Below are 56,677 nucleotides of genomic sequence, written 5' to 3' on the forward strand. Positions count from 1 at the left end.
GTGTGACCCGCGGTAATCGGAGGAGTGCAGCTGGACGATGTTGCGCGGGAGCTTCTCGGCGAACCGCGGGATGGTGGGGATGTGATAGCCACCGACAGCGACGACGATCTGGTCGGCATGCATGGGGCCGGCGGAGGTCTGCAGGTCGAAACCCCCATCCCCGCTCTGTAGTGCGGTTGTGACCGAAACACGTTCTCGCACGGGTGCATCGAAGCTCTCGGCGTAGCGGCGCACGAAGGCATGGACCTCGTCGCGCCGCATGAATCCGTCGGGATCGTCACCGTCGTAGGAGTACCCGGGAAGTGCGCACTGCCAATTCGGGGTGACGAGAGTGAAGTTGTCCCAGCGCGAGTCCTTCCACTCGTGCGCGATCGTGTCGCGCTCGAGAACGACATGTTCGATGCCGCGCTGCGTCAGATGCCAACTGATGGACAGACCCGCCTGTCCGCCGCCGATGACTATCACGGAGTGGTTCTCTGTCATAGCAATTCAGCTCCCGACATGCTCAGTACGCGGACGGTACCGGCCTCGTACGAGGTACTGGCACCGTGAATCTCCTCCATCTGCTGCGCGGCCGAGGTGCACCGCATTCCGAACTTGGCGAGAACTCGATCGCTGGCGACCGTCAATGCCTCCGACGCCCGCTGCACGAACTCCGCCACCGGATAGTCCTGGCCGGGTGTCAGGTAATCGTGCATCACCAGCGAGGGTGAATAGCAGGACTGTTCGCGGCCGTCGGGCCATCGCACGAGGAACGACATCTCAGGCATGGATCGGCTCCTTCGTGATGGTCCGATAGACCGACGGCCGGCGATCACGCAGGTTGTACATACCGCCGCCACGTGCTGCGCCGATGAGCGCAGCAACGTCGACGGTGGCCGTCGCCAAGCCCGGTTCGACGCCGGTGCCGGCGAGAATTTCTCCGCCGGGGCCGACGATCTTGGCGCTGCAGACGAATCGAAGAGATCCGAAGGTACCCGCCTGATTGGCTGCGACCCAGATGATCTGATTCTCGAGCGCCCGGGCGCGGTCGTAGATGTCGAACCGCTGCTTCCAGCGGTCCTCCTCCATGTTCTCGACCGTCGCGGTGCGTGCCGTCGGCCAGGCGGAGATGGACGCGACGATCTCGGCACCGTCGAGCGCCAGTTCCCTTGCTGCCTCGGGGAATCCCTTGTCGTAGCAGATCTGCATGCCCATGCGGCCGATCGGAGTATCGAAGGCGGAGTAGCTGTCTCCCGCGTCGTAACAGAGGTTTTCACCGAGCGGCTGGTGCACCTTGCGGTACGAACCCAAAATGCCGCTGCCGTCGACCGTCACGGCGGCGTTGTAGCGGGTGTCGCCGTCCTTCTCACAGAAACCGAAGGTGATGACGGTATCGCCGGCCATGTCGATGACCCGCTTGATCTCGGGGCCGTCGAGCTCCAGAGCGGGCGGCAGCGCCTTCAGCCGACGCTGTCGCGATTCCTCGGTCTCGTCGCCGCCTCCGAGACTGGGCAGGTAGCCGCCGAGGCAGGCCTCGGGCAGGACGAGTAGTTGGCTGCCGCGGTTGCGTGATTCCTCGAGCAACGCGGCGATGGTGGCGTAACCCTGTTCCATGTCGCGGCCGAATTCGGCTGCGGCGACGGAGATGGTGACGGGCTGCGGGTGGGTGGTCATGCTTCTCCCAATCCGGTCACGGTGGATGTGACCGCGCGAGTGGTGATTCCATCGGGCCATCGCAGCGCGACGCCCGGAATGTCGGTGAGCTCTCCGCATTCTGCGGACAGTGCTGGTCCGGACGGTGCAGTAGGTGCACCGGGACGGTCCGCGGTGATCATCGCGAACCCTGGAAAACACGTGATCCATTCGCCCATCGACGCTGCGCCCGGCTTCGGTATCGACGCGACATCGAGCACGGCACCGGTTCCGCTCGCTTCGGCGAGCATTCCGGTGGTGCCTGCCAGGCCTGCCATCGAGACGTCCTTGGCGGCCTTGGGTGCGGTGCGGGCGACGAACGACGCCATGGTCGTCAGCTCTTCGGAGTTCCGGCGAGAGGACGAATCCCATTGCTGACCATGGTATCCGCGTCGCCACTCGCCTTCGATGTCCGCGGTGAGCGTCAGGCGATCGCCGACGCTTCCCCCGCCGGCCCGCACCGGGTTCGCTGTGCGCCCCAGAGCGGTGACCGACAGCGACGACGGCACCCCGGCCTGGGTGTGGCCGCCGAGTACCGGAACGTGCCATGCCGCAGAGGCATTGGCGAGACCACGGATGATGCGGGTCAGCCGACTCTGCGTGGGTGCTCCGACGGAATCGAGCATGCCGACGGCTCCTGCTCCCATCGCCGAGAGGTCGTTCAGGTTGACCAGCGCCGCACACCAGCCGGCCCACTCCGGGTCGCGGTCGACCATCGAGGGAATGATCGCATCACAGGCGGCGATCATGTCGCTCCCCGGTACCGGCACCCCGTCGTCGCCTCGAAATCCTTTGGCACCGAGCCCGAGTGGCTGCGCTTTCAGTGGCGCAAGGACACCGGCCAGCATCGCCTTGGTCGACGACACCAGCCGTTCGATCCTGTCGATCGGCCAGTACATCGCCACGTGCGGTGTGTCGGCCACCTCGACGTCACCGCGGCGAATCCACCCGAGCCGGGTGAACAGTTGCTCGTTGCTCTTCTGCACCGTCGCGTCGAAGCGAAGTACGCCCCGACTCTCGGCATGGGCGCAGGCCGCCCGAACCAGCGTCGGCCCAACGCCGGAGGTGCGCGCAGAGGCGGCGACCACCAGGCGACTGCCGGCCCACCACCCCAGATCCGTTGCCGTGCAGGGTGCCAGCCGCACTCCGCCGAGCACGGTGCCGTCTCGGTCGGTGGCGACCAGAACAACTGCTCGCGGATCGTCGTCGACGTCGTCGTGGTCGGTGCCGGCGAACAAACCCTGCTCGGCGACGAACGTCTCTGTACGCAGTGCCCGGTACGCATTCAGTTCTGCTGGCCCGCTGCACGGCTGGACGATGAACTCCGGCTGCACGACCGTGACTGCAGCACCGGACAATCCGGCGAGATCGTTGCCCTCTACGACGCCGTACATGTCAGCCTCCCGCGTTCTGCAGGACGCTGCACGCACCGCATGCCGCGCAGCCTGCCTTCTGATCGGATCCGAGCATCGCCGCGGCCTGCAGTTCCTTGGCGACGCGTCGAGTGATGTCTTCGAGCACGTCGCGATCGGGAGCCGTCGCCCGGTCGACGTCCACCGCCAACGTTCCGGCGAGAGGACGGAACGGGACGACGAAGGGGTAGACGCCCATCTCGATGAGTTCTGCTGCTCCGGAGACCAATTCGTCGGGATCCTCGCCGAGCCCCACCAGGATGTACGTCGAGACCTGGTTGCGTCCGAACACACGAACCGCTTCTTTCCACGCAGCGCGGTACTCGTCCATCGAGACCGAGGCCTTGCCCGGCATCCACTTGTGCCGAACGTCGTCGTCGAGGGATTCGACGTGGATGCCGATGGATTCGGCTCCCGCGTCGTACAGATCTTGAATCGTCTGCAGGTCGCCGGGAGGTTCGCACTGCACCTGGATAGGCAGCTGCGGAACCACCGCCTTGATGGCTCGCACACATCGGGCCAGATGACGGGCGCCGCGATCCTTCGCGGCCGAGGTACCCGTCGTCATGACCATCTGCGTGACGCCGTCGAGCCGCACCGCGGCCTCGGCTACCTCGGCGAGCTGCACCGGAGTCTTGACGGCGATGGTGTCGCCGGCCTCCAGCGACGCCTCGATGGAGCAGAAGCGGCAGCGTTGATCTGCGTCGTAGCGGATGCAGGTCTGCACGACGGTGGTCGCGAGAACGCTGGAGCCGTGCAGCTTCGCGATCTTCTCGTAGGCGATCCCATCGGCAGTGGCGAGGTCGTAGAACTTCGGCCGGTCCACGGCTTGCACGTCGAGACCGATGTCGTTGCCGTCGAACAGGACTCGGCCTTCTTCGAGTACGTACGGACTGAGCGGATTGCGCGGGATGGCTGCGCCGAGGCCGTCGATGCGGACATGTCCGTCGTCACTCGGCCCTGCACCGGCAGTTCTGGACACCGGCGTCGCTCCTCGAATGCCGAGCAGCGCCAGATCCACGCGCGTAGAGACGGACATAGGTGCCCCTAGACCATGTATGTCGAGTTGATGATGGCACCCTTGCGCGCGTAGTGGATCAGCGCGTCCTGCACGTCCAGGGGGTGTGCCGGGATGATGCCCTCGATGAGGTCTTCTTCGCGGCCACCGTGCAACGCGAGCCCGAAGCGGCAACAGAACACGGTGCCACCCTCGGCGATGAATGTCGCGAGAGAATCGTTGATGTTCTGCTCACCGGGGAAACCTGAGTCACCGGTCGTCGGAAAGCCACGGGTGGCAAGGCAATTGATAGCGCCGGGGCCGTAGAAGTACATGGCCGACTCGAAACCCTTGCGCAGAGCGCGCGTCGCTTGAAGTACTGCGACGAACGACACCGAGGACTCGTGGGCAATGCCGTGCACCAGTGTGAAGTAGCTTTCGCCGTTCTCCGCCTTGTAGTCGGGGAAGATCTTGGTGGACCCGTAGATGTTGCTGCCCTTGGGAAGTGACGGGTGCGGGATCTCTTCGAGAGACTTCTTGATGTTCTCGGCGATGGCCTGGTCGATATCTGACATGTGCTTCTCCTAGAGTTCACAGAGCTGACTGAATCGGGTGGACGCCTGTGGCCACCTGGGGAAAAGAGGTCATGTCCGGCGGGAGAGCAGATCCTCCGCGGCCATAGGACAAGTACAAGCCTCATCCATTTCCTGTTGGTCACACCCGGAACAACGCCGTGTTTCGAGGGCCTCACAGTGTTGACGTGGTGTTACGCGGATACCCTGGAGGCCGCTCCATCCATCCACCCGAACTTGACGAGGAACTCGATGATCGGCGCCGTCACCGGCTTGTTGTACGCGTTGTCCCTGGTCGTGGGCATCTGGGTACTCGCAAAGCTCGCCCTGAACCGACCCGTCCTGCTGAAGAACAGGTCCGATCGCGCACTGTTCTGGACCATCGCTGCGACCGAGGCAGTCGTCGCACTTCAAGCCGTCATCGGGTTCGTCATGATGTTCACCTCGGACCGCGAGATACATGAGCTGACCTTCGGGTCCTACCTCGTCGGACTGCTGTTCCTGCTCCCTCTCGGCACGTGGTGGTCCCTGGGCGACCGTTCCCGTGGCGGCACAGCGGTACTGCTCGTTGCCGTCCTCACCCTCGCAGCCATGGTGCTGCGCCTGAGCCAGATTTGGGCCGGATATGCCTGACAACCTCCAGCAAGCGACGCGCACCGGCTTCGGTCGCTTCCTCATCGCCGTCTACGCAGTGTTCGCCGTCGCCGCGACGTCACGCTCGATCGTGCAGCTGACCACACGATTCGACGACGCACCGATCGCGTACCTGCTGTCCGCCTTCGCGGCGGTGGTCTACATCATCGCCACGGTGGGACTGGCCCGAGCTACAGAAGCGTCACGACGAGTGGTGACGGTCTCCTGCATCATCGAACTCGTCGGAGTGATCGGCATCGGCACCCTCAGCTACATCCAGCCCCAGGACTTCCCGGAGCCGACGGTGTGGTCGCACTTCGGATCCGGCTACGTCTTCATCCCGGTTGTGCTCCCCATCGCGGGACTGTGGTGGTTGCGAAAGACGCGGCAGCAGTAGAAGTCTGTTCTGAATTCGCCCAATGGGCGGAAGTGTCGGACGTTCCCTACCGGCTCGTGGGCCGCCCGTGCCGCGATGTCGGCTCCATGACGACACCGGAGGCCCGACGATGGGACAGGTTATGCGCTATGCCGTCCGTCGACTTCAGGTGGGAAGTCGAGATACTTGCCGCGTTGCTCGTGATCGGAACCGTCCCGAAACCGGCGCAGCCGCACCTAGCACACTCCGCCGACAGGTTCTGCATAGCGAATAGTTAAGCAGGGCAACAGTTTTCGATTCAATCATGCTTGCCAGTCGAACGCACGTTCGATACACTTGCTTCCATGACCACGGAGATCTGGCAACTGAGCGAGAGCGAACTGCTCGCCGACGCCGCCACGGTCTCCCATGAAATTCAGTTGTCGGAGGCCCGACGGATCGCCCTCGTCGCAGAGATCGACACCCGTGTGAGCCGTGAGAAGCTCGGCTTCCCCGGACCCGCCGGCTGGCTGACCTCCACCACCCTGCTCTCGCCGTCCAAGGCCACCAAGATCGTCGCCCTCGCCCGCGGGTTGAAGAATTTTCCCGATATCGCCGACGCCGTGAACACCGGCGTCATGTCCGTCGATCACGCCGCGCTAATCCTCACCTTCGCCGAAACCCCACCCAAGGACCTCCCGGAAGAGGGCCGCGTCATGGCCCGAACCGCGCTGATCGCCGCCGCGACCGGGCCCGAAGCACGCACCGGCCGCATCCGGGCAGCGATCACCAAACTCGAGGACGAGTTCGGCGGCAAGACCCCACCACCCGAGAACACCGACCGCAACGAACTGTTCGCCTCCACGACCTTGAACGGCCGGCTGGTGGCGAAGATGGATGTCGACGCTGTCACCGGGGAGAAACTCCTCACCGCACTCTCCCCCCTGACCGAACCCCGCCCCGCAGCCGACGGCACCCCAGACGACCGCAGCCCCGCCAAACGCAGAGCCGACGCTTTCGGGCACATCCTCGACCAATACCTCGCCTCCAGCAATCGACCCATCGAAGGCGGCGAACGACCCCACCTGAACCTGCACATCAACCTGCGCGATCTCACCGACTTCCGCGACAGTGCCGACACTGCCGACGCCGACGACATCGCAGACGACGAAACTGCACGCGCAGCAACCGAATCCGACACCAACAAAGAGATACGCGATCCGGTCGACATCAACACCGGCAACCCCATCGACACCGCCCCAGCAACCGAGCCGGACCACGCAAACGGCAGCGGCAGTGACACCGCCAGTGGCAGTGAAGGTGACCGCTGTGCAACGGATCGTGGCGCATACAGGGACCTGTTCGGCGACGGCACGTCGGTCGGGTGGCTCCCCTGGATGGGACCACTCTCCCGCAACACTTCCCGGCAGTTGGCGTGTGATTGTGTTCTCACCGCGATCGTCATGGACGAGAACGGCAACCCACTCAACCTCGCCCGCACCGCCCGCACCGTCTCCGCCAAACAACGCAAAGCCCTCACCGCCCGCGATCACGGCTGCGCCTTCCCCGGCTGCGGAAGACCCGCCGCCTGGACCGAAGGACATCACATCTGGCACTGGGCCGACGGCGGCCCCACCGACATGAACAACCTCGTCCTACTCTGCGGATTCCACCACCGACTCATGCACCACTCCGACTGGGAAGTGTTCATCGGCACCGACAACCACCCCTGGTTCATCCCACCCGCCACCGTCGACCCGTATCGACAACCGCGACCATCCCACGCCCGAGCAGGCCCCCACATCGCATAAGCCCCAGGAAAGACTCCAGCCCCACACCGAGAACACCGGTGCGGGGCTGGAAGAGGTTGTCGTGCAGCTACTTCAGCAAGGATCCGTCAACTCAATGCCGCCAGATTGGCCACCGACTGCTTCACATCGGTGTCCAGCGCCCGCGCCACCACCGATCCCACCGGACCGAAGAGCACACCCCCACCGAATTTCGCATCGAGCGTCAGCTCCGACCCGCCCTCGGCCTCACGCACGTGTACGGTCAGCGAGATTCGCACCCCGCCCTTGCCGCGGCCCGACATTTCGATCAGCTTCGGCTCGTCGTACTCGGTGAACTCCCACTTGATCGTGTTCTTGAAACCCTTCACCTTCACCAAGGATTCGACCTCCGTGCCCTTGCCGACCCTCTCCGGCGGCGGAGTGCACCAACCACCGTGGATGGTCATCCACTCGTCGAACCGGTCGAGCGCGGAAGCCTTGTCCCACGCGCCCTGAGGGTTCTCGGGCATCTGTACCGAGACACTGATCGTTGCCATGCTTTCGAGCCTGTCACAACTTGCTCGCAGGTTCAGACGGCGACCACTAACCTGAGACGATGGCCACGCTCGAGATCGAAGGTCGCAAGGTCTCCGTCACCAACCTCGACAAAGTGCTGTTCCCCGAAACCGGCACCACCAAGAGCCAGATCATCGAGTACTACACCACCATCGCGCCAGCGATGCTTCCCCACCTGGTGGGCCGCGCAGTGACCCGTAAGCGGTGGCCGAACGGCGTCGACCAATCGTCGTTCTTCGAGAAGAACCTTGCCGCATCTGCACCCGACTGGCTCGATCGCCGTTCGATGCAGCACTCGGATCGCATCGTCACCTACCCCCTGTTCTCCACGGCAGCCGATCTGGCCTGGCTCGGTCAACAAGCGGCCATCGAAGCGCATGTGCCACAGTGGCGATTCGACGGCACCGAACCCGGCCCCGCCACCCGCATGGTGTTCGACCTCGACCCCGGTGACGATGTGGATCTGGCTCGGTGCGCCGACGTGGCCTGCGAAATCAGGGACCTGATCAGCGATATCGGTATGACCGCGTATCCGGTCACCAGCGGCAGCAAGGGAATTCACCTGTACGTGCCGCTGGACAAGCCACTGTCGACCTCCGGCGCATCCACCGTCGCCAAACGTGTTGCCACCCTTCTCGAGGAGCGATCACCGGATCGGGTCACGGCCACGATGGCGAAAGCGAAACGAACCGGGCGGGTATTCGTGGACTGGAGCCAGAACAACGGCAAGAAGACGACGGTCGCACCGTACTCACTGCGCGGACGATCACGCCCCACCGTCGCGGCACCGCGCACCTGGGCCGAGCTCGAAGCATCCGGCCTACAGCAGCTTCGGTTCGAGGAGGTCCTCGAGCGCTACGCAGAATCGGGCGACCTGCTCGCAGATCTCGACCCCGCCATGGACTCGGTCCACGAAAGCGCCACCACCGCAGACAAACTCGACAAGTACCGCAGCATGCGCAGCGCCGACAAGACACCCGAACCGATACCGACCACCACCGAGCCGCAGGGCAACAACGACACTTTCGTGATCCAAGAACATCATGCCCGACGCCTGCACTACGACTTCCGACTCGAACACGACGGCGTCCTGGTCTCGTGGGCCGTCCCCAAGAACATCCCGGTCGATCCGAAACAGAACCGACTGGCCGTTCACACCGAGGACCACCCACTCGAATACGCGACGTTCTCGGGTCGGATTCCGAAGGGCGAGTACGGCGGCGGCGACGTCTCCATCTGGGACAGCGGAACCTACGAACTCGAGAAGTGGCGCGACGACGAGGTCATCGTCGTCCTGCACGGATCGAAGGCGACCGGCCGATTCGCCCTGATCCGCACCAAGGGCAATCAATGGCTCATGCATCTGATGAAAGACGCACCGAGCGACAATCCCCCACCGAAGAACATCTCACCGATGCTCGCCACCGCAGGCGACATCCTCGATCTGCCGGACGACGAGTGGTCGTTCGAGGGCAAATGGGACGGGTTCCGCATCGTCGCCGAACTCACGCACGGTGAGATGACACTGCGTACACGCAGCGGCAACGACTACACCGAGAAATTCGGCGCGCTCCAATCGCTGGCGGACGACCTGTCCGACCACGATGCGGTCGTCGACGGCGAAGTGGTCGTGTTCGACGACAGCGGCATCAGCAGCTTCGAGAAATTGCAGAACGCGACTCGCGACCAGATCCGATTCATCGCCTTCGATCTGCTCTACCTCGACGGCACGTCACTGTTGCGCAAGAAGTACTCGGATCGACGACGACTCCTCGAACTACTCACCACCGGACTGGACTCGGTCCTGGTTCCGCCGCGGCTGACGGGCACCGCTGCGGACGCCATCGCCGAAAGCAGAGAACGGGGCTGGGAAGGCGTCGTCGCGAAGCGAACCGACTCCGTCTATCAACCCGGCAAGCGCGCCCACACGTGGATCAAGTTCAAGAACTGGCGGACACAGGAGATCGTGATCGGCGGATGGCGTCGGGGGCAGGGTCGTCGTTCCGGCGGGTTCGGCTCCTTGCTCATGGGCATCCCCGACGGTGATCGACTGCGTTACGTGGGACGCGTCGGAACCGGGTTCGACGACCGTGCGCTCGATACGCTCGCAGCACTCCTGGCCCCACTCGAGGCGTCGGACAGTCCCTTCTCGTCGGTGCTGCCCGCGACCGACCGGAAGGGGGCAGTGTGGGTCGAGCCTGCCCTCGTCGGAGAGGTGCGGTTCTACGAGGCGACGGAATCGGGCCATCTACGGCATCCGAGTTGGCGCGGCCTACGCCCGGACAAGGAACCGAAAGACGTCGCACTCGAGTAGCGCTACGTCCGCGGGACAGAGTATTTCGCTTCTTTCCAAGAAACCGGCAAGTGAACCGTTCTTCTGTTGCCTTAGAATCGACGAGTGCGTACCGTTCGTCCTATCGTTTCCGGGGGGAGCGTAACGAGTCACGCTCAGACAGCTATATCGGTTTGCGGGCCGGCTCTACGGGGGCTTGCCAGGTCGCCGCAGCGTTCGTCGCTTCGGTTCAGGCACGGAGGGGATTACTTACATGCGGGTTCTCAAATTGGTAGGCGCTGCCACATTCACGGCAGCGGCCGTGTTGTGTTCATCGCTCGTCGGCGCAGGTCAGGCGGCGGCGGAGCCACTGATGCCGACCCCCATCGCAGACGGGTTCGGTGCACCGCCTGCGGATCTGGACGCCCTGCAACCGGGCGACGTGATCTCCAGCCGACCGATGCCACCGCCGCCCGGATTCTTCGATGTCGACGTATGGCAGCTGAAATTCCGCTCGACCGATTCGACGGGTGATCCCATTGCGGCGATCAACACCATCATGGTCCCGCGTAACAAAGCTCCCAATGGCCCGTTGCTTTCCTACCAACACATCATCAATGCACTGGGTCTCGAATGTGCACCTTCACAGGCCCTTTGGACCAACGACCCCAATTTGGCAATTCGTGAGGCTCCGGCGCTGAACGCGGTGCTGCAGCGCGGCTGGACTGTCGCCATCGCCGATCATCTCGGACCGAGAAGCGCCTACGGTGCCGCCAAGCTCGGCGGGCAGATCGTGCTGGACAGCATTCGCGCCACTCAGCGCTTCGATCCCATCCAGGTTCAGCAGAGCCCGGTTGCGTTGGCCGGCTACTCCGGTGGCGGAATGGCGACGGCATGGGCAGCTGCGCTGCAGAACGACTACGCACCCGAGCTGAACATCGTCGGCAGCGCGAACGGTGGTGCTCCGATGAACCTCGAGCGCATGGCTCGCGATCTCGGTTTCGCCCCGCACCCCATGTTCGGTCTGGCGTTCGCTGCCGCGCTCGGTATCGAACGCGAGTACCCCACCCGCATCCCGATCAGTTCTCAGCTCAACCCGGTGGGTAAGGAGATCGAGAGAAAGATGCAGAACGGGTGCACCAACGACATCATCGCCGCGGGTGCAGGCAAGAGTGCCATGGAGGTCGCGGGCACGTTGGATCTGATCAACAGTCCGGAAGCGATCGCCGCCGTCAACGAGAACAGCGTCGAGCTGTATCCCGGAGTACCGAAGGCACCGTACTTCGAGTGGCACAGCCCGTCCGATGTCTTGATCCCGGTCAGCGCCATCGACAACACGATCGACCGATACTGCCGCGCCGGAGTCCTGGTGACCGAGGTGCAGGTACCCAGCAACGATCACCTGACCGCTGCAGTGCTCGGCCTACCCCAGGCGCTCGAGTGGATCAACCAGCGATTCGCCGGGGTACCGGCTACCTCCACCTGCTGATCGGCTCCTCCGACCCTGGCACATGATCAACGCTTCGATGGGTCGGTTAGGCTAACCTCGCTAAGTTCCGGTGCGAGGAGATCACATGAAGAAGACCGTCCAGCTCGTCGCCGCCGGTGCCTCCGTTCTGGCACTGGCGGTCGGCTGTTCGCCCGACAACACCACGGCCACGTCCGCTGGCTCAGACAGCGATTCCGGCGGCTTCCCCGTCACCATCGAGCACAAGTTCGGTGAGACGGTCGTCGACGCCGAGCCCACCCGCGTCGTGACGATCGGGTTCAACGAGCAGGACTTCGCGCTCGCGCTGGGCGTCAAGCCCGTCGCGACACGCGGCAACCTGAGCTACGACTACCGCCAGCGCCCCTGGGCACAGGAAGCATTGGGCGGCACCGAGATTCCCGAGGTCGGCAGCACCGACCTGAACCTCGAGCAGATCGCAGCGCAGTCACCCGATCTGATCCTCGGGCCGTACTCCTTCATCGACCAGGGCCAGTACGACACGCTCTCGGGAATGGCACCCACGATCGCCGACATCGGCGGCTACGACGACGTGCCCGCGGCAACCTGGCAGCAGGAGTTCGCCGTTGTCGGCGAAGCCCTCGGCAAGTCGCAGGAGGCACAGGACCAGACGGCCGAGTTGGAGCAGAAGTTCGCCACCACCGAGTCCGAGAATCCTCAGTTCACCGGTAAGTCACTGTCTCTCGCGTTCGTCATGGACGACGGCAGCTACCTCCTGCTCGGCAAGGACGACATCCGCGCCCTGTTCTTCACCGACCTCGGCTTCGAGATTCCCGACGCCTCCGAGACCATCAGTCCCGAGAACCTCGATCGACTCGACACCGACGTCCTCGTCATCGCCGGCCAGAGTCACGAACAGCTGCAGGCGAACCCGCTACTCGCTGCCCTCGACGTGGTGAATCAGGATCGAACCGTCTACATCGGCCCCTTCAGTACGGACCTGCCCTCGGCCCTTGGCTACTCGAGCCCACTGTCGCTGGACTACGCGATCGACGGTTTCACTCCGATGCTCGCCGCCGCCACCGACGACGACCCGTCCACCGTGGTCCCCGACCCGGCTTCGTAGGGTCACTCCGCGGGCACCACACTCGCGGTCTGCGCGAACTGCGTCCGGTGCAACTCCTCGTAGCGACCTCCTGCTGCGAGGAGTTGATCGTGCGTGCCGCGTTCGGCGACTCGCCCGTCCTCGATCACCAGGATCACGTCCGCGGCCCTGATCGTCGACAGTCGATGCGCGATCACCACCGACGTCTTTCCCTCCAGCGCCTCGCCCAACGCGGCCTGCACCGCGGCCTCGGACGTCGAATCCAACGAGGCCGTTGCCTCGTCGAGGATGACGACCCGTGGCTGCGCGATGAGCAACCGGGCGATCGTCAGGCGCTGACGCTCTCCACCGGAGAGCCGATACCCACGCTCGCCGACGACTGTGTCCAAACCGTCGGGCAGGGATCGCACGAGGTCTGCCAGCCTCGCGCGCGAGAGTGCATCCCACAGTTCGTCGTCGGTGGCGTCGGGTCGCGGTAGCAACAGATTCGACCGGATGCTCTCGTGGAACAGGTGCCCGTCCTGGGTCACCATTCCCACTGTGCCGCGAACGGATTCGGCAGTCAGATCTCGTACGTCCACGCCGCCGAGCCGTACCGCGCCGCCATCGACGTCGTACAGCCGCGCGATCAACTGCGCGATCGTGGACTTGCCCGCACCGGAGGTACCGACGAGCGCGACCATCTGGCCGGGTTCGGCCCGGAACGACACTCCGTGAAGAACCTCCTCTCCCCCGCGCGAATCCAAGGTGGCGACCTCTTCGAGCGAGGCGAGCGAGACTTTGTCCGCGGACGGGTACGCGAACCTGACATCGTCGAGTTCGACGGCCACCGGCCCCGGCGGTAGCACTGCCGCGTCGGGCTTGTCGGCGATCAGCGGAACGAGATCGAGAACCTCGAAGACCCGCTCGAAGCTCACCAATGCGCTCATGACCTCCACGCGAGCACTCGCCAGCGCAGTCAACGGAGAGTACAACCGCACCAGCAGAAGCGACAGGGCCACAACCGAACCCGGGTCCAGTGTCCCTCGAAGGGCATAGAATCCGCCCAAGCCGTACACCACGGCGAGCGCCAACGCCGAGACGAGTGTCAACGCCGTCACGAACACCGTCTGCACCATCGCACTGCGCACACCGATATCGCGCACCCGCGCCGCCCGTACCGCGAACTCGACCGATTCCTGCTCGGGATGACCGAACAGTTTGACCAGTGTTGCTCCCGGTGCCGAGAAGCGCTCGGTCATCTGCGTGCTCATCGCCGAATTATGTGCTGCCGCTTCGCGTTGCAGACGTGCGAGGCGTCGGCCCATCCGGCGTGCGGGCAGCACGAACACCGGCAACAGGACGAGCGCGAGAAGCGTGATCTGCCAGGAGATCCCGATCATCACCACCAGCGTCAGCACCAACGTCACCAGGTTGCTGACAACACCGGACAGGGTGGTGCTGAATGCGCGCTGCGCTCCGATCACGTCGTTGTTGAGTCGGCTCACCAGCGCACCGGTGCGGGTTCGCGTGAAGAACGCGATCGGCATGCGCTGCACGTGGTCGAACACCGCGGTCCGCAGGTCGAGGATCAAGCTTTCGCCGATGTTCGACGAGAGCCACCGATTGATCAGACCGACCGCGGCGTCCACCAGAGCGATGGCGGCGATGGCCAAGGCCAGCATCACCACCACGCGCAGCTCTCGACCGTCGACGATCGCGTTGACCACCCGCCCGGCCAACACGGGCGTGGCCACCGCGAGAACGGCCAGAGCCACGCTGAGCGCCAGGAATCCCCCCAGCGCCCGGCGATGCGGAGCCGCGAACGTCAGGATCCTGCGAGCCGTCGCCATCGAGAACGACGACTGGGTATCGGGCCTGTTCATGGTGCGATACATCTGATTCCAGGCGGTCATCTCCATGCTCATGTCAGCACCCTCATGTCAGCACCCTCATGTCATCACTCTCATGTCGTCGATCTCATGTCATCACGGTAGAACCTCGACATAGCTCGAGGTCAAGCGCGGCTCCTGTTGCCACGATCACGCCGCCGCTGCGGCTGCCACCGGCTCCAGCGCGAGCGCCAGAATGTCGACGACATCGGTCATCGGACGGACGTCCAACGCCTCGAGCACTTCTGCGGGCACGTCGTCCAGATCCGGCTCGTTGCGAGCCGGAATGAACACCGTCTTCAGTCCCGCGCGCTGCGCAGCCAACAGTTTCTGCTTCACTCCACCGATGGGCAGCACCCGACCGTTCAACGTGACCTCGCCGGTCATGCCGACATCCGAGCGCACCGGCCGCCCTGTGGCCATCGACACCAGGGCCGTCACCATCGTCACACCGGCCGACGGACCGTCCTTCGGCACCGCGCCCGCCGGAACGTGGACGTGGATGCTGCGATCGAGCGATTCCGGCGTGACGCCGAATTGCGCTGCGTGCGAGCGCACGTAGGACAGCGCGATCTGTGCGGACTCCTTCATCACATCGCCCAGTTGGCCGGTGAGCTCGAGCCGGGCGTCGCCGTCGGTCGCCGCTGCCTCGATGAACAACACGTCGCCGCCGAGGCCGGTGACCGCAAGACCGGTGGCGACACCCGGCACCTCGGTGCGCTCATGCGCTTCGGGAGTGAAGCGTGGTCGACCGAGGTACGTCACCAGATCCGGCTCGTCGATCTCCAGGACATCGGTGGAGCCCACCAACCTGGTGGCCACCTTGCGAAGTGCCTTGGCCAACAATCGCTCCAGTTGCCGCACTCCGGGCTCCCGGGTGTAGTCGGCCGCGATCGTGCGCAGCGCCGCGTCGGTGACCGTCACCTCCTCGGATGTGATTGCGGCCCTGTCCATCTGACGCGGCAGCAGGTAGTTCCGTGCGATGACGACCTTGTCGTCCTCGGTGTAGCCGTCGATGGTCACCAATTCCATGCGGTCGAGCAACGGACCGGGAATCTGGTCGATCACATTGGCGGTCGCGAGAAACACCACGTCGGACAGGTCGAGATCCAGATCGAGGTAGTGATCACGGAACGTGTGGTTCTGCGCAGGGTCGAGCACCTCGAGCAGAGCGGCACTCGGGTCACCACGATAGTCCGAGCCGACCTTGTCGATCTCGTCCAGCAGCACAACAGGATTCATCGATCCCGCCTCACCGATGGCCCGGACGATGCGGCCCGGCAACGCGCCGACATAGGTACGGCGGTGACCGCGGATCTCGGCCTCGTCGCGAACGCCGCCCAGAGCGACGCGCACGAACTGTCGGCCGAGCGCACGGGCCACCGACTCGCCGAGGGAGGTCTTGCCGACTCCGGGCGGACCTGCGAGCACCATGACGGCGCCCGACCCACGCCCACCGATCGACTGCAGGCCACGTTCGGAGCGACGTGCACGGACGGCCAAATACTCGACGATGCGATCCTTCACGTCATCGAGGCCATGATGATCGGCGTCGAGAACCGCACGTGCAGAATCGATGTCGTTGTTGTCGGTCGTGGTGTTGTTCCACGGCAGGTCGAGCACGGTGTCGAGCCAGGTTCGGATCCAACCCGATTCCGGACTCTGATCGCTTGCCCGCTCCAGTTTGCCGACCTCACGCAGCGCCTGTTCGCGCACCTTCTCGGGCAGGTCTGCGGCCTCGACGCGGCCGCGGTAGTCGTCGGCACCGTCGGGCTCGTCCTCGCCGAGTTCCTTCCGGATGGCCGCCAACTGCTGTCGGAGCAGGAACTCCTTCTGAGTCTTCTCCATCCCCTCGCGGACGTCGCCCGAGATCTTGTCGTTGACCTCGACTTCGGCGAGATGTGCCTTGGTCCACTCGATGAGCGACGTCAGACGCGTTCCCACGTCCGGGGTTTCGAGTAGGTCACGCTTCTGGACGTCGGTGAGGTACGACGCGTAGCAGGCCGTGTCGGCGATCGCGCCCGGGTCGGTGAGCTTGTTGACCGAGTCGATCACCTGCCAAGCGTCCCGGCGCTGCAGCATGGCCACGACGAGTTGCTTGTATTCGGCAGCAAGGGCTGTGAGGTCGTCGTTCGGGGACACGTCGGCGACGGTCTCGACCTCGACCCAGAGGGCGGCACCGGGACCGCTGACACCGTGGCCGATGTGCGCGCGTCGGGTTGCCTTGACGACAGCGGCCGGGCGGCCGTCCGCCAGGCGGCCCATCTGCACGATCGTGGCAAGGACACCGTAAGCGGCGTAGCGGTCTTCGAGACGCGGAGCGACGAGCAGCGTGCCGTCGTTGCTCGCCTTCGCTGCATCGACGGCGGCGCGCGCAGCCTCGTCGAGTTCGACGGGCACCACCATCCCGGGCAGGACGACCGGGTCGGTCAGGAACAGCACGGGGACACGAACGGTTTCGGTCACTTCTCCTCCAAAGGATTGAGCTATTGGGGCTCAACTTCGAAAGCAGTAGTGATGTTCCCACCGATGGCCGGTGTTCTCCGTGGGCAGAACACCGGCCGCTGGCGACGACTACTTCAACGAACTGACCAGCTTCTCCGCGAGCGGACGCGTCGAGGCCGGGTTCTGCCCGGTGTACAGATTTCGGTCGACGACGACGTTCGGCCCCCACGCATCGGTGGAGTCGAACTTTGCACCGTTCTCGCGCAGGCGGGTCTCGAGCAACCACGGGGCCTTGTCGGCGAGACCGGCCTGGGTCTCCTCTTCGTCGGTGAATCCGGTGAGCTCGTAGCCGTCGAACGCCCAGGTTCCGTCGCTGCGGACGGCGGGGAGCAGGGCGGCAGGCGCGTGACACACCGCGGAGACGACCTTGTTCGCATCGAGGAAGTCGACCACCAGCGCGCCGAAGCTCTCCGACACGGCGAGATCCTCCATCGGACCGTGACCGCCGGGGACGAACACCACGTCGAAGTCCGACGCCTTCTGGTCCTCCAGCTTCGCGGGCGAGGACAGGATCGACTCGATCGAGGCGAGGTAGCGCTTCTGGTCGGCCACCTTCTCCTCGTCGCCGCCGTTGGCATCGACAGCCAGGCTCCCTTCGTCGACGACCGGGGCCTTACCGCCCGGTGTCGCGACCGTGATGTCCCAGCCTGCGTCGACGAACGTGCGATGCGACTCGACGAGCTCCTCGGCCCAGTACCCGGTGGGATGCTTCGTACCGTCGTTCAATGTCCAGTGGTCGGCAGCGGTAACAGCGAACAGCAATGTAGTCATGGCCGGTGGATGCCACGCACACGCCCGATCGAAACACGGGCGGGATCGCTACTTTTTGGTCGAACCGACCACCACGACGGCGTCGAACGCCTCGGATTCGTGGATACGGCCGGAGAGGCCGGCGTCGACCACGGCCCGAAGCGTCGAATGCGCCAGGGCTGCACTGGTTTCGATGAGGAGATGGCCGCCGGGAGCCAGCCATCGTGACGCCCCCGCAGCAACCCGGCGGTGAATTCGGGCACCGTCCGTACCGCCGTCGAGCGCGATGTGCGGCTCGTGGATGCGCGCCTCTCGTGGCATCAGCCCGATGTCGCTCGTCGGGACATAGGGCGCGTTGACGACGATCGCATCGAACCTGCCGAGCAAACCCGGCGGCACGGCGTCGTACAGGTCGCCGAGGTACACCGTGCCCCCGACGTCGGCGAGGTTTCGCGACGCACACTCCACCGCCACCGCGTCGACGTCGACGGCGTGCAACTCAAGGACGCCACCGACCGACAGGCCTATGGCTCCGGAACCGCAGCACAGGTCGAGCAGCACCGAAGGATGCAGCGCTGCAGTACATTCGACGAGAAACTCGGTTCTTCGGCGAGGTACGAACACACCCGGCTCGACGGCGATGCGTCGACCACAGAACGCGACCCAGCCGACGACGTGCTCGAGCGGCTCACCCGCGACGCGGCGTGCGAGCTTCTCTCTCAGCTCCGCCGGATTCGCCGCGGATTCGACGAGGATGTCGGCTTCCTCCTCGGCGAACACGCACCCGGCATCGCGCAGCGAGAAGACCACCTCGTCGTACTCGAGTTCCGACATCGACCGTGCCTCCCGGAGTGCTTGTCGCCCGCCTGCCCGCTCGCTGAAATACTGTAACGCGATATGTCGCAGGCGAGCGGAGCCCGATGGGCTGGGAATTTCATCGCACTGATCTATGGACCGGAGTGACTGCGCAGAACAATCTCGTTTGACGCTGCCACTCCGCGAAGGACAGAGTGAACAGATGCGCGCGCCCGAGAACCTACTGGCCGATTGCGGCAGTTGTTTCGGACTCTGTTGCGTCGCTTTGCCCTTCGCGAGGTCCTCGGACTTTGCAGTCGACAAGGCCGCCGGGGAGCCGTGTCGCAATCTTCGGCAGGACTCGCGGTGCGGCATTCACTCGACGCTCCGCGAGAAGGGCTTTGCCGGGTGCACGGTGTACGACTGCTTCGGTGCGGGCCAGCAGGTGTCGCAGTCCACGTTCGCAGGACGGGACTGGCGGGAGCAGCCGTCGAACTCGTCGGAGATGTTCGCGGTGTTCCCGATCATGCGTGATCTGCACGAGTTGCTCTGGTACCTGGCGGATGCCCGAGACCGGGATGCAACGGCTTCATTGCATGTTCGACTGTCCAGCGACAACGCAGAACTGCATGCACTGACCGAATCACCACCCGACGTGCTGCTGTCGGTCGACGTCTCCGGTCTGCGGTCGCGGATCAACGAAGTGCTGCTCGAAGCAAGCGATCTGGTTCGTGCCGAAGTGAAAGGCAAGAAGAAGAACTACCGCGGCCGCGACTTGATGGGTGCGCAACTGGCCGGTGCGAACCTGCGCGGTGCCAGCCTGCGCGGCACCTACCTCATCGGGGCGACGCTGCGCGGAGCCGACCTGCGCCTGACGGATCTGATCGGTGCAGACCTCCGCGGCACCGACCTTCGAGGTGCGGATCTGCGCGGCAGCCTCTATGCCACGCAGTTCCAGATCGATGCGGCACGAGGTGACCGAGCAACCCGGCTGCCCGAATCTCTGACCCGTCCGAGTCACTGGACCTGACCCTCGGGGCGTTCGGCCCGGCGAGACAGTCCGCACACATGTACCCCCGCCGCACGGAAAGCCCGACATGCAGGATTTCCGGTCCGCTTCGAAAAATCCGAATGTTCATCGGCTTCTGAGCTGCACATGGGCGAAGTCCAAAACAGACCGGTAGCCTGACTCCGTGCCCGAAACCAAGCAGAGACGCGTTGTCATCACCGGAGCGAACACCGGTATCGGCTACTTCACCGCCTTGGAGTTCGCGACGCGCGGCGACCACGTGACGCTCGCATGCCGCAACCAGGACAAGGCCGAGGCAGCCGCGGCGAAAATCCGGTCGGAGGCCCCGAACGGAACGGTCGACACAGCCGCGCTGAACCTTGCCGATCTGGCATCGGTGCGTGACTACGCCGCGTCGGCTCCCGAGTCGATAGACGTATTGATCAACAACGCCGGCGTCATGATGCCTGCCTCGCGGACCGAAACCGAGGACGGATTCGAGCTTCAGCTCGGCACCAACCATCTCGGTCACTTCGCGCTGACCGGGCTGCTGTTCCCCAAGCTCGCCGACCACGCGAAGATCACCACCATCGCATCCGTCGCGCACCGTCAGCGCCCCAAGCTCGACTTCGACAACCTCCAGCTCGAGCGTGGCTACAACGCTCAGCGTGGATACGCGAACTCCAAGCTCGCCAACATCCTGTTCGCGCTGGAACTCCAGCGTCGGATCGACAAGGCCGGCTCGACGGTGTCCAGCAATGCTGCGCACCCCGGTATCTCGTCGACCGAGCTCTACTCCAGTCCGGACGGCTTGGGCAGCAACAAGATTCTGGCTGCGCTGGCACCCATCGGATTGAAGTTCATCTCTCAATCTGCCCGTGCCGGAGCGCTTCCCACGATCTATGCGGTCGACGTCGCTGGCGGCGGGACCTACAGTGGCCCCACGTCGCTGTTCGAGTCACGCGGCAAGCCCGGCCCGGCGTCCATGACTCGCATGGCTCAGGATCCCGCGCTCGCGGCGAAGCTGTGGGACGCCAGCGAGAAGCTGACCGGAGTCGGCTACCCGCTCTGACCACGGACCGTCACCGGGCGGGTTCGGGTAGAGGAAGCCCGCGCTCGCTCATGACGGCACGCAACCGGTCGGGGTAATCGGTGATCAGGCCGTCGACGCCCAGGTCCATCAGGGCACGCATGGTGTCGGGATCGTCGACGGTCCACGGGATGACTCGTATCCCGCGTTCGTGCGCAGCGTCCACCACGTCCTGCGTGACGTAGAGCTCGAAGTCGGGGTCGCCGACCTTCCCGCTCTGTGGGGTGCCCTGCGCGGGCGAGTATGCCGACGCCCCGAACGAATCGATCGCGGCAATCGCGTCCCCTCCGAAATCGTCGATGTCGATCCCGCCCAGCCAGGGTGACGCCCCGTCCTGCCCGATCTGCAAGAAGTCCCCGTTGGTCAGCGCCACCACCGGCACCTCCGGCTCTGCTGCTCGGACCAGTGTGAGTGCGCCCCAATCGAAGCTCTGCACGGTGACCCTGTCCAGCATCCCGGCATCGCGGATGGTCCCCAGCACTGTCTCGACGAACTGCTCACGCGGCGCGGTCTCGGTAGGGCTTCCCGCCTCGACCTTGGTTTCGACGTTCAGCGTCACTCCCGGTGCGTCGGCCGACTTCACCAGATCCAACACCTCGGTAAGCGTCGGCATCCGGGCACCGGCCACGCGCCGCTGCTCCGGGTAGTCCGCGAGCGGTAAGGCTCCGCAATCGAGAGTGCGGATCTGCGCGAGTGTCAGCGTGTTCACGAACTTCCCGACATAGGGAAATTCCGGATCTGCCGGCGTGATTGCACCGGTGTCGATGCACTTCTTGTCGGAAACCTTGCGGTCGTGCGTGACGATCGCGATGCCGTCCTCGGTGATCTGCGTATCCAGCTCGAGGGTGCTCACCCCGAGTTGCAGTGCATTGGTGAATGATTCGATCGTGCTCTCGGTGACCAAGCCGAGTCCGCCACGATGGGCCTGCAGGTCGAACGAGCCGAGCGGGGCCGGGTCCGCTGCCGAGACAGTTCCACACCCCGTCAACACCGCGAGGGGAACACACACCAGGGGCACGTACCGACCGAATCGCATGCTCGACGAGGCTACGGACGGTCGGTGTCCACCGAGTTCCCTCGCAGTGAACTCCCCGCGCCCGCGAGGTAGACGGAGACTGGAACACGAAGCGCTGCAACATCCTTCGTAGAGCAACGTCCGAACACCACGTCGGCCACCAGCCCCTCACACAGCGAGACCAGGCCGTCTGCGTGCGTGGGATCGGAGAACAACTCCCGCGCCCGTTCGAGCGAGAAGAACGATCGAGCCAGCACGTCTCGAACATCCTGCGCAACAGCGGGATCCAGCATCAGCGCGTAGCGGGCTCGAAGCTCGACCAGGCGATGGGTGAGCGCATCGTGGAGATACCGCGCGACGACCGTGGCGACGTCGGTCTCGGTGCCGGCGATATCGACGAACGTCGCACGCGAGAGCTCGACCAGGCGCGCGGCGACCGCCGCCAGCAGATCGGCCTTGGTGCGGAAGTAGTAGGACGTCGAACCCGCTGGATAGTCGAGCGCCGAGTCGAGCGACCGATGCGTCAACGCACGCAGGCCGTCGTGCGCGATGACCACGAGTGCCGCGTCGGCGATGGCGGTTCGGCGATCCATGGTGGTGACCCTACACACCCCTCTACAAAAGTAGAGGAATCCGGCGTACGGTTCGATCCATGAGGCCGATCGCACCGCGCCACGCATTCGACACCGAGTTCACCCTCGACGACGCGCAAGCCGCGGCAGCAGACACGCTGTCGACCCCTGGCACCGAGGGTGCCTACCTGTGGGGACCGGTCGGCCGTGGCAAGACGTGGCTGCTCGACGCCTACTTCTCCGGTGTCGCGACCACCGCCAAGAAGCGCGTCCACTTCCACAGCTTCTTCCGCGACCTGCACGCTGCGTACTTCCGTCACCGCTTCTCGATCGACGCGGCCATCGACGACATTCTCGCGACGGACGACACCGGCCTGCAGGCCGAGCTGCTGTGCTTCGACGAGTTCCACGTCCACGACATCGGCGACGCCCGGCTCATCACGCGCATGCTCGATACCCTCTTCGCCCGCGGCGTCGCTCTGGTCGTCACCTCCAACTACGCACCCGACGATCTGCTGCCGAATCCGCTGTTCCATCCGACCTTCGTTCCGACGATCGACAAGCTGAAGAAGAACCTCGAGATCATCTGCGTCGACGGTCCCGTCGACTACCGTTCCGTCGGCACGAGTGGGTCGCGATTCGCCTCGGGAACGTGGACTCTCGAGCCCGGCTCGGTTGGTCACACGTTCACGGAATTGTGCTGCGCCGCTCGTTCGACGGGCGACTATCTCCGGATGCTGGAGACCACAACGAACCTGACGATCACCGATGTTCCTGCGCTCGAGAGTGTGGACGAATTCGCCGCTCAGCGGTTCGCGAATCTCGTGGATGTCCTGTACGACCACGATGTGCGAGTCGACTTCCACGCCCTCGTCCCGCTGCACGAATTCGGCGTCGGATGTATCGGTCTCGACACCGAACGATTGGTCAGCCGGCTCGGCGAGCTGAGCACACTGCCACTCCAGCGCGCGGCAAACACCGCCGACGGGCCCGCACACACAAAGGGAGACACCCACTACTGACGGCGGTCGGGGGCGACAGCAGTAGCGGGTGTCTCAACTCCTATTCGCCGCCCCTCATCGGGTGGATGGGTCTGGATGGGAAATTCTTTCGAAGTTTTTTCGACCGCCCAGGAATAGCCTGTGACCATGGCATTCACAGCAGCGAACCACTACGACGTCAGCGGCGACGACCTCACCGGAACCGTCGACGCCCATCGATCCGCCGGAGTCTGGGCGGCGCAGCTCGTACTCAGTGGTGAGACGCTCGAATCCACCGACGTCACCCGATCCGATCTGGGCTTCGAGGTGCGAACCGTCGTGCAGAACCTCTCTGACGGCAACCGAACCCACCTGCTCCTCGTACTGCCGCGCGTCAACATCGACGCGGACGACAGTCAGCCGGTCACGTTCACCTCGTACGCCGTCCTGTACACCGTCCACGGCGGATCGACCGAAGCGCACGGTGCTGCCGAGTCCTACGACGTGCGGCTGCTCAGCGGAACCGCGTCACACGTCGGTTAGAGCCGGACCGGGAACAGCCCTCGTCGCAATCCGGTTGTTCTGCGTAGTCGATTCGAACGCCAACTTCGCGCCATCAGGAGCAGACGTGATCCAGATTCTCACCCCACGCGAGGTGCCCCTCGGCGGTCCACGCGCGCTGAAGGTTCGGCGGACTCTTCCACAACGGCAGCGTTCCCTGATCGGAGCATGGTGCTTCGCAGATCACTACGGCCCCGATACCTCGTCGATGGACGTGCCCCCGCACCCACACACCGGATTGCAAACCGTCAGTTGGCTGTTCTCCGGCGAGATCGAGCACCGCGACAGCGTGGGATCGCATGCGATGGTGCGGCCTGGCGAGCTGAATCTGATGACGGCCGGCTACGGCATCAGTCACTCGGAAACCTCGACCCCAGCCACCGAGATCCTCCACGGCATGCAGCTGTGGGTTGCCCTTCCGGCTCGATCTCGATTCACCGAACCGGCTTTCGAGCACTATGTGCCCACGACGCACACACGCCAGGGGTTGACCGCACGGGTGTTCCTGGGCTCGCTGCTCGGCGACACGTCGCCGGTGCGGACGTTCACCCCACTCCTCGGAGCCGAGATCGTGCTCGACGCCGGAGCCCACGTCACCCTCGAGGTCGACCCGACGTTCGAGCACGGCGTCATCGTCGATCAGGGCACGGCGACGATGGACGACACCACGCTCGGTGCAGCCGAACTCGGGTACCGCGAACCGGGCAGCTCGACGCTCGATCTGCGTAATCCGGGCCGCGAGCCGGTGCGGCTGCTGCTGCTCGGAGGACCACCGTTCGGCGAGCAGATCGTCATGTGGTGGAACTTCGTGGGCCGAAGCCACGAGGACGTGGTCGAGTACCGAGCCGCCTACGAGAGCGGCAACGAGCAGTTCGGCACCGTCGAGGGCTACCCGGGAGCTCGCCTGCACGCACCGCCGCTGCCCAACAGCCGGATGCAACCGCGCGGCTGAGCACCTCGGCTACGCGGCAGGGGCTGTGGGTAGCACCCGTTTGATGACGTCGGTGAGCGTGACGACGCCGAGGAACTGTCCGTCGGTCTCGACGACCGCGAGCTGAACACTCCGGTTCCGCATCTGCTCGAGCAACTCGTAGACGGGCGTCGATCCCTCGACCGTGAATGCCTCACGCGCGTAGTCGGCAGCCGGCTCGCCGAGATCCGCGAGCAACGTGTCGCGGACGTGGACGACGCGAGGCGTCGAGCCGGAGTTGTCGGTCAGCAGCACCCGAAGGTGACCGGACCGCAGCGCCGCCGCCTGTACGTCGGACACCGAAGCACCGTGCGGCACCGAGGTCGTCTTGGAATCCGGCACCGTGATCTTGTCGACCGTCAGTGTCTCGAGTTCGATCACCCGGGTGATCTGAGTTTGCAGCTCCGGCTCGAGCACCCCGACCTGGGAGGAGTACTCGACGAGGTTGCGGATGGTCTCGGCATCGCGGCCACCGACCGCGGCGCTCTCCACCGGTTCCACACCCGACCGTTCCACGAGCGTGTTGGCGATCTTGTTGACCCACACCAGGAACAGCCGGAACGGGCGGACGAACGCCCGAGACGGCAATCCGATGATGGTGGCGGCCAGTTCCGGATGCGCGATGGCCCAGGACTTCGGAGCCATCTCCCCCACCACCAGGTGCAGGAACGTCACGAGCAGCAGCGACAACGCGAACGCTGCGGTTCCGGCCAACCAGCCCGGCACACCCCACGAGGTGAACACCGGCCCCAGCCACGAATCGACGGCAGGCTTGGTGACGGCACCGAGCGCGAAGGTGCACGCCGTGATGCCGAGCTGGGCACCGGCGAGCATGATCGTGAGCTCGTTCATTCCGCGCAGCGCTGCTCGCACCGATCGGCTCGCGCCGGCCTTTTCCTCCAGTCGATGCCTGCGGGCACCGAGCAGAGCGAACTCGATGACGACGAAGAACGCACTCAGTGCGATGAGCAATACCGTCACCGCGACGACGACCCACGCGTTCATCGGTCCGTCTCCTCGTCCGACTCCTGCGAATCCTCGCTGCCCTCCGGCGAATTCTCGTGCAGTCTGATTCTCAGCTCACTCGGTACGTGCCGGTCCACCTCGAGGACCTCGACTTCCAGCGACGGACGCGGCGGTACCTCTTCCATCAGGTCGGCCCCGAACACCGCGAGGTCGATACGCACCGTGTCTCCCACCTCGGGCAGATTCCCGCCCTCTGCGATGAGCAGGCCGGCGAGCGTCTCGTAATCGCCTCTCGGCAACAGCATGTCGCGACCGATGGTGCGTTCGACCTCGTCGACGTGGACGTCGCCGTCCATGAGCCACACTCCGTCTTCCTGATCCTCGACGCCGGCAATGCCCTCGTCGTGTTCGTCGGTGATCTCGCCGACCAGTTCCTCCGCGAGGTCCTCGATGGTGAGCACGCCCGCGAATCCGCCGTATTCGTCGATGACGCACGCCAACTCGTTATTGGTGCTGGCCAACAACTCCAGGGCATCCTCGAGCGGCATGAGTTCGGGCACGATCAGCGGTTCGCGCATGATCTCGGTGACGGAACGAGTGTCGTCGGGGGCGGCGGCCAACACCTCGGCGAGCTGCACCACACCGATCGGCTCCTCACGATCGCCGATCACCGGGTACCGCGTGTGCGCACGCACCATCCGCGCCCGCATCTCGCCGATGGCCGTGGCGGGGGTGACCGCGTCCACCCGACTGCGCGGGATCATGGCGTGCTCGACGTCGCGCTCCGGGAAGTCCAGGATGCGGTCGAGCAGCAACGACAGATCCTCGGTGAGATCCCCGCTCGCCCTGGAGTCCTCGATGATGCTCTCGAGATCCTTGGCGGTGGCACTGCTGTCCACGTCGTGTACCGGTTCGACGCGCAGTAGCCGCAGCATCGCGTTGGAGGACTTGTCGAAGAAGGTGATCAGCCAACCGAAGGCGGCCAGATAGATCAGCGTCGACCGGGCGAGGCGTCGGGACAGCGGATCGGGGTTGGCGATGGCGAGGTTCTTCGGATACAGCTCGCCGAAGATCATCTGCACGACGGTCGCGAGCACGAGAGCGCCCACCGTGCCGATCGAAATACCCACCGCTATGGGAACTCCGGCGCTGCTCAACAGTTCGCCCAGCGACTCGCCGATGAACGGCTCGGCCACGTAACCGACCATCAGACCGGTGACCGTGATGCCCAGCTGCGCGCCCGACAGCATGAACGAGGTGCGCTTGGTGACCTTCAGGGCTCGCTCGGCAGACGCGTCGCCCTTCTCCGCTCCGATTCGCAGCGTCGCCCGGTCGACGGACATGTACGCGAACTCCTGGGCGACGAAGTATCCGTTGGCCGCGATGATCGCGGCGGTGAGCACGAAGCCGAGGAGCAGGGAGAGAAGTGCGGTGATCACCATGCGATCACTCGAAGGCGGACGGACCGATCAGTGTCCTCGGATGCAGCAGCGACCGCGGATGGCTGTGGGGGGTGGATGGAGTGCACAGCGCGCTCGACGCCTCCGATGCGAGAGAATGCGAATTGACTGAAATGTCGCAATACTACCGAGTGCCAATGCGCAATTCCGATGTCGAGCAGCAATGCGTGCTCAGAACAGAGTCGGAACCGCGTCTTCCGACGTCTCCCGTGGCGCAGCGGCCGCCTTCCTGGTGGGCCCCGAATCCGCAGCTGTCGGTGCAGGTGCCGTGTCTGTGGGTGCAGATACGGCCGGTGACACCGCACCACCCGCGGCCACGGCTCGCGCGGCCTCTCCGGCCAACGCATCGGCCGCCTCGTTGAAGTGATTGCCCACGTGACCTCGGACCCACCGGAACCGGACCGGACCCTCGCGATCGGTGATAGCTCGCTCGATGCTCTGCACCAACTCCAAGTTGCGCACCGGAGTACCGCTCGCGGTTTTCCACCCCTTGCGCTTCCACCCTGCGAGCCATTCGGACGCGCATTTGATGGCGTACTGCGAATCGGACTCGATCAACAGCGGCTCTGGCCCGGGGTGCGCCGATACCGCCTCGAGCAGGGCTCTGAGCTCGGCGACCTGGTTCGTGCCCGAGGGCTCACCGCCGGAGTTGCTCGGCCCTGTGTGGTTGACCCACGCCCACCCGATTGCTCCGCCGGGGTTACGCAGACACGAGCCGTCCGTACTCACGATGATCACGGTCCCAGACCCTACGTCGGGGCACCGACAAACTCGGGGTGACTCGCGCACGAACAGCGAAGCGACTTGCCGGACGGTACCGAGGCCACCGGCGTCGGCCACGGAGGCTCGTCGAAGGTGTCGAATATCGGTCTGTCAGGCACACTCGGTCTACCGGCCCCGATCGTCAGGAGGTGGCACCGATGACCGGCACCACCGACCCCCGTGCCGCAGCTCCGGACGGGATCGCACGCCACGTCACGTCGCAGCAGCGAATGGACGTGCGGATGTCGGTATCGCCCCTGCGCCGAGGCCGCGGCGACCCCACCTACGAGTCGACCGCCGACGGCGCGGTCTGGCGCACGTCGAGAATGAGCTCGGGTCCGGTGACGTACCGCTTGATGCAGACCTCGAGAACCAGCGTTCAGGCCCGAGCGTGGGGTCCCGGCGCACCCGAACTGCTGGACGCGGTGCCCGCCCTGCTCGGCCTGGACGACGACGCCTCGACGTTCGCGCCGGAGCACCCGATTCTCCAGGAAGCCCACCGGCAGTTGCCGCACCTGCGGCTGGGTAGAACGGGTCTGGTGCTCGAGGCCCTGATTCCGGCGATCATCGAGCAACGCGTGCACGGCATCTCGGCCTTCGGATCGTGGCGATACCTGGTGAGCAAGTTCGGCGAGAAGGCACCGGGACCGACGCCGAAGCCGATGTTCGTCTTTCCCACACCCGACGTGTGGCGTCGCATCCCGTCGTGGGAGTACCACCGCGCCAACGTCGACCCGGCCCGGTCCAAGACCATCGTCCGCGCCGCGCAGGCGGCCGGACGCCTCGAGGAGGCGTCGACGATGACGTCCGAGGATGCAGCGCGCAGGCTGCGGGCGATTCCAGGTGTGGGCGTCTGGACGGCGGCCGAGACCGCACAGCGCGCCCTCGGCGATCCCGACGCCTTGTCGGTGGGCGACTATCACCTGGCGGCCGTCGTGGGGTGGTCGCTGCTGGGCAGACCCATCGACGACGCCGAGATGGTCGAGTACCTGCAGCCCTTGGCACCGCACAGACATCGAGCGATTCGTCTGCTCTACCTGAGCGGGAAAGCAACCAAACCCAAGTTCGGTCCTCGAACCGCACTGGTGGATCACACGTGGCATTGATCCCTCGCCGCTCGTACAGTCGAGTTGTTCGCCAACGTAAGGGGTTTGTCTGTGGTTGCCATCGGTAGTTCCGATCTGAACATCTTTCCGCTCGCTCTCGGCGGGAACACTTTCGGCTGGACCAGCAACGAAGCTGCATCCTTCGAGATTCTCGACGCCTTCACCGCGGGCGGAGGCAACTTCGTCGACACCGCAGACTCGTACTCGGCCTTCGCCGACGGCAACTCGGGCGGCGAGTCCGAGACGATCATCGGCAACTGGACCCGAGCCCGTGGCAACCGGGACGACGTCGTCATCGCCACCAAGGTCAGCCAGCATCCCGAGTTCCGCGGACTGGCCCCGAGCAACATCCGAGCCGCCGCCGACGCGTCGCTCTCCCGGCTGCAGACCGACCACATCGACGTCTACTACGCGCACTACGACGACGAGAAGACTCCGCTGGTGGAGTCCCTCGCCGCGTTCGACGAGCTGGTCCGAGCAGGCAAGGTTCGGCACGTCGCCATCTCGAACTACACCCCGGCGCGAGTGCGTGAGTGGCTCGAGCTGGCGAAGGAGAACGGGTTCGCTGCTCCGATCGCGCTGCAGCCGCACTACAACCTGGTCGCGCGCCGCGATTACGAGGGCGAACTGCAGAATCTGGCCCTGGAGAACGGGCTCGGCGTCTTTCCGTACTTCTCCCTCGCCGCCGGGTTCCTGACGGGCAAATACCGCACCCGCGAGGACTTGGCCGGCAAGCAACGGGAACGCCTGACCACGGGATACTTCTCCGACGCCGGTCTCGAGGTGGTGCAAGGTCTGCGCGAGATCGCCGAATCGCGATCGGCGGAAGTGTCGAGTGTGGCCCTGGCCTGGCTGCTGGCGCGCCCCGGCGTCACAGCCCCGATTGCGAGCGCGAGCACGATCTCCCAGCTACCGGCCCTGCTCGACGCACCGGCATTGGCTTTGACCGGCCAGGAAGTGGAGAAACTCACCGTACTGTCCGACGCCGTGGCGTAGAACACGAAAGTTGTAGACAGCAACTGGGAACAGAACGAGTGCCCCGGTTGCTGATCCTCGGGTGGCCCAAGCACCGAACACGTCAACAGCCGAGAACGCCGTAGCCGAAGCACCGGCACCGATCACGTCCCCCGAGCCGACGTCCAGGGAACGCCTGCGGGTGATTCTCGTGCTCGGCGCGCTGATCGCCCTCGGTCCGCTGACCATCGACATGTACCTGCCGGCGCTTCCCGCCATCGCCGACGACCTGAACACCCCGTCGTCGGCGGTGCAGCTCACCCTCGCAGGCACATTGATCGGGCTCGCCCTCGGCCAACTCGTGATCGGCCCGCTGTCCGACATCGTCGGTCGACGCCTCCCCCTGATCGTCGGCACGGGAGTGCACATCCTGGCGTCCGTCGCCTGCATCGTGGCTCCCAACATCGCCGTTCTCGGAGGCCTACGCGTCGTGCAGGGTCTGGGTGCTGCCGCTGCTGCCGTGGTCGCGATGGCCATCGTGCGAGACCTGTTCAGCGGCCGCGCGGCGGCAACCGTCCTGTCCCGGCTGATGCTCGTCATGGGCGTCGCACCCGTGCTGGCTCCCTCGCTCGGCGGTGCCGTGCTGTTGGTCGGATCGTGGCGTCTCGTCTTCGCTGCGCTGGCGATCATGGGCGTCGCTCTGATGACACTGGCCATCGTGTCACTGCGCGAGACTCTGCCGCCCGAGCGTCGCCGTGCACGCGGGGTCATGCCGGTGCTGCGCACCTACCGCTCGCTGCTGCGCGACGCTCAGTTCGTGGTGCTCGTTCTCGTCGCCGCACTGGCGATGTCCTCGTTGTTCGCGTACATCGCCGGATCGTCGTTCGTCCTGCAGGAGGAGTTCGGCCTCGACGAGCAGCAGTTCGCGATCGTCTTCGCCGCCGGTGCTATCTCGCTCATCGGCGCATCGCAACTCAACGTCCTGCTGCTCGGGCGCTTCGCTCCCGTGCAGATCGTGTTGGCGGCGCTGTCGTTCGCCGTGCTGTCGGGTGGGGTCATGACTGTGCTGGCGATCGCCGGGATCGGCGGCATGGCCGGCTTCGTGGTTCCGCTGTGGTTCGTGCTCGGTGCCGTCGGATTCGTGATGCCCAACGCCCCGGCACTCGCGCTGTCCCGGCACGGTGAAGCGGCGGGCGGTGCCGCAGCACTGCTCGGAGCGGCCCAGTTCGGACTCGGTGCCATCGTCGCCCCGATCGTCGGCGCACTCGGGAACGACGCGGTAGCCGTGTCCACGACGATGGTCGTGACCTCCGCCGCCGCTTTGCTTGCTCTCGGCGTCATCACCACGCGCTCGTCGTCCCGTCGATGAGCTCGCCGCGGGGGCGGCACACACTAGGGTGACGGCCATGGCCGAACGCGAACGTGATGCGCAGGGTAAGCCCCTCAACGCACGGCCGCGAGACGGTCTCGGTCGTCCGCTTGCCCGAGGCGGTGCCGGAACCCCGCGGGTGCCCGACGACCTACGGCTCCCACCTGCCGCAGCTATCGTCGAGGCGCAGAAATTTCTGGACGCGAACATGCCGTTCCATGCGCACGAGGTACTCGAAGGCACGTGGAAGAGCTGCCCAACCGACGAGCGGCCGTTGTGGCAGGGCCTCGCCCAGCTCGCCGTCGGGTTGACCCATCTGATGCGCGGCAATCGCGTCGGTGCCGGTTCGCTCCTCCGGCAGGGACACGACCGTCTGATCGGTTTCGAGCCCGACCCTCCCCACGGTCTGGATGTGGCCGGTCTGTTGCGCTGGTCCGAGGGCCTGCTCGACGACCTGGAGACCGGAACGTTGCCGATCGCTCCAGGCATACCGGCATTACGCGCCACCGACTGAACCGATCCCGACAGGGGCGACCTGACATTCGACGCCCGGCTCGAGCTAGCCTGATGGAGATTAGGTAAGGCTAGGACAATCCGATTCGGAAGTGGGGTTCCTCGGCGTGACCGTGTTCGCACCGCTACGACTCGCGCACCGCGAGACGATCAGCCCGGCCCAGCTCGGACGCACTCTCTGCACCGAGGTGGCCGAGCAGGTTCCGTACTGGGTCGCCGTCCTGACACCGGCCGAGCGCCCGTTGCTCACCGAACGGCCCACGTCGTTCGAGCAGACCTCGGTGACATTCGCGGTGCCGACCGGCGTCCACCGGCCCCGCGTCCTGCTGCTTGCAGCTCTGGGATCGGCCGTGTGTACCTGGCAGAGAAACAACTGTCGCGGATCCTCGGCCGGTGTGCTGGTCGACCTCGATCTCGAGGGCACCGCGGCAGTTCACCCGGTCCGGCTCCCCGCGGTCCACGCCGACGCACTCACCGGCGCTACCCAGGGCAAGCACCTTCTCGACGACGTCTCGAGCCGACTCGCCTCGGTGCCCAACGGTGGCCGCGACTACGCACTGACGCGTAACTACCCAGCTCTGGCTTCGCGCGCGGGAGCGCAGATCATCGTCCGTGACGATGCCCTGGCAGAGCCCAGCCGCGATCACGCCATCGACATCGCCATCACCGCAGCAGGGTCCGGTGCCGCCCAAGCACACGTGACCTGGGCTGCGAATCTTCAAGGAATCGACGAGCTGATCCGGCTCTGGACGGAGGCCGTCCACCGGCTCGCGACGACGACCTCCGCCACTACAGGCTCTTCAGCAGCCTGACGTCGTCCTCGATCCCCTCGGGCGGAGTCTCGAGGATCACCGGCGCATCGGCAGCCAGAGCGACGGCGGTCAGAATTTCGGCGTCGATGGTTCCGGTGCCGAGGTTCGCGTGCCGGTCTCTTGCAGAGTCGAACTCGTCGCGCGAGTTGTTCAGGTGCACCAGATCGATGCGTCCGGTGATGGCCTTGATGCGGTCGACCACGTCGACCAGATCCTCGCCCCCGGCCCACGCATGACAGGTGTCGAGGCAGAAGCCGGCACCGAATTCACCGATCGCGTCCCACAACCGGGCGATGTCGTCGAAGTGGCGCGCCATCGCGGAATCTCCGCCCGCGGTGTTCTCGACGAAGATCGGTACGGCGAACCCACCTTGCTCGGCCTGCCGCTCGAACAGCTTGCGCCAGTTGTCGATTCCCTTGGCAGTATCCTCGCCCTCGCGGACGTGGCCGCCGTGGACCACGAGTCCGATGGCCCCGATCTCGGCGGCAGCGGCAGCCTGCTCGACGACGGCCTTACGTGACGGAATCCGAATTCGATTGTTCAAGCTCGCCACGTTCAGGACGTAGGACGAGTGCACCACCACGTCGACGTCACCGCTGAGCAGAGCCTCACCCTGCGGGTGTGGTTCGAGCTTGTTCCACTTCTGCGGATCGGTGAGAAACATCTGGACGAGGTCGACGCCGAGCGCCTCGGCCGTACCGAGAGGGTCGCTGCTGTCGCGGACATGTGCTCCGATACGCATGATGTCCATCATAGGGTGGTGTTCAGGGTCTCCCCTGATAGCGACCGGCGCAGAACGCTGGAACACTGGCAAGCATGAGCGACATTGCCGCACGCGCGGTCGACGTATCGAAGGTCTACGGTTCAGGGGACACCCAGGTTCACGCACTGTCCGGGGTGAGCGTCGATTTCGCGCGCGGAGAATTCACCGCCATCATGGGCCCGTCGGGCTCGGGCAAGTCCACACTGATGCACTGCCTGGCCGGCCTGGACACTGCATCCTCGGGAACGGTGACCATCGGCGACACCGAGCTGACAGCGCTCTCCGACAAGGAGATGACCGGTTTACGCAGGGACCGAATCGGATTCGTGTTCCAGGCCTTCAATCTGGTGCCGACTCTCACCGCTCTGGAGAACATCACGCTGCCCCTGGACATCGCCGGCCGCACAGCGGATCAGGCCTGGCTCGACACCGTGGTCGACAAACTCGGCCTGCGCGATCGCCTCGACCACCGCCCCAGCGAGCTCTCGGGCGGCCAGCAGCAGCGAGTGGCGTGCGCCCGAGCGCTGGCCGGCCGACCCGACATCGTGTTCGGCGACGAGCCGACCGGCAATCTGGACTCTCGCTCGTCCGGTGAGGTGCTGTCGATTCTGCGCACTGCCGCAGACGAATTCGACCAGACCGTCGTCATCGTCACCCACGATCCACGCGCGGCCAGCTACGCCGACCGCGTCGTGTTCCTCGCCGACGGTGCCGTGATCGATCAGTTGAACTCGCCCACGGCCGACGCCGTACTCGAGCGGATGAAGAAGCTGGAGACGGCCCGATAATGGCGCACTCGGTAGCCAAGAAGGCTCCACGGCGGGTGGCGTCGGGCAATCCCATGCGCAAGGTCTCCCTGAGAAATCTTGCAGCACACAAGGTTCGGCTGGCACTGACCGTGCTGTCCGTCGTGCTCGGCACCGCGTTCGTCGCGGGTTCGTTCGTGTTCACCGACACCCTCCAGCGCACCTTCTCCTCACTGTTCGCCGACACCGCGCAGGGTGCGGACGTTCGCGTGAGCCCCGAGGACGCGCGCTCCTCCGGCGTGCCGAACGAGGACATCGCGGCGATCTCGGCGTTGCCGAACGTGCGCGCCGTGTCCCCGTACGTGGGCGGGCAATTGGTGCTGCTGGGGTCGGACGGTGCCGCGGTGCAGTCCGGCGGCGCACCGACCATCGGTGAGTCGTACCTCCCGGATGACCAACGACTCGGTGATCCGACGACCTTCGTCGACGGCTCTGCTCCCACCGCTCCCGGGCAGGTCGCGATCAACGCCGGCGGTGCCGAGCGTGCCGGACTGAAGGTGGGCGACGCGAGCCAGGTCCTCGTCCCCTCCAAAGGCATCACCGACATCACCATCGCCGGAATCTACTCCACGCCAACCGAATCCGGCGGTTACATCGGAATCCAGTTCGTCCAGAGTCAGGCGAACGAGTTGTTCACCGACGGTGCCCACGTGCAGTACATCGACGTCGCGGGCAACGACCTCGCCGCCCAAGGGCTGACACAGAGCGATCTTCGCGACGAGATCGCCGCGGCGTTCCCCGACCTGAAGGTCCAGACTGCCGCGGACGTGCAGGCCGAGACTCAGGCCGAGGTCGAATCGGCCCTGTCGTTCATCAACTACTTCCTGCTCGCGTTCGGTGGGATCGCCCTGCTCGTGGGCACCTTCATCATCTACAACACGTTCTCCATGATCGTCGCCCAGCGAGTACGCGAGCTGGCCCTGCTGCGTGCCGTCGGAGCCAGCCGCGGGCAGGTCAGCCGATCGGTCGTCCTCGAAGCGCTCGTCGTCGGCATCATCGGAAGCGTGCTCGGCTTCGCAGGCGGAGTCGGTCTGGCGTACGGCCTCCGGGCACTGCTCAACGCGTTCGACCTCGGCCTACCGTCCGGATCGCTGGCGCTCGAGCCCCGCACGGTGGTCGTTGCCTTCGCGGTGGGCATCGTCGTCACCGTCCTCAGCGCATACGCACCGGCCCGGCGAGCGGCCAAGATTCCGCCGGTCGCCGCGATGCGCGAGGAGTTCGCCTCTGCCGGCGACACCCTGCGCACCCGAACGTTCGTGGGCATCGCACTGGGAATCGCCGGCGCAGCCGCGCTGGTCGTCGGCGCGCAGTCGACCGGCGGAGCGGCCGCGGCCACCGTCGGCGCGGGTGCCGTTGCGCTTATCGTCGCCACCGCACTGGCCGCACCGTCGCTGTCACGGCCGATCGTCGGAGCGCTCGGTGCCGTCATCACCCGCCCGTTCGGAGCCATCGGGCGCTTGGCCAGGACGAATTCGGTGCGCAATCCGCGCCGCACCGCAGCCACCGCGTTCGCCCTCATGCTCGGCCTCATGCTCGTGACCGTGATCGGCGTGCTCGGATCCACCGCCAAGGCCAGCGTCGACTCACTCGTCGACACCGGCGTCGAGGCGGACTACATCCTCTCCGGACCCCAGTCGATCGGCGTTCCGACCGGTGCGACGACGGCCGCGCAACAGGTGACAGGCGTGGATCGCACTGCAGTGCTGCACCCGGTGTTCGTCACGATCGCAGGCGAGGAGGAGTACGGCGCCGCCATCGACGGCTCGCCGGAAGGACTGCTCGAGCTGTCGATGGTCCAGGGCACTGCAGATCTGGACAGCAACGGGTTCTCGGTCTCGGAGACCGAAGCCGCCGCGCGCGGATGGACCGTCGGGACCGAGGTCACGTTCGACACCGTGGACGGAGCCTCCGTCCCGGTGACGGTCACCGGAGTGTTCACCGACAATCCGCTGATCGGGAACTGGATCGTCTCCGGCGACATCTATCAGGAAGTGACGCCGTCCATCACCAGGTCCGACCTCCTGGTCCTGGTCAAGGCCCAGCCCGGTACGGACCTGGGCACACTGCGCACCGACCTCGAAGCCGCCACCAAGCCCTTCGTCGTGGTGCAGGTTCAGGACGTGGAACAGTTCAAGGGCAGTCAGGGACAGCAAATCGACACGCTGCTCGCCGTCCTCTACGGCCTCCTGGCTCTGGCCGTCGTCATCGCAGTGCTCGGCATCGTCAACACCCTGGCTCTGTCGGTCGTGGAGCGGCGTCGGGAGATCGGCATGCTGCGTGCGATCGGAATGCAGCGACCCCAGGTCCGACGCATCATCTACCTCGAATCGCTGCTCATCGCGCTGTTCGGCGCGATCGTGGGCGTCGTCCTCGGCATCGCGTTCGGGTGGGGATTCGTGCAGACCCTTCGTGACGAGGGCCTGGGCAGCATGACCGTGCCGTGGGGCCAGGTGGTGTCGATGCTGCTCGGATCCGCCGTCGTCGGAGTGCTGGCGGCCCTGTGGCCGGCCGTGCGGGCCGCCCGCACCAAGCCGTTGGAAGCAATAGCCGACCTCTAGGACGAAGTCCGAACCAGACCGGGCATTGCGCAACGAGACCCGATTGTTGTGGAATGTCCGGTTTTCGGCTTGCACAAAAAGGTCGTACACGTCTACCTTCGGGGAGGTAAAACAGTCTTCAAGTAGGTTTGCAGCTCGTAAACCTACTTCGCCACCGCGGGTCGGGCTCGTACAAGGAGAATCATGTCGATTCAGGACATCGATGCGCCGACCCGATTGGCTCTGGCCCCATTGTGCCGACCCGAACGCCGCGACACTCTGATGGCCCGCTACCGCGAGGTGGCGCACGCCCTTCCGGACGCCGTCGCACTCACCGCGGACGATGCCTCACTCACCTTCGACGAACTCCTCCATCGCGCCTACTCGCTGGCGCGCAAGATCGCCACACTCTTTCCCGCCGATTCTCGGCCGCTCGCCGTCGACGCCGACGCCACGACGGATTCGATCGTGCTGATGCTGGCCGTCGTCGCCGCCGGCCATCCACTCGTGCCCCTCGACCCCATGCTGCCCGCCGAACGGCGCGTCACGATCATCGACCAAGCCGCCGCGACCGCGATCGACTCCGCCACCGTCACCGCCGTCATGGACTCCTGCGTTCCGTTGCCGACCCTCTCGGGCGACCACACCGCGGTGATCAACTACACCTCGGGCTCCACCGGCACCGCCAAAGGTGTGATCCTCAGCCACCGAATGTGCCTGACCAAGGCGTACGAGGTCGCGAACGCGTTGGCTCTCGGCCCACACGACCGCGTCGGAAACTCGCTGCCGGTCAGTTTCGGTGCCGGCCTGAACACACTGTTCGCAGGACTGCTCGCCGGTGCAGCGGTGTATTGCCGCGACCCTCGATCAGGCGTCCCCAGCAGCACCGTGGAGTGGATCGCCGCGAATTCACTGACCACGCTGCACTGCTCGTCGTCGCTGCTGCGCGCGGTGTCCGCTTCCGACCACCGACCACCCGACCACACAGACGGCGGGCGCGCAGCCGTACCGACTCTGCGCATCGTCACCACGTACGGCGAGTCACTGCACTCCGACGACGCCGACGGTTTCAGACGGAAATACGGCAGCCGGACCACGGTGGTCAACTGGTACGCGACCACCGAGGCCGGTGCCGTCGCCTACGACGAGTACCCGTTCGATCGAGTTCTGCCCTCGGGCTTCCTGCCTGCCGGCAGGCCCATCGCAGGCAAGCTCGTCGAAGTCGTCACCTCCGACGGGTCAACATGTGCACCCGACGTGATCGGCGAAGTGCGGGTCACGTCGAACTGCTTGGCCGACGGTTACCTCGGCGACGCCGGTCCGGACTCCCAACGATTCGCGGCACTCGACGACGGCCTGTTCCGATATCGCACCGGTGATCTGGGAAGACTCGACGAACACGGGACGCTGCATCTGGCCGGACGCATCGACGACGCGGTCAAGGTACGGGGATATCTGGTCGAGCCGGCCGAGGTCGAGGCAGCCCTACGCGCCATGCCGGAGATCGGCGACGCCGCGGTGATCGGTAGGAACTCCGGCAACGGCACCGACCTCGTCGCCTACGTCTGCGCAGCCCGATCCGGTCGACGACCCCCGGTCGCCGAGATCAGGGCGGGGCTGCGCCGGACGTTGCCGGAATGGATGGTGCCCGCTCACGTCGTGGCGCTCGACGTGATGCCTCGCAACGAACGCGGCAAGGTGGACCGACGGGCACTGCCCGAGCCGGCCGATCGACGAGTCGAGCGCATGGCGGTCGGCCCAACCGAGTTCATCGTGGCCGAGGCCGCCCGCGCCGCGATCGGTCTCGACGCCATCGGACGGGACGAGGATTTCCTGGCCCTCGGCGGCAACTCGCTGACCACCACGGCAATGTTGGCTCACCTTCGCGAGGGGTTGAAGATCGACCTGACGCCGGAGGACGTGTTCGCGGCGACGACCGTCAGAACGCTGGCCGCGACAGTCGACGCTCGACTGGAGGACGCTGCGACGGCCCGTCGGCGCACGACCGGCGAACAGGACGTGCTCGTGCCGCTGCGCACCGAGGGCAGCAGAGCACCGATCTTCCTCGTCGGTGGTGCAGGCGTCGGCGCGATGGCGTTCCTCAACCTCGTCAAACACATCGACGACGACCATCCGGTGTATGCGCTGCAGGCACACGGCCGCGGCAAGCGCGGACGGCCGGACCGCACCATCCGGCGGACCGCGAAGCGATACGTCGACGCGATTCGTACTGTCCAAGCCGAGGGTCCGTTCCACCTCGTCGGCCACTCGCTCGGCGGCTGGATCGCGATCGCGATGGCGGAGGAGATCAGAGACTCCGGACTCGGCTCGCCGCACCTACTGCTGCTCGACACGCGGCTGTTTCGACATCTGCTGGACAAGCTGCCCGGCGGTACCGCGGTTCCGGCTGCTCCACCGGCACAAACGCGAGAAGAGGCAGGCTTCCACCTCGGCCGCGTCGGGACGGCCGCACTCTGGGTGCGGATGCAGTGCGCCGGGTTGCTGCGATACCCGACGACGATGGAATGGTTGGTCTTCGCGAGCATCGGGTACGTCGCTCTGAACAAGCACGTGCCGACTCCGTGGTCAGGTTCGATGACCGTGGTTCGCACAGCAGAGAACGTGAAGGATCTCAGGTCGTGGCAGACGGTCGCTCGTGGTGAACTGACCTTCGTCGACATCTCCGGGGATCACGTCGACATGTTGCGTGAACCGATGGCCGAGCAGTTGGCCGAGGTCATCACGAACACCTTCGACGGCGCGGACCTCGCGCGCTGACCGACGGTCTGTCGCGGTGCCGGCTCAGCTTGTACGTTTGTGCCAACGGCTCACCGAGCCGCGCGACGATCCGGGAATCACACGACGAGGAGGTCGACCATGAGTTCATCGTACGAATTGCAGTCGGTAGAACTACACAAGGACGTCCTGCGATACGTGGACATGGGCGATGGCCCGCCCGTGATCCTGGTGCACGGTCTGCTCGGATCGCATCAGTCCTGGGGCCCGCAACTCGAACGTCTGTCGCTGAAATATCGGGTCATCGCACCCGATCTGTTCGGTCACGGTGACTCCGACAAGCCGACCGGCGACTACTCGCTGAGTTCGCATTCGGCCACCATCCGCGACCTGATGGACCACCTGGGCATCGACTCCGCTCCGATGGTGGGTCACTCTCTCGGCGGCGGCATCATCATGCAGCTGACGTACCTCTTCCCCGAGCGAGTGGATCGCCTGGCGCTGGTCAGCAGCGGCGGCCTCGGTACCGAGGTGAGCCTGCTCCTCAAGGCTGCAACGCTGCCCGGTAGTGAGCTGGTGCTGCCGCTGCTCGCATCGGATTGGTTCCGCAAGCGCACCGAGGGCGCGCTCGCGCAGCTGGGCAAGTGGGGTCTGCCGGTCGAGCCGGGGCCGAGCATGGCCGAGACCTGGAGGTCGTTCCGGTCGGTCGCAGACCGCTCCACCCGCGGGGCGTTCCTGGCGTCGACGCGAGCAGTGGTGGGTCCGCGCGGTCAAACCGTCAGCGCCAAGCAGCATTTCGAGAAGTTCGAGTCGATTCCTTCGCTGCTCGTCTGGGGCGGCAAGGACCGGATGATTCCTGCCAAGCACGCAGACAACATTCGACGCGAGGTTCCGAACAGCCGCGTCGAGATATTTCCCGATGCCGGTCACTTCCCGCAACTCGACGAGCCGGACTTCTTCTTCCGTCTGCTGGACGAGTTCTTGAATGCGAACGGAGCGGAGAAGAACGCAACCGCCGAGATCAGCCCGGCAGTCATGCCGTTGCAACGCCCGTGAGCGTCGTTCCCATGTTTCCGCTCGGCAGCGTGCTGCTCCCCGGCGAACGCTTGCCACTGCACATCTTCGAGCCGCGGTACCGAGCTCTGGTGCACGATTGCCTGAAGCAGGACGATCCGAGTTTCGGCGTGGTACTCATCGCGCGCGGGCACGAGGCCGGTGGCGGCGACGTGCGGCACGACGTGGCGACGACCGCTCACATCATCGCCCACGAGGCCATCGGTGATGGCCGATATCTGCTCGAATGCGTCGGTGGTGAACGGATCAGGATCGACGCCTGGCTGCCCGACGATCCGTACCCCCTGGCCGATGTTCGACCGTGGCCCGACGAGGACGCCGACGCCGTGATCGCCGACTCCGAGTTCGACGCCACCTGGGGGCGAGTCGAGGACCTCTACGAGCTGATCGGTCGCCTCGAGTCGACGGAGAATATTTCCACACCCGGCGTTCCGGACTTTCTGAGCCTGCCGATCTCGGCTGCCGAGAAGATCTGGTCGCTGGCCGCATTGATACCGATGGGGCAGTCCGATCGACTCGACATCCTGTCCGGGCCGGACGCCAGAGCACGTATGACCGCCCTCGACGACGCCATCGAGAATGTCACCGCCGTCGTGCAATTCAGACTGCAACCCTGAGGCAGAAACACGTCAGGCCCGACATCATCGATGCCGGGCCTGACGTATGTAGTAGCGGGGACAGGATTTGAACCTGCGACCTCTGGGTTATGAGCCCAGCGAGCTACCGAGCTGCTCCACCCCGCGTCGGGTGTTCACCACGCTACATGCCATCTCGGCAGTCTCCCAATCGCCAGGTCAGCCGCACGCTCTACGGTTCTCTTCATGCCCACCGCACTATCTCCCGTCCTGACTTTCCCGCACGACGCCATCGCGCAGATCACCCTGAGCAACCCGCCGGTCAATGCTTTGACCCGTCCGGCGACGCGGCGACTGCGCGCCGTCCTTCTCGAGTTGATCGACGACGCTGCGGTTCGGGCCGTCGTTCTCACCGGCGACCGGGTGTTCAGTGCCGGTTCGGATATCTCCGAGATGCCGGAGATGCAGGACCGCGGTGACGTGCTCGCCCGCAAGAGCATTCTCGAGAACGCCACCCTCGAGATGCTGGACGATCTGCCGCTGCCCACGGTCGCCGCGATCGACGGATTCGCGTTGGGCGGCGGACTGGAACTGGCACTGTGCTGCGACCTCGTCGTCGCCGACGCGGGGGCTCGACTGGGACTCCCGGAGATCGACCTCGGTGTGATCCCCAGCAGCGGCGGGTCCATGCGAGCGCTGCGGCGGGTCGGTCAGGCGCGCGCCGCCGAACTGGTCCTGCTCGGGGAGCCCGTCTCGGCCGAGACTGCTCTGGAGTGGGGTCTGATCAATCGCGTGGCTCCACGTGGACAGTCGTTGTCGGTGGCACTGGATGTGGCGCAGACGCTGGCGCGTAAATCGCGCTCTGCCGTTCGGGCGAACAAGCGTGCCCTCGCGCTCACGTTCGGCGAGTCCCCTGGCCTACCTGCACGACGGGCACTGCCGGTGTTCGAGGAGGCGTTCGACTCGGCCGACGGCAAGGAGGGCGTGCGCGCGTTTCTCGCCAAGGAGTCACCCCACTTCGGATAGACGGTGCCTGACCAGAATCGTTGCGCCGGTCACGATCTCCCATCCGATGATCGTGTAGACCGAGATGCGCTCGAATGTTCCGCCGCCGAGGATTCCGGTGTCGGCGAGAAACAGAGCGAGCCCCACCAGGCCGGCCACTCCTGCGGTCGCACTGCCAACGGTGTACCACCGCGGCGCGCCGACGCGACCGCCGTATCGGCCTGCGGCCAGCAGTGCCAGATTGCCGCCGATGATCGCCATGCCTGCGCCCACCGCATGGGGCGTCGACGCTCCGTCGACCGAGGCGTGGGCGAGCCCGACGACGATGCTGCCGACACCGTGAACGACGGAGGTGCCGGCCACGATCCACCGCGCACGACCCTCGAAGAGCACCGACAGTCCCAGCCCCGCCAGGACGAACAACGTGCCGTCGACGACGAAGCCGGTGTTCATCACCACGTGCAGCGGCGAGAGGTCGGGGATTCCGAGGTCGCTGATGTTGTTGCGGGCGTAGCTGTACGGCCGGTCCGTCCAACCGAGCGCGGCGACGGCTTCGGCGGCCAGATAGGTCACCCCGCCGACGAGGAAGGCTCCGGCTGCCAAGACGGTGGTTCTCTTCACAGCTGCAGTATCCACTGCGCTCACCTCGATGGGTCATTCCGCAGGCTCCACTCCCGCGACCCCCATGGGTCATTCCGCAGGCTCCACTCCCGCGACCCCCATGGGTCATTCCGCAGGCTCCACTCCCGCGACCCCGATACACCCGCCGTGTACCGATTGGTACAGTACCGGCTCATGAGCGATCGCCACGACGTGGTGCCGATACTCGCAGGGGTGTTCCGCGACCACGGATTCGACGGGTCGTCCCTCTCGGTCATCAGCAAACAGACCGGCCTGGGGAAAGGCAGTCTCTATCACTACTTTCCGCGAGGAAAGCAGGAGATGGCGGAGGCCGTCCTCGACGACGTGGAGCAGTGGTTCCAGCACCACGTGTTCGAGCCGTTGCGACTCGGCACCGACGCTACGTCGACCACCCACGAGATGTTCGAGCAGACCGCGCGATATTTCCGATCGAACCGCCTGGTGTGCCTGTTCGGGGCGTTCACTCTCGGACTCGAACGCGCGGTCTTCTCGGGCCGTGTCGCTGCCCATTTCACTCACTGGATCGAGGCACTCACCCCGGTGCTGCGACGGATGGGCCACGGAGACTCGGCAGTCGAACTGGCCGAGGAGATCGTGGCCGGCATTCAGGGCGCGCTGGTGCTCTCGCGCGCATCGGGCGATGTGGAGAGGTTCGATCGACTGTTGGCGCGTCTGGAAGCCTCAGCCGCACGCATTCCCGCAGGAGCGCTGCAGTGAGCCCGACGCCGGCACCGGAGCTGAGGAAATTCGGGATACGAGAACTGTTGCGGCTGATCGTCATCGGCTCGGTACTGACGTTCTTCCAGTTCGTCGCGATCGGGCGCTGGATTCGTGCCCCTCGGCGCGGGTGGCCGCTGCACGCCTCGGAAGCCGTCGTCGACGCGTTCTTCGTTCTCGGTCCCACCTTCGTCAAGGTCGGACAGTTGATGGGGTCGTCGCCCGGGTTGTTTCCCAAGGTCCTCGCCGATACCTGCCTCCGCTGCCTCGACGAGGTGCCACCGTTCCCCGGGTCGCAGGCGCGTGCGGTGATCGAGGCCGATCTGGGCCGCGGAATCGACGAGCTGTTCTCCTCGTTCGACGACGTGCCTCTCTCGTCCGCCTCGGTCGCTCAGGTGCACCTGTGCGTGCGCCGCGACAACGGGCGTGAAGTGGTCATGAAGGTGCAGCGGCGGGGCATCTACCACCGCATGAAGATCGACCTGCGAATCGCCTACCTCATCGCGCGCGGCCTCGAGAAGTTCATTCCGTTCTTCGCCACGGCCAACGCGTCGGCCATCATCGTCGACCTGCATGCCGCCACGTTCGCCGAGCTGGACAGCGCCGTGGAAGCCAAGCGGCAGGACAGCTTTCGTGCGGCCATCGGTGCGTTCGACGACAACGCCCACGTCACTGCGCCCGAAGTGTTTCTCGACTACTGCGGCGGACGGGTCATCTGCATGGAACGCATGCACGGCTCCCCACTCGACCGCTACGAACCAGGAGAGCAGTCCGAGCTCATCGTCCGCCGTGCAGCCAAGGTGTGGATGGAAGCGCTTGTGCTGCACGGCCTCTTCCACGGTGATGTGCATGCGGGCAACGTGTGGGTCCTCGACGACGGCCGGGTGGCGTTCCTCGACTTCGGCGTCATGGGCGAAGTGGACGAGCAGTGGCGCGCTCTGCTGCTCGACCTGTTCCACGCCACCGTGATCGACGGCGACTTCACCCGACTCGCCGGCACCGTCAAGCGGCTGGGAATCGTTGCTCCGCAGATGGGTTCGGATGCCGAGGTCGGCGCGATCCTGCAGTCGGTGTTCGCTCCGATGCTCTCGGCGACCCTCGCGCACTTCAGTCTGGCGGACTTCATTCGGGCGCTGGTGAGTATGGGCAAGCAGTACAAGACGTCGAGTCCCGAGGAACTGATCCTGGTGGCAAAACAACTCGGCTACTTCGAGAGATACGCCATCGAGCTCGCGCCCGACTGGGCGCTCGGCACCGACCCGTTCGTGTTCAAGAACGTCTTCCCCGCCGAGATCGCGGCCCTGGCCGAGGCGCGAGGTGTCGAGCTACCGGAGTGAGGCGGTAGCTCGACGCACTGTCAGCGAGTGAAGTCGAGCACCACTTTGCCTGCGGCAGTGCGGTTCTCCAGTGAGGCGATGGCCGCGGCGGCCTCGGCGGCCGGGAACACCGACGGCTCGGGAGCCACGAGCGATCCGTCGGCGAGCAGCGGTTCGATCTCGGCCCACTGGGTAGCGAGGTAGCCCGGACGCGTCATCCACCATGCGCCCCAGCCGACACCGACGACGTCGACGTTGTTGAGCAGCAATCGGTTGACCTTGACGGTCGGGATCTCGCCACCGGTGAAGCCCAGCACCAGGATTCGGCCCGACGGCGCGAGCGAGCGGATGCTGTCGGTGAACCGGTCACCGCCCACCGGATCGACGACGACGTCGACGCCACGGCCGCCGGTCAGTTCCTTCACCGCGTCCTTCCATCCGTCGACGAGCACCACATCGGTGGCTCCGGCAGAGCGAGCGATATCGGCCTTGGCCTCCGAGCTCACCACTGCGATCACGCGAGATGCCCCGAGCACCGGAGCCATTCGCAGCGCGGAGGTTCCGATGCCTCCGGCTGCTCCGTGCACCAGAACCGTCTCGCCCGGCGCCAATCGGCCACGTTCCCGGAGCGCGAAGTGCACCGTCAGATCGTTGAACAGCAATCCCGCCCCTGCGGACAGGGATACCGACTCGGGCAGCGCGAAGACCGTGTCGGGTGAGACGACGGCGACCTCGGCCATACCGTCGCTCAGTCCCGTCAGCGCTGCGACTCGATCCCCGGCCGAGAAACCGGACTCCGGCGGTGCCGACCGAACGATGCCGGCGATCTCGCTACCGGGGACGAACGGCAGTTCGGGCTTGTACTGGTACAGCCCGCGGGTGAGCAGAGCGTCGGGAAACGCGACGCCGGCGGCATGGACCTCGATGACCACCGAACCGTCACGCGGGGCAGGCTCGTCGATGTCCACCACGCTCACCGAGTCGGGTCCGTCGAGGCTGGAGATCTGTACCGCGCGCATGAGTTGTCCTCTCGGTCGGGATCGTTCCCTGCCCGCCACCGTACAAAACTGCGCGAGTTACCGGTGCTACCGGCACACATGAAGGGCGGTGTGCTCCAATCGACGGATGAGCACTACTCCCCTCACCGTCGTGCGGCCCGACGGCACCGCCCGCGGCGGCGTCATCGTCATCCAGGAGGCGTTCGGCGTCACGGACCACATCGTCGACGTCTGCAATCGAGTCGCCGCTGCCGGTTGGGTCGCCGTCGCTCCACATCTGTTCCATCGGCAGGACGGCGTCACTGTCCTGGACTACTCGGACATGGATTCGGCGATGGCAGCGATAGGGACGCTGAAGGCGGACGAAGTCGACTCCGACGTGGACGCGGCGGCGAGTGCTCTCGCCGAACTCGGGTTCGAGCCCTCGTCGATCGCCATCGTCGGCTTCTGTATGGGCGGCACCGTGGCCTTCCATACCGCTGTTCGACGCCCCCTCGGTGCGGCAGCGACGTTCTACGGCGGCGGAATCACGAACGGCCGCTTCGGCTATCCCGCAATGGCCTCGGTGGGCGATGCCCTCCAGACCCCATGGCACGGATTCTTCGGCGACCTGGACGAGGGCATCCCGTTCCAGGACGTCGAGACGCTGCGCGAGGTCACCGCAACGGCCCCGGTAGCCACCGAGATCACCCGTTACGCCCACGGCAAGCACGGTTTCCACTGCGACGACCGCCCCGCTGTGTTCGACGCCGACGCCGCGGCCGATGCCTGGGACAAGACTCTCGAGTGGTTCGACGCCCATGTCGCACGCTGAACAACCGCGCTCCGACGCCGAGCTCGCCGAGGAGACCGATCGAATCGTCGCGTTCTGGACCGAGCTGTCGTTGCCCGGTCTGTTCGACGTCCACACGCACTTCATGCCGAAGAACGTGATGGACAAGGTGTGGAGCTATTTCGACAGTGCCGGTCCGCTGACCGGCAGCGTCTGGCCGATCTCCTATCGGTACGCCGAAGACCGACGGCTGCAGGTCATTCGAGGATTCGGGGTACGGAAGTTCACCTCGATGATCTACCCGCACAAGCCGTCGATGGCTGCGTGGCTCAACTCGTGGGGTGCCGACTTCGCGGCCCGAACCCCCGACTGCCTGCAGACCGCCACCTTCTACCCCGAGGACGGGGCCACCGAGTACGTCGAGCAGGCGTTGACGAACGGCGCTCGAATCTTCAAGTCGCACATTCAGGTCGGTAACTACGCACCGAACGATCCCCTGCTCGACGGCGTTTGGGGCGCGCTCTCGGACGCCGAGGTACCCGTGGTGATCCACTGCGGTTCCGGCCCGGCACCCGGTACCCACACCGGACCGGGGCCGATTGCCGAGCTGCTGCAACGGTTCCCGAGGCTGCCGTTGATCATCGCGCACATGGGCATGCCCGAGTACGTCGAGTTCCTCGATCTGGCCGATCGCTACGAGAACGTACGCCTGGACACCACGATGGCGTTCACCGACTTCTCGGAGGCGGGGGCACCGTTTCCGAGACACGAACTCCCACGGCTGGTCGATCTGCAGAATCGGATTCTGTTCGGCAGCGACTTCCCCAACATCCCGTATCCGTACCTGGACGCTCTGCACGCAGTGCGCCGCCTGGACCTCGGCGACGACTGGGTTCGAGCCGTGTGCTGGGGCAACGGCGCTGCACTGTTCGGCTAGAGACGTTCTCTAGACCCAGAACTCGGCGATGCGCTCGGCGATGGCAATGCCCTGCGCTCGTCCGGCGATAGCCGCAGCCGATCGGACGGCGATGTCGGTGGCATCGGGTCCGATTGCTGCCGTCGACTCGGCGTCGGGGGCAATCACTTCCACCTTCGAGCCACCCTTGATCAACCGTTCTCGTTCGATCTCGAAGGGATCGTTCTCGAGGTCGAGCGCGCCGACCTTGAGCACCAGCACCTTCTCGAAACCGACTGCCAGATCGGCATTTTCGCTGGCTCGGATACCGCCGTCGACGTATCGGTGATCACCGATCGTCACCGGCGGCCACATGCCGGGGATGGCGCAGCTCGCAGCCACCGCGTCGACCAGTTCGACCCCCGAGCCACGGTCGAGAACCCGATGCCGACCGGTCAGCGCGTCGACGGTGACGATCCTCAGGTCGCGGTCGGGCCACGAGTGCGTCGGCAACCGTCGTCCGACGATGGCGCGGCGCTCGCGTTCGGTGATCGTCGATGCCGCCAGCGCCTCGGTGCCGATGCGCCTGCGGGTGTCGAGAGCACTGCCGTCGGAGTTCTGTGCCGCCCGAGCCAACATGGTGACCAGTTCGTCGATGGTCGTCTCGGCATGCGGTTCGTCGTCCTGCTTCGCCTCGTCTGCTTGACGCTCGAAGAACTCCGCAAGCGGGAGACCGCTCGAGATCTGCGCTGCCACCGAGGAGCCGGCCGACGTGCCCAGCAGCATCTCGGCGTCGGTGACGTCGGCTCCCGATTCCGCCAATCCCAGCAGGACGCCCGTCTGCCACGCAATACCTGCGACTCCGCCGCCGCCCAACACGAGTGCTCGCCTGGTCATGGTCGTACCCCTTCTTCGAAAAGATCCGTCAGGAACTTACAGCGCCGGTGGATAGACGGGGACGCAACCAGTCGATGAGGTCGTCGAGTACACGCTCCTTCTCCGGTTCGTTGAACACCTCGTGGAACAGCCCGTCGTACTTCTTCAGGGTGAGGTCGTCGGATCCGGCCAGTTCGGCGATCAGTTCGCTGCCGGAAACGTCGGCCAATCGATCCGCAGTTCCGTGCTGGAGCAACACCGGGATCCTCAACGACGGCAGACGGGCCGGAAAGGACTCGCCTGCGCCGAGCATCGCCGCGGCCAGGCCCGCCGAAACATTGCCGTGGTAACCCAACGGATCGGCAACGTACGCGTCGACGACGTTCTTGTCCCGCGAGACGAGGTTGGGGTCGAGCTTCAGGACGGGAGCGCCCGGTACGAAGCGTCCGAGAATCTTGCCCACCGCCACGAGGGCTTTCGGTTGCCCGACGCTGGGAACCACTGCCGGGCCGGACAGCATCAGACCGTCGAGGTCGCCCTGATGGTCCAGGGCGTAGGACAGTGCGATGGCACCGCCCATGCTGTGTCCCAGGAGGAAGGTGCGGCTGCCCGGGTGCTCCTCCGCAGCGATGCCGAAGAGCGTGTGCAGGTCGTCGGTGAAGTCGGACCACTTCGCCAGCGTGACCCGCTTGCCGCCGGATCGTCCGTGCCCGCGGTGATCGGGCGCGTAGACGACGAGACCGAGCGAACCGAGCCGCTCGATCACGTGACGGTACCGTCCTGCGTGCTCGGCCAGCCCGTGGGCCAGCACCAGGACGCCGGTCGGTGGTTTCTCGGCGGCGACGTCCGGGGTCCAGACGTCGTAGACGATACGAGTTCCGTGTACTCCGACGAACGCCGACTCGACATGCTGCATTCGGTCACCGTACAAGGACCGCGACACCTGCGACGGCCCATCGCTCGAACCCCATAGATTCGTCTAGGTAACTATCTTCAGAGGCGTGGCGATGTACTTGTGACAGACCACCACCGCACCCCCTCGTACCGCGTGGGCAGTCTCGAAGATCAGGAGTGAGTTCACGCATGCTCGACAAGGACGCCCCACGGGCCTCCCCGACGTGGCGCGATCCCAAACGTTATCTGTGGCCGCTGGGGTTGATCATTCCGTTGAGCCCGTTCCTGGCGTGGGGCTTGGTGACACTCCTCGGCCCCGGCGCATTCTGGACACTCGGTCTGATGATCATGGGCATCGCACTGCCACTGGTCGACAAGTTCGCCGGCGTCGATCGCAGCAACCCGCCCGAGGACGCTCTCGCAGCGCTCGACAAGGACAAGTACTACCGGTGGTGTGTCTATCTCTTCCTGCCGCTGCAGTACGCCGGACTCGTGGCCGCGTGTTACCTGTGGGCACACGGCCCACTCGGCACACCGGAAAGGATCGGCCTGGCCGTCACCGTGGGCGTCGTCGGCGGCGTCGGTATCAACGCCGCGCACGAGCTTGGCCACAAACGCGAGAACGTCGAGCGGTGGCTCTCCAAAGTCACCCTGGCGCAGACGCTGTACGGCCACTTCTACGTCGAACACAATCACGGCCACCATCTGCGCGTCGCCACCCCCGAGGATCCGGCATCGGCCAAATTCGGTGAATCGTTCTGGAAGTTTCTGCCCCGCACGATGATCCACGGTCTGCATTCGGCCTGGGATCTCGAATCCCGTCGACTCGCACGGTCGGGCTCGTCGCCGTGGACGCTGCGCAACAACCTCTTCAACGCGGCCGCGATGAGCATCGTTCTGTTCGGCGTACTGATCGCGCTGTTCGGGTGGATCGTGCTGCCGTACCTACTGATTCAGGCCGCCATCGCCATCGTTCTGTACGAGGCGGCGAACTATCTCGAGCACTACGGCCTGATGCGCACCACACGTCCGGACGGTCGCTACGCCAAGCCCTCGCACCGGGACAGCTGGAACAGCGATCACCTGTGGAGCAACCTGTTCCTGTACCACCTGCAACGCCACAGCGACCATCACGCGAATCCGGTGCGCCGCTACCAAGCGCTTCGGACCGTCGACGAGTCCCCGCAACTCCCGGCCGGATACGCCGTGATGATCTTCTGCGCGATGGTGCCGCCGTTGTGGCGGAAGGTGATGGATCAGCGGCTGATGGACTTCTACGACGGTGACCCTGATCTCGTCAACGTCGACCGCACCGATCGCGCCGCGGTGCGTCGCCTCGAGAAGCTGAGCGGGGCGCGGGCGCAGTCATAGGGGCGACGCCTCAGACCGCGGCGGGCTCGTCGGTCTGCGCTCTCAGATAGCGCCCGAAATGCGGCACCGTGAAGGCGATGGTGCCGCGCTCGGCCGAGTAGATCAGGCCCTTCTTGATGAGTCCGTCCCGGGCAGGCGACAGCGATGCCGGCTTGCGTTTGAGCTCGGTCGCCACGGCCGACGTGGGCACCGAGCCGTCGTCCACCGACAACTCGGCCATCGCGCGCATGTATTCGCGTTCGGCGGGCGTCGCGCGTTCGTAGCGCGAACCGAAGAATCCGACGGCCAGCTCTTCCTCTGCCGTCGGGGCAGCGACGCGCACGTCCTCGGCCGAGATCGGGCTGTCGGCAGCGAGATCCCAGGTCGCCTTCCCGTACGCCTGCACGAAGTACGGGTAGCCGTCGGCGGCCGCGTACAGAGCGTCGAGGGCGTCGGGGGTGAATTCGACATCCTCGCGATCTGCCGGGGCGATCAGGGCCAGGTCGGCCGCGGCTCGTTCGAGTCTGCCGATCCGGTGGTAACTGAACAGGCGCTCGGAGTAACTCTTGGACGCAGACAGCACCGCGGGCAGGTGCGGCAGCCCCGCCCCGACGATGATCAGCGGCGCGGTGTCCTGACTGAGCTCGTGGCAGGCCGCACACAGCGCGGAGATATCGGCTGGGCCCAGGTCCTGCATCTCGTCGATGAAGATGGCGATGCCCACGCCCACGTCCCCGGCCAGCGCGGAGGCGTCGAGCAGCAGTTCGACGAGGTCGATCTCGATGTCGCCGGAATCGGCGCGGCCGGTCTTCGCCGGGACGTCGATGCCCGGTTGCCACCGCTCTCGCATTCCCTTGTCGGCGGTGGAGCGCAGGGCGAAGGCCTTGAGCACGCCGAGGAACTCGTCGACGCGTTCGGGATCGCGATGCGAGGCCGCGATGCCGCGGACCGCCATGTGCAGCGCGGACGACAGTGGTCGGCGCAGTTCCTGGTCCGGCCGAGCCTCGATCTTGCCGGTGCCCCATCCGCGGGCGATGGCCGCGGATCGGAGTTGGTTGAGCAATACCGTTTTCCCGACGCCTCGCAGCCCGGTGAGAACGACGCTGCGTTCCGGCCGGCCGCGGGTGATGCGTTCGAGCACGACGTCGAAGGCGTCGAGCTGCTTCTTTCGACCTGCGAGCTCAGGTGGGCGCTGGCCGGCGCCGGGAGCGTAGGGGTTACGCACGGGGTCCATGGGGCCAAAGTTACAACGAATCGTGCGATATATGCGGACATCTAGCTCGTGTCCTAGAGATCTGTATTCGTTCGATACTTGCGGGACGGCCTAGGCCGGGGCTACTGTCGGCTCCGTGAAGCGCATTCTCGTAGTACGCCGCCGTAGCGGGGTCTGATTCGGACCGACCCCTCGCTGCGGGTCGTCGTGCTTTCTCGGTCCTCCCTTCACATTCGGAAGACCACCCTCATGAATTCACTTGCTTCCACTTTCGCCACGGATCCGTTCCATGCCCGTTTCGGCAGCGCCCTGCCGCGCACGATGCGCGACGCGATCACCGGGCAACACATGTCGTGGACGGCCTTCGTCGACCGCTTCTCGCCCACCACCGGCCCTCTTCGGCTAGGCACCTGGTCCGGAACTGGGGCCACCGGCGGCAAGACGTCGTTCGACGCCACCTTCGGTGTCGGTGACACCATCTTCGCTTGTGCGGCAACAACATACGGACCGATCGAGGCGTTGACGTCCATGCTCCACGACGCCGGATTCCGCATCGAGATCCTCTCGTTCCACCAGCAGATCATCGGCGACGAGACCGCCACCTTCGTCCTGGCCGAGCACGACGGTTGCCGCGAATGGTCGATGTCCATCGAGCCCGACGCAACCCTGTCGTCGATCCGAGCCATCGTCGCCGGAGCGAACATTCTGCATCGGTAGCCCCAACCGACGCCGCGAACTCGAAGTTGGGGACGAAAAACCGTCGAAAAGTGTCCATAACTTCGAGTTCGCCGTCGGCGTCGGTAGCGCTTTCTACGACCGTCTAGCCTATGGACAAGACAGTCGAAGATCGTGCTAGGGCATTTCGATCGTCTCGGCTCGGTGGACTTCGGCCAGTGCGCGGCGCAGGTAGGTCTCGGCGCGGCCGCGGCGCACCGCGAGTAGGTCCGCGACCACCAGCAATGCATGGGCCGGCCTCGGTTTCCTGCGCGCTTGCTCGTCCACATCGGCGACGCCAAGGGCTCCGGTGAGCACCTCGACAAACCCGGCTATGTCCAGATTCGGCAGCCAGTCCGCGCCTCGAACGGTTCTACCGAGCACCTCTTGGACGTTCTCACCGGTCAGTCCGTCGCTATGTACCTCTTCGAGCAACGTGCGTACCATTTCGGCATGCACGTGACCGGCCTGCGCCGTGTCCGAGCGGCCCAGCAGCTCGACGGCGTCGTCGAACGCGATCGGATCCCGCGCCGCCACAGCGGCGAGGGCATCGTTCGTGGCATCGGCGATCCGTCGCACCTCGGCGGGCCATTCGGCAGGCCAGGCGATGGGGACGGTGCTCGGGGGAACAGCCGCTGGGGAGGGGTCGGTCATCACAGCAGTCTCTCACTGCTCGACTGTCGTTCCGCAGGCTCCACTCCTGGCGCCTCCGACACGGTTCCTTTTACCTGTAACTGGTGTTTATACTAAAGCGCGCACTGTGGCATCGGCCACACATGTGGATGTGGAGGAGGTGGACTCGATGAACGAACGGAACACCGTCGCGTCGGATCCCGGCGAAGTGATGCTGCAGGCCAGGAACGTGAAGTTCGACTGGACCGATCTGCCGATGCACTGGGTGCCGGGAGATCCGTACACCACGCACGTACTCAACGTGCTGCATCTACTTCTCCCTGCCGGCGAGCACTGGTTCGTCGACACGTTCAAAGAGGCCCTCCCGTACATCGACGACGAGAAGCTGCGCGACGACGTCATCGGCTTCATCGGGCAGGAGGCGGTGCATGCCGAGGCGCATACCGGTGTCCTGGTGCACCTGCAGAACAACGGACTCGACCCCACTCCGTTCACCGATCAGATGGAATGGGCCTTCGGCAAGGTGCTCGGATCGGATTCGGTGACGAGTCTGCGATCGAAGAACAACCTCGTCGAGCGGCTGGCCCTCATCGCCGCCATCGAACACGTGACGGCGTTCCTCGGTGACTGGGTGCTCAACGCCGACGGTCTGGACCGAGCCGGCATCCATCCGACGATGCTCGATCTGCTGCGGTGGCACGGTGCCGAAGAAGTGGAACACCGCTCGGTCGCGTACGACACCCTTCGGTACTTCGACAAGCGCGAGGTACGTCGCCTGCGCACGTTCGTGGTGGTCGTGCCGTTGATGGGGTACATCTGGATGCGCGGCATCATCTTCCTGATGAAGAACGACCCCGAGCTGCAGAGTGCACCGAAGTCGGTCCGCAAGCCCCGTTCTGCCCTGTGGCGCAAGTCGGTTCGCCGCGGCACTCTGCCGGCGCTGACGCACGTCGGCCGCAGTATGTCTCGCTACCTGAAGAAGTCGTATCACCCCAGCCAGGAAGGCTCTACGGCTCAGGCCGTGCGCTACTTGGCGTCGTCACCGGCCGCGCAGGCTGCGGCGCGGTGAAGCTCTCGACACGTCGGGTTCCACGGCTGTTGCCCAAGGATGCGCCGCCCGATCTGCGTGGACGCCCTCGCGCCGATCGCTCGATGCAGATGCTCGGAACGTTCCTCAACGGCTACATGCACGCGACTGCCGGCAGGGAGTACGACGACGCTGTCGCCGGCCACAATCCCGATTCCGCGTTGCGGTTGGTGGTCGTGGACCGCGAGATCGTCGCCGAGGACGAGAACGTCGCCGCTCTGACCCTCGCTTCGCCGACGGGAGAGCAACTGCCGACCTGGCATCCCGGCTGCCACCTCGATCTGCACCTGCCGTCGGGTCGCCGTCGGCAGTACTCGCTGTGCGGCGATCCGTCCGACCGTAGCTGCTACCGCATCGCCGTGCGCCGAATCCCCACCGGCGCTGGTGGATCCATCGAGATGCATGCACTAGAGCCCGGCACCGAGGTCACCGTTCGCGGCCCGAGGAACGGCTTTCCCTTCGTCGCCGAGGGCAGCGCGCTGTTCGTGGCGGGCGGGATCGGCATCACGCCCATCATCGCGATGGTCCGTGCCGCACGAATTCTCGGGATGGACTGGCAGTTCGTCTACTGCGGTCGCTCTCGGGACACGATGCCCTTTCTCGACGAGATCGAGAGCTGGGAATCGGATCGCGTGTTCGTCCGGACCGATGACGTGTACGGGTACCCCACCGAGGGTGAGTTGCTCGAGCGCGCACCCGCAGGCGGTGCCGTCTACTGCTGCGGTCCTACCCCCATGCTCGACGCCGTCCGCCGCGACTTCGGCCAATGCCCCGCCACCGCACTGCATTTCGAACGCTTCGGCCCGCCGCCGATCCTCGACGGAACACCGTTCGAGGTGCAGCTGATCAGCAGCGGGGACGTGCTCGACGTCGCCGCTGACGCCTCCGTACTGACGGCAGTCAAGGAACGTAAGCCGAATATCGCGTACTCGTGCCAGCAGGGCTTCTGCGGTACCTGCAAGGTGCGGGTTCTGTCCGGCGAGCCCGAACATCTGGAATCACGATTGACCCCTGAAGAGCAGCGCGATCACATGCTCATCTGCGTCTCCCGCGCACGCAGCGGGCGTCTCGTACTCGATCTATAGAACGGAAAACTGTTGAGCAGCAACGCGGTTCGTACGACGGTCGTCAACGAGGGCATTCGATTGGCGGTGTTCGAGAGCGGTAACCCCGACGGCGATCCCATCGTGCTCGTCCACGGGTGGCCCGATACCCATGAGCTGTGGAGCCACATCGTGCCGCAGCTCGAGGACCGTTTTCGGGTGATCAGCTACGACTCGCGTGGAGCCGGCGAGAGCTCGGTGCCTGCCGAGCAGTCGGCGTACAAGTTGGCCCGGCTGGCCTCGGATTTCTATGCAGTCGCCGACGCCGTCAGCCCCGACGCCCCGGTGCACGTGCTCGCCCACGACTGGGGTGCCGTGGAGGTCTGGGAAGCCGCAGCCCAGCCGCAGGCGAAGGATCGAATCCGTTCGTACACATCGATTTCCGGTCCGAACCTCGATCACCTCGGCAAATGGTCGCAGTCGCGGCTGCGCAAACCCACCCTCACCGGTATCAAGCAGGTTCTCGCCCAGACGCGAGCGTCCTGGTACACCGTCACCTTCCACATCCCCGGGTTGTCGACGCTGCGGATCAAGCGCCAGTTCGCCAAGGGCTGGCCGGCATTCCTCGAAGAGTTCTCGGGAGTCGATCCGAAGCTCGTCACCCAGAACCCCACGCTGTGGTCGGACGCCACCAACGGCACCAAGCTGTACCGCGCCAACATCATTCCGCTGCTGACCAATCCACGCGACCGGTACATCGACATCCCCGTGCATCTCATCGTCAACACCGAGGACGTCGCGGTGCGGCCGTACCACTACGACGACACCGGCAAGTGGGTGAAGAACCTGACGCGCAACGACATTCCGGCCGGACACTGGTCGCCGATCTCCCATGCAGACGACATCGCGCGATTGACAACGGAATTCATCGACTCGCTGGACTGAACCTTCAGGTCAACCGGTCAGATGCCCGCGCAGCGTCGACGCAGTGTACTCCGATCGAAAGAGGCCGCGTTGCTGCAGGATCGGAACCACATGGTCCACAAAATCCTCCAGTGAGTCCGGGTAACGCGGACACATGAGGTTGAATCCGTCGGCGCCGCGTCCGATCCACGACTGCATCTCGTCGGCGATGGACTCCGGCGTGCCGATCATGGTG

55 protein-coding genes and 1 tRNA gene (2 of these 56 cut by a window edge) are annotated in these 56,677 nt (G+C 65.4%); 31 read left to right on the forward strand and 25 right to left on the reverse strand.

Annotation, left to right across the window (positions count from 1 at the left end):
- The 6 genes in view from AABD04_RS23595 to AABD04_RS23620 are tightly spaced (at most 8 nt apart) and all read right to left on the reverse strand, a layout consistent with a single transcriptional unit that may run on beyond the window.
- Positions 1-483 carry the 5' portion of an MSMEG_0569 family flavin-dependent oxidoreductase gene (locus AABD04_RS23595; protein WP_341442709.1) on the reverse strand. It extends 792 nt beyond the left edge of the window, so 483 of the gene's 1,275 nt are visible here — the first part of the coding sequence; its start codon is at positions 481-483; its stop codon lies beyond the left edge, outside the window.
- A complete protein-coding gene (locus AABD04_RS23600) occupies positions 480-770 on the reverse strand; it encodes an MSMEG_0570 family nitrogen starvation response protein (protein ID WP_341442710.1) in 291 nt (96 codons plus the stop codon). The genes AABD04_RS23595 and AABD04_RS23600 overlap by 4 nt, the downstream gene beginning before the upstream one ends.
- Positions 763-1,656 (reverse strand): carbon-nitrogen hydrolase family protein, encoded by an 894-nt coding sequence (locus AABD04_RS23605; RefSeq protein ID WP_243596556.1) that lies wholly within the window; start codon positions 1,654-1,656, stop codon positions 763-765. The genes AABD04_RS23600 and AABD04_RS23605 overlap by 8 nt, the downstream gene beginning before the upstream one ends.
- Positions 1,653-3,068 carry an MSMEG_0567/sll0787 family protein gene (locus tag AABD04_RS23610; protein ID WP_341442711.1) on the reverse strand — a complete coding sequence of 472 codons (1,416 nt, stop codon included), beginning with the start codon at positions 3,066-3,068 and terminating at the stop codon, positions 1,653-1,655. Before AABD04_RS23610 ends, AABD04_RS23605 begins: the two co-directional genes overlap by 4 nt.
- Before the next feature lies 1 nt (position 3,069).
- Entirely contained in the window at positions 3,070-4,125 is a 1,056-nt protein-coding gene (locus AABD04_RS23615) for an MSMEG_0568 family radical SAM protein (RefSeq protein ID WP_341442712.1), read from the reverse strand.
- Between the two features lie 8 nt (positions 4,126-4,133).
- Complete coding sequence (locus AABD04_RS23620) at positions 4,134-4,658, reverse strand: MSMEG_0572/Sll0783 family nitrogen starvation response protein (RefSeq protein WP_341442713.1); 525 nt, start codon at positions 4,656-4,658, stop codon at positions 4,134-4,136.
- Between the two features lie 249 nt (positions 4,659-4,907).
- On the opposite strand from AABD04_RS23620, the gene AABD04_RS23625 reads away from it, so the two are divergent.
- From AABD04_RS23625 to AABD04_RS23635, 3 genes are all read left to right on the forward strand, one after another.
- Entirely contained in the window at positions 4,908-5,288 is a 381-nt protein-coding gene (locus tag AABD04_RS23625; RefSeq protein ID WP_341442714.1) for a hypothetical protein, read from the forward strand.
- Positions 5,281-5,685, forward strand: coding sequence for a hypothetical protein (locus AABD04_RS23630; RefSeq protein WP_341442715.1), 405 nt, complete (start codon positions 5,281-5,283; stop codon positions 5,683-5,685). Before AABD04_RS23625 ends, AABD04_RS23630 begins: the two co-directional genes overlap by 8 nt.
- A 323-nt stretch (positions 5,686-6,008) precedes the next feature.
- Positions 6,009-7,454 (forward strand): HNH endonuclease signature motif containing protein, encoded by a 1,446-nt coding sequence (locus tag AABD04_RS23635; RefSeq protein WP_341442716.1) that lies wholly within the window; start codon positions 6,009-6,011, stop codon positions 7,452-7,454.
- 86 nt (positions 7,455-7,540) lie between these two features.
- On the opposite strand, the gene AABD04_RS23640 is transcribed toward AABD04_RS23635, so the two are convergent.
- Positions 7,541-7,969 (reverse strand): type II toxin-antitoxin system Rv0910 family toxin, encoded by a 429-nt coding sequence (locus AABD04_RS23640; protein ID WP_341442717.1) that lies wholly within the window; start codon positions 7,967-7,969, stop codon positions 7,541-7,543.
- Between the two features lie 59 nt (positions 7,970-8,028).
- Here AABD04_RS23640 and AABD04_RS23645 point away from each other — a divergent pair, with 59 nt between their 5' ends.
- From AABD04_RS23645 to AABD04_RS23655, 3 genes are all read left to right on the forward strand, one after another.
- Complete coding sequence (locus AABD04_RS23645) at positions 8,029-10,302, forward strand: ATP-dependent DNA ligase (protein ID WP_341442718.1); 2,274 nt, start codon at positions 8,029-8,031, stop codon at positions 10,300-10,302.
- A 232-nt stretch (positions 10,303-10,534) separates the two neighbouring features.
- Complete coding sequence (locus AABD04_RS23650; protein WP_341442719.1) at positions 10,535-11,749, forward strand: lipase family protein; 1,215 nt, start codon at positions 10,535-10,537, stop codon at positions 11,747-11,749.
- 85 nt (positions 11,750-11,834) lie between these two features.
- Positions 11,835-12,833: an ABC transporter substrate-binding protein gene (locus AABD04_RS23655; protein ID WP_341442720.1), complete on the forward strand. Its 999-nt coding sequence runs from the start codon at positions 11,835-11,837 to the stop codon at positions 12,831-12,833.
- A gap of 2 nt (positions 12,834-12,835) precedes the next feature.
- On the opposite strand, the gene AABD04_RS23660 is transcribed toward AABD04_RS23655, so the two are convergent.
- From AABD04_RS23660 to AABD04_RS23675, 4 genes are all read right to left on the reverse strand, one after another.
- Positions 12,836-14,719 carry an ABC transporter ATP-binding protein gene (locus AABD04_RS23660; protein WP_341442721.1) on the reverse strand — a complete coding sequence of 628 codons (1,884 nt, stop codon included), beginning with the start codon at positions 14,717-14,719 and terminating at the stop codon, positions 12,836-12,838.
- A 114-nt stretch (positions 14,720-14,833) separates the two neighbouring features.
- Positions 14,834-17,149 (reverse strand): endopeptidase La, encoded by a 2,316-nt coding sequence (lon, locus tag AABD04_RS23665; RefSeq protein ID WP_423228185.1) that lies wholly within the window; start codon positions 17,147-17,149, stop codon positions 14,834-14,836.
- A 108-nt stretch (positions 17,150-17,257) separates the two neighbouring features.
- Positions 17,258-17,959, reverse strand: coding sequence for a type 1 glutamine amidotransferase domain-containing protein (locus AABD04_RS23670; protein ID WP_341442722.1), 702 nt, complete (start codon positions 17,957-17,959; stop codon positions 17,258-17,260).
- Positions 17,960-18,007: 48 nt separating this feature from the next.
- Positions 18,008-18,772 (reverse strand): putative protein N(5)-glutamine methyltransferase, encoded by a 765-nt coding sequence (locus tag AABD04_RS23675; protein ID WP_341442723.1) that lies wholly within the window; start codon positions 18,770-18,772, stop codon positions 18,008-18,010.
- A gap of 184 nt (positions 18,773-18,956) precedes the next feature.
- Here AABD04_RS23675 and AABD04_RS23680 point away from each other — a divergent pair, with 184 nt between their 5' ends.
- Complete coding sequence (locus AABD04_RS23680) at positions 18,957-19,763, forward strand: pentapeptide repeat-containing protein (protein WP_341442724.1); 807 nt, start codon at positions 18,957-18,959, stop codon at positions 19,761-19,763.
- 163 nt (positions 19,764-19,926) lie between these two features.
- Complete coding sequence (locus tag AABD04_RS23685; protein ID WP_341442725.1) at positions 19,927-20,814, forward strand: oxidoreductase; 888 nt, start codon at positions 19,927-19,929, stop codon at positions 20,812-20,814.
- A 10-nt stretch (positions 20,815-20,824) separates the two neighbouring features.
- On the opposite strand, the gene AABD04_RS23690 is transcribed toward AABD04_RS23685, so the two are convergent.
- Both AABD04_RS23690 and AABD04_RS23695 read right to left on the reverse strand, forming a co-directional pair.
- A complete protein-coding gene (locus tag AABD04_RS23690; protein WP_341442726.1) occupies positions 20,825-21,868 on the reverse strand; it encodes a glycerophosphodiester phosphodiesterase family protein in 1,044 nt (347 codons plus the stop codon).
- An 11-nt stretch (positions 21,869-21,879) separates the two neighbouring features.
- On the reverse strand, positions 21,880-22,440 hold the full coding sequence (locus tag AABD04_RS23695) for a TetR/AcrR family transcriptional regulator (protein WP_341442727.1): 561 nt from the start codon (positions 22,438-22,440) through the stop codon (positions 21,880-21,882).
- Positions 22,441-22,499: 59 nt separating this feature from the next.
- Between AABD04_RS23695 and zapE the strand changes: the two genes are divergently transcribed.
- The 3 genes from zapE to AABD04_RS23710 all read left to right on the forward strand — a co-directional run bounded on the left by zapE (position 22,500) and on the right by AABD04_RS23710 (position 24,912).
- A complete protein-coding gene (gene zapE, locus AABD04_RS23700; RefSeq protein ID WP_341442728.1) occupies positions 22,500-23,441 on the forward strand; it encodes a cell division protein ZapE in 942 nt (313 codons plus the stop codon).
- Between the two features lie 126 nt (positions 23,442-23,567).
- Positions 23,568-23,942, forward strand: coding sequence for a hypothetical protein (locus AABD04_RS23705; protein WP_341442729.1), 375 nt, complete (start codon positions 23,568-23,570; stop codon positions 23,940-23,942).
- A gap of 85 nt (positions 23,943-24,027) precedes the next feature.
- Positions 24,028-24,912, forward strand: a complete 885-nt coding sequence (locus AABD04_RS23710) for a pirin family protein (protein ID WP_341442730.1) — start codon at positions 24,028-24,030, stop codon at positions 24,910-24,912.
- A gap of 9 nt (positions 24,913-24,921) precedes the next feature.
- Here AABD04_RS23710 and AABD04_RS23715 read toward each other — a convergent pair whose 3' ends face one another.
- The 3 genes from AABD04_RS23715 to AABD04_RS23725 form a co-directional block, all read right to left on the reverse strand.
- Positions 24,922-25,935, reverse strand: coding sequence for a hemolysin family protein (locus tag AABD04_RS23715; RefSeq protein WP_341442731.1), 1,014 nt, complete (start codon positions 25,933-25,935; stop codon positions 24,922-24,924).
- Positions 25,932-27,335 carry a hemolysin family protein gene (locus AABD04_RS23720; RefSeq protein WP_423228250.1) on the reverse strand — a complete coding sequence of 468 codons (1,404 nt, stop codon included), beginning with the start codon at positions 27,333-27,335 and terminating at the stop codon, positions 25,932-25,934. The genes AABD04_RS23715 and AABD04_RS23720 overlap by 4 nt, the downstream gene beginning before the upstream one ends.
- Before the next feature lie 192 nt (positions 27,336-27,527).
- Positions 27,528-28,094: a ribonuclease H family protein gene (locus tag AABD04_RS23725; protein ID WP_341442733.1), complete on the reverse strand. Its 567-nt coding sequence runs from the start codon at positions 28,092-28,094 to the stop codon at positions 27,528-27,530.
- Positions 28,095-28,276: 182 nt separating this feature from the next.
- On the opposite strand from AABD04_RS23725, the gene AABD04_RS23730 reads away from it, so the two are divergent.
- From AABD04_RS23730 to AABD04_RS23750, 5 genes are all read left to right on the forward strand, one after another.
- Positions 28,277-29,224 (forward strand): DNA-3-methyladenine glycosylase family protein, encoded by a 948-nt coding sequence (locus AABD04_RS23730; protein ID WP_341442734.1) that lies wholly within the window; start codon positions 28,277-28,279, stop codon positions 29,222-29,224.
- Positions 29,225-29,275: 51 nt separating this feature from the next.
- A complete protein-coding gene (locus AABD04_RS23735) occupies positions 29,276-30,220 on the forward strand; it encodes an aldo/keto reductase (protein WP_341442735.1) in 945 nt (314 codons plus the stop codon).
- A gap of 61 nt (positions 30,221-30,281) precedes the next feature.
- Positions 30,282-31,547, forward strand: coding sequence for a multidrug effflux MFS transporter (locus tag AABD04_RS23740; protein ID WP_423228186.1), 1,266 nt, complete (start codon positions 30,282-30,284; stop codon positions 31,545-31,547).
- 37 nt (positions 31,548-31,584) lie between these two features.
- Positions 31,585-32,061 (forward strand): DUF309 domain-containing protein, encoded by a 477-nt coding sequence (locus AABD04_RS23745; RefSeq protein ID WP_243596578.1) that lies wholly within the window; start codon positions 31,585-31,587, stop codon positions 32,059-32,061.
- Between the two features lie 106 nt (positions 32,062-32,167).
- A complete protein-coding gene (locus AABD04_RS23750) occupies positions 32,168-32,872 on the forward strand; it encodes a condensation domain-containing protein (RefSeq protein WP_341442736.1) in 705 nt (234 codons plus the stop codon).
- Here AABD04_RS23750 and AABD04_RS23755 read toward each other — a convergent pair.
- Positions 32,850-33,614, reverse strand: coding sequence for a deoxyribonuclease IV (locus AABD04_RS23755; RefSeq protein WP_243596580.1), 765 nt, complete (start codon positions 33,612-33,614; stop codon positions 32,850-32,852). The two genes, AABD04_RS23750 and AABD04_RS23755, sit on opposite strands and share 23 nt — an antisense overlap.
- Positions 33,615-33,688: 74 nt before the next feature.
- Between AABD04_RS23755 and AABD04_RS23760 the strand changes: the two genes are divergently transcribed.
- The 5 genes from AABD04_RS23760 (at position 33,689) to AABD04_RS23780 (ending at position 41,405) form a co-directional block, all read left to right on the forward strand.
- Complete coding sequence (locus tag AABD04_RS23760) at positions 33,689-34,423, forward strand: ABC transporter ATP-binding protein (RefSeq protein ID WP_341442737.1); 735 nt, start codon at positions 33,689-33,691, stop codon at positions 34,421-34,423.
- Positions 34,424-34,476: 53 nt separating this feature from the next.
- Positions 34,477-36,999: an ABC transporter permease gene (locus AABD04_RS23765; RefSeq protein WP_341443131.1), complete on the forward strand. Its 2,523-nt coding sequence runs from the start codon at positions 34,477-34,479 to the stop codon at positions 36,997-36,999.
- Positions 37,000-37,182: 183 nt separating this feature from the next.
- A complete protein-coding gene (locus tag AABD04_RS23770; protein ID WP_341442738.1) occupies positions 37,183-39,756 on the forward strand; it encodes an alpha/beta fold hydrolase in 2,574 nt (857 codons plus the stop codon).
- Positions 39,757-39,855: 99 nt separating this feature from the next.
- Positions 39,856-40,770 (forward strand): alpha/beta fold hydrolase, encoded by a 915-nt coding sequence (locus AABD04_RS23775; RefSeq protein WP_243596583.1) that lies wholly within the window; start codon positions 39,856-39,858, stop codon positions 40,768-40,770.
- Positions 40,767-41,405 (forward strand): LON peptidase substrate-binding domain-containing protein, encoded by a 639-nt coding sequence (locus tag AABD04_RS23780; RefSeq protein ID WP_341442739.1) that lies wholly within the window; start codon positions 40,767-40,769, stop codon positions 41,403-41,405. Before AABD04_RS23775 ends, AABD04_RS23780 begins: the two co-directional genes overlap by 4 nt.
- A 52-nt stretch (positions 41,406-41,457) precedes the next feature.
- On the opposite strand, the gene AABD04_RS23785 is transcribed toward AABD04_RS23780, so the two are convergent.
- A tRNA-Met gene (locus AABD04_RS23785) sits at positions 41,458-41,531 on the reverse strand.
- Positions 41,532-41,609: 78 nt separating this feature from the next.
- Here AABD04_RS23785 and AABD04_RS23790 point away from each other — a divergent pair.
- A complete protein-coding gene (locus AABD04_RS23790) occupies positions 41,610-42,389 on the forward strand; it encodes an enoyl-CoA hydratase/isomerase family protein (protein ID WP_341442740.1) in 780 nt (259 codons plus the stop codon).
- Here AABD04_RS23790 and AABD04_RS23795 read toward each other — a convergent pair.
- Positions 42,372-42,989 (reverse strand): DUF998 domain-containing protein, encoded by a 618-nt coding sequence (locus AABD04_RS23795; RefSeq protein WP_341442741.1) that lies wholly within the window; start codon positions 42,987-42,989, stop codon positions 42,372-42,374. The two genes, AABD04_RS23790 and AABD04_RS23795, sit on opposite strands and share 18 nt — an antisense overlap.
- A 174-nt stretch (positions 42,990-43,163) precedes the next feature.
- Between AABD04_RS23795 and AABD04_RS23800 the strand changes: the two genes are divergently transcribed.
- Both AABD04_RS23800 and AABD04_RS23805 read left to right on the forward strand, forming a co-directional pair.
- Entirely contained in the window at positions 43,164-43,727 is a 564-nt protein-coding gene (locus tag AABD04_RS23800) for a TetR/AcrR family transcriptional regulator (RefSeq protein ID WP_341442742.1), read from the forward strand.
- Complete coding sequence (locus AABD04_RS23805) at positions 43,724-45,064, forward strand: ABC1 kinase family protein (protein ID WP_341442743.1); 1,341 nt, start codon at positions 43,724-43,726, stop codon at positions 45,062-45,064. The genes AABD04_RS23800 and AABD04_RS23805 overlap by 4 nt, the downstream gene beginning before the upstream one ends.
- A gap of 20 nt (positions 45,065-45,084) precedes the next feature.
- Here the strand turns inward: AABD04_RS23805 and AABD04_RS23810 are convergent, their stop codons facing one another.
- Entirely contained in the window at positions 45,085-46,062 is a 978-nt protein-coding gene (locus tag AABD04_RS23810) for an NADPH:quinone oxidoreductase family protein (RefSeq protein WP_243596589.1), read from the reverse strand.
- A gap of 106 nt (positions 46,063-46,168) precedes the next feature.
- Here AABD04_RS23810 and AABD04_RS23815 point away from each other — a divergent pair, with 106 nt between their 5' ends.
- Together AABD04_RS23815 and AABD04_RS23820 are read left to right on the forward strand one after the other, a co-directional pair.
- A complete protein-coding gene (locus tag AABD04_RS23815; protein ID WP_341442744.1) occupies positions 46,169-46,855 on the forward strand; it encodes a dienelactone hydrolase family protein in 687 nt (228 codons plus the stop codon).
- Positions 46,842-47,750: an amidohydrolase family protein gene (locus tag AABD04_RS23820; protein ID WP_243609308.1), complete on the forward strand. Its 909-nt coding sequence runs from the start codon at positions 46,842-46,844 to the stop codon at positions 47,748-47,750. Before AABD04_RS23815 ends, AABD04_RS23820 begins: the two co-directional genes overlap by 14 nt.
- A 9-nt stretch (positions 47,751-47,759) precedes the next feature.
- On the opposite strand, the gene AABD04_RS23825 is transcribed toward AABD04_RS23820, so the two are convergent.
- The gene (locus AABD04_RS23825) at positions 47,760-48,605 is read right to left on the reverse strand and encodes a patatin-like phospholipase family protein (protein WP_341442745.1); all 846 of its coding nucleotides are present in this window, start codon (positions 48,603-48,605) and stop codon (positions 47,760-47,762) included.
- A gap of 28 nt (positions 48,606-48,633) precedes the next feature.
- A complete protein-coding gene (locus AABD04_RS23830; protein WP_341442746.1) occupies positions 48,634-49,500 on the reverse strand; it encodes an alpha/beta hydrolase in 867 nt (288 codons plus the stop codon).
- 167 nt (positions 49,501-49,667) lie between these two features.
- On the opposite strand from AABD04_RS23830, the gene AABD04_RS23835 reads away from it, so the two are divergent.
- Complete coding sequence (locus tag AABD04_RS23835; RefSeq protein WP_341443132.1) at positions 49,668-50,849, forward strand: alkane 1-monooxygenase; 1,182 nt, start codon at positions 49,668-49,670, stop codon at positions 50,847-50,849.
- Between the two features lie 10 nt (positions 50,850-50,859).
- Here the strand turns inward: AABD04_RS23835 and AABD04_RS23840 are convergent, their stop codons facing one another.
- Positions 50,860-52,062: an ATP-binding protein gene (locus AABD04_RS23840; RefSeq protein ID WP_243609311.1), complete on the reverse strand. Its 1,203-nt coding sequence runs from the start codon at positions 52,060-52,062 to the stop codon at positions 50,860-50,862.
- Between the two features lie 228 nt (positions 52,063-52,290).
- Between AABD04_RS23840 and AABD04_RS23845 the strand changes: the two genes are divergently transcribed.
- Positions 52,291-52,758: a 2-isopropylmalate synthase gene (locus AABD04_RS23845; RefSeq protein ID WP_341442747.1), complete on the forward strand. Its 468-nt coding sequence runs from the start codon at positions 52,291-52,293 to the stop codon at positions 52,756-52,758.
- Between the two features lie 135 nt (positions 52,759-52,893).
- Here AABD04_RS23845 and AABD04_RS23850 read toward each other — a convergent pair whose 3' ends face one another.
- A complete protein-coding gene (locus tag AABD04_RS23850) occupies positions 52,894-53,409 on the reverse strand; it encodes a hypothetical protein (protein WP_341442748.1) in 516 nt (171 codons plus the stop codon).
- Positions 53,410-53,557: 148 nt separating this feature from the next.
- On the opposite strand from AABD04_RS23850, the gene AABD04_RS23855 reads away from it, so the two are divergent.
- The 3 genes from AABD04_RS23855 (at position 53,558) to AABD04_RS23865 (ending at position 56,463) form a co-directional block, all read left to right on the forward strand.
- Positions 53,558-54,457 (forward strand): metal-dependent hydrolase, encoded by a 900-nt coding sequence (locus AABD04_RS23855; RefSeq protein ID WP_243596598.1) that lies wholly within the window; start codon positions 53,558-53,560, stop codon positions 54,455-54,457.
- An 83-nt stretch (positions 54,458-54,540) separates the two neighbouring features.
- The gene (locus AABD04_RS23860; protein WP_341443133.1) at positions 54,541-55,560 is read left to right on the forward strand and encodes a PDR/VanB family oxidoreductase; all 1,020 of its coding nucleotides are present in this window, start codon (positions 54,541-54,543) and stop codon (positions 55,558-55,560) included.
- Between the two features lie 12 nt (positions 55,561-55,572).
- Positions 55,573-56,463, forward strand: a complete 891-nt coding sequence (locus AABD04_RS23865) for an alpha/beta fold hydrolase (protein WP_243596599.1) — start codon at positions 55,573-55,575, stop codon at positions 56,461-56,463.
- A 9-nt stretch (positions 56,464-56,472) separates the two neighbouring features.
- Here the strand turns inward: AABD04_RS23865 and AABD04_RS23870 are convergent, their stop codons facing one another.
- On the reverse strand, positions 56,473-56,677 hold the final stretch of the coding sequence (locus AABD04_RS23870; RefSeq protein ID WP_341442749.1) for an LLM class flavin-dependent oxidoreductase. Its footprint extends 1,064 nt past the window's final position; the window shows 205 of its 1,269 coding nt (coding positions 1,065-1,269); its start codon lies beyond the right edge, outside the window; it ends in the stop codon at positions 56,473-56,475.

The organism is Rhodococcoides navarretei (assembly GCF_038069675.1).
In the GTDB taxonomy this organism is placed as follows: Bacteria; Actinomycetota; Actinomycetes; order Mycobacteriales; family Mycobacteriaceae; genus Rhodococcoides; species Rhodococcoides navarretei.

Coding starts and splice junctions, on each gene's coding strand:
- AABD04_RS23600 (WP_341442710.1), bottom strand. CDS start 770: ATGCCTGAGATGTCGTTCCTCGTGCGATGGCCCGACGGCCGCGAACAG.
- AABD04_RS23605 (WP_243596556.1), bottom strand. CDS start 1,656: ATGACCACCCACCCGCAGCCCGTCACCATCTCCGTCGCCGCAGCCGAA.
- AABD04_RS23610 (WP_341442711.1), bottom strand. CDS start 3,068: ATGTACGGCGTCGTAGAGGGCAACGATCTCGCCGGATTGTCCGGTGCT.
- AABD04_RS23615 (WP_341442712.1), bottom strand. CDS start 4,125: ATGTCCGTCTCTACGCGCGTGGATCTGGCGCTGCTCGGCATTCGAGGA.
- AABD04_RS23620 (WP_341442713.1), bottom strand. CDS start 4,658: ATGTCAGATATCGACCAGGCCATCGCCGAGAACATCAAGAAGTCTCTC.
- AABD04_RS23625 (WP_341442714.1), top strand. CDS start 4,908: ATGATCGGCGCCGTCACCGGCTTGTTGTACGCGTTGTCCCTGGTCGTG.
- AABD04_RS23630 (WP_341442715.1), top strand. CDS start 5,281: ATGCCTGACAACCTCCAGCAAGCGACGCGCACCGGCTTCGGTCGCTTC.
- AABD04_RS23635 (WP_341442716.1), top strand. CDS start 6,009: ATGACCACGGAGATCTGGCAACTGAGCGAGAGCGAACTGCTCGCCGAC.
- AABD04_RS23640 (WP_341442717.1), bottom strand. CDS start 7,969: ATGGCAACGATCAGTGTCTCGGTACAGATGCCCGAGAACCCTCAGGGC.
- AABD04_RS23645 (WP_341442718.1), top strand. CDS start 8,029: ATGGCCACGCTCGAGATCGAAGGTCGCAAGGTCTCCGTCACCAACCTC.
- AABD04_RS23650 (WP_341442719.1), top strand. CDS start 10,535: ATGCGGGTTCTCAAATTGGTAGGCGCTGCCACATTCACGGCAGCGGCC.
- AABD04_RS23655 (WP_341442720.1), top strand. CDS start 11,835: ATGAAGAAGACCGTCCAGCTCGTCGCCGCCGGTGCCTCCGTTCTGGCA.
- AABD04_RS23660 (WP_341442721.1), bottom strand. CDS start 14,719: ATGAGCATGGAGATGACCGCCTGGAATCAGATGTATCGCACCATGAAC.
- AABD04_RS23670 (WP_341442722.1), bottom strand. CDS start 17,959: ATGACTACATTGCTGTTCGCTGTTACCGCTGCCGACCACTGGACATTG.
- AABD04_RS23675 (WP_341442723.1), bottom strand. CDS start 18,772: ATGTCGGAACTCGAGTACGACGAGGTGGTCTTCTCGCTGCGCGATGCC.
- AABD04_RS23680 (WP_341442724.1), top strand. CDS start 18,957: ATGCGCGCGCCCGAGAACCTACTGGCCGATTGCGGCAGTTGTTTCGGA.
- AABD04_RS23690 (WP_341442726.1), bottom strand. CDS start 21,868: ATGCGATTCGGTCGGTACGTGCCCCTGGTGTGTGTTCCCCTCGCGGTG.
- AABD04_RS23695 (WP_341442727.1), bottom strand. CDS start 22,440: ATGGATCGCCGAACCGCCATCGCCGACGCGGCACTCGTGGTCATCGCG.
- zapE (WP_341442728.1), top strand. CDS start 22,500: ATGAGGCCGATCGCACCGCGCCACGCATTCGACACCGAGTTCACCCTC.
- AABD04_RS23705 (WP_341442729.1), top strand. CDS start 23,568: ATGGCATTCACAGCAGCGAACCACTACGACGTCAGCGGCGACGACCTC.
- AABD04_RS23715 (WP_341442731.1), bottom strand. CDS start 25,935: ATGAACGCGTGGGTCGTCGTCGCGGTGACGGTATTGCTCATCGCACTG.
- AABD04_RS23730 (WP_341442734.1), top strand. CDS start 28,277: ATGACCGGCACCACCGACCCCCGTGCCGCAGCTCCGGACGGGATCGCA.
- AABD04_RS23745 (WP_243596578.1), top strand. CDS start 31,585: ATGGCCGAACGCGAACGTGATGCGCAGGGTAAGCCCCTCAACGCACGG.
- AABD04_RS23755 (WP_243596580.1), bottom strand. CDS start 33,614: ATGCGTATCGGAGCACATGTCCGCGACAGCAGCGACCCTCTCGGTACG.
- AABD04_RS23760 (WP_341442737.1), top strand. CDS start 33,689: ATGAGCGACATTGCCGCACGCGCGGTCGACGTATCGAAGGTCTACGGT.
- AABD04_RS23765 (WP_341443131.1), top strand. CDS start 34,477: ATGCGCAAGGTCTCCCTGAGAAATCTTGCAGCACACAAGGTTCGGCTG.
- AABD04_RS23770 (WP_341442738.1), top strand. CDS start 37,183: ATGTCGATTCAGGACATCGATGCGCCGACCCGATTGGCTCTGGCCCCA.
- AABD04_RS23775 (WP_243596583.1), top strand. CDS start 39,856: ATGAGTTCATCGTACGAATTGCAGTCGGTAGAACTACACAAGGACGTC.
- AABD04_RS23790 (WP_341442740.1), top strand. CDS start 41,610: ATGCCCACCGCACTATCTCCCGTCCTGACTTTCCCGCACGACGCCATC.
- AABD04_RS23800 (WP_341442742.1), top strand. CDS start 43,164: ATGAGCGATCGCCACGACGTGGTGCCGATACTCGCAGGGGTGTTCCGC.
- AABD04_RS23810 (WP_243596589.1), bottom strand. CDS start 46,062: ATGCGCGCGGTACAGATCTCCAGCCTCGACGGACCCGACTCGGTGAGC.
- AABD04_RS23815 (WP_341442744.1), top strand. CDS start 46,169: ATGAGCACTACTCCCCTCACCGTCGTGCGGCCCGACGGCACCGCCCGC.
- AABD04_RS23820 (WP_243609308.1), top strand. CDS start 46,842: ATGTCGCACGCTGAACAACCGCGCTCCGACGCCGAGCTCGCCGAGGAG.
- AABD04_RS23825 (WP_341442745.1), bottom strand. CDS start 48,605: ATGACCAGGCGAGCACTCGTGTTGGGCGGCGGCGGAGTCGCAGGTATT.
- AABD04_RS23830 (WP_341442746.1), bottom strand. CDS start 49,500: ATGCAGCATGTCGAGTCGGCGTTCGTCGGAGTACACGGAACTCGTATC.
- AABD04_RS23835 (WP_341443132.1), top strand. CDS start 49,668: ATGCTCGACAAGGACGCCCCACGGGCCTCCCCGACGTGGCGCGATCCC.
- AABD04_RS23840 (WP_243609311.1), bottom strand. CDS start 52,062: ATGGACCCCGTGCGTAACCCCTACGCTCCCGGCGCCGGCCAGCGCCCA.
- AABD04_RS23845 (WP_341442747.1), top strand. CDS start 52,291: ATGAATTCACTTGCTTCCACTTTCGCCACGGATCCGTTCCATGCCCGT.
- AABD04_RS23850 (WP_341442748.1), bottom strand. CDS start 53,409: ATGACCGACCCCTCCCCAGCGGCTGTTCCCCCGAGCACCGTCCCCATC.
- AABD04_RS23855 (WP_243596598.1), top strand. CDS start 53,558: ATGAACGAACGGAACACCGTCGCGTCGGATCCCGGCGAAGTGATGCTG.
- AABD04_RS23860 (WP_341443133.1), top strand. CDS start 54,541: ATGCAGATGCTCGGAACGTTCCTCAACGGCTACATGCACGCGACTGCC.